Source organism: Asanoa siamensis (assembly GCF_016862555.1).
Taxonomy (GTDB): Bacteria; Actinomycetota; Actinomycetes; order Mycobacteriales; family Micromonosporaceae; genus Asanoa; species Asanoa siamensis.
Map to the genome: position 1 here is coordinate 165,909 of NZ_BONE01000002.1, position 55,288 is coordinate 221,196.

The window sequence follows — 55,288 nt, forward strand, 5'->3', positions numbered from 1 at the left end:
TAGCGCTCGAGGTCGGTCGCGGTCAGCGGCACCGGGTGGATGTGGATGCCTTCGAGGTCGAACGGCTCCGGCGCGGTCTCACTGGCCCCACCGGCCCAGCCGACCCAGGTGCCCTTGTGCTCCGCCAGCACCGGATGCAACGCCGTCACCAGCCCGCCCGGGCTGCGCCGCCATTGCCGCCCCTCATCGGTGGTGACCTCGTCAACCGGTAGCCGGTTCGCTACAACGACAAAAGAGCTACGAACCGTCACTCTCCGCACACCTCCGGTGATCACGGGTCCGCCGTCGAGCCTACCTGCGTGGCGTTGCGGCGCTTACGGGCCTGGCTGACCCCGATGGACGGGATACCCGTACCCCGAGGTAATGATCCTTCCGTTCGGTTGCTGTTGGATGACAGGCTCGTAGGCGTGTCGACACCGGGGCCGAAACCACGCGGGCGGGTCCTGCTGCTCTTTTTCGTGACGTTGTTGCTGCTCACGGCCGGTGGCGCGACGGCCGGCTGGCTCTATGGCCAACGGGTGTCCGACGACCGCGCGGCCGCCGCGGGAGGCGGCTCAGGGTCAGGAGAGTCACAGGAGCAGGAGCAGGAACCGGAGCAGCCGGTACGCGAGTCGTGCCCGGCGGCGACCGAGGCGTCGGCCGAGGCGACCGGCTCACCCGGTGGCCTGGTGGAGATCCTCTTCATCCGTACCGACGATGATCGTCAGGTCTGGATCTGCCGCGACACCGCGGGCACGCTGTTCTACCAGGGCTATGTGGGCCCGGCTGACGGCCCGTTCGAGGAGGGCAAGAACGCCCTGTTCCTGACGACGGTGGAGGAAACGGGCGGCGGCTACCTGGCGACCAACCGCACGGACGAGGGCACGACCACCTACAGCGTCACGCCCTACCGCCTGACCCAGACCACCAACGGCAACGAGTCCACGTTCCCGGTCGCCGAACGCCGCCCGAACTAGAGATCGATGATCGGCCACTCCTTGGCCAGGATCGTCGTGATCTGTTTTCGGCGGTCGGTGAGGATGGGCACCGTCGCGTGCGTGGCGGACTCGATCATCGCTTGGGCGAGGTCCATGCTCACCGTGCGAGACCACCCGCCCATCACCGCGCACATGTCGCCCTCCATCGGCGAGACCTGAACGTGCGGCAGGTCGACGAGGATGTCGATCATGGGCCAGGCCTCGCTCGCCGCGTCTCGATAGGCGATGGCCAGGCAGAGTGCCGGCACCAGCACCCGTTGGCTTCGGTCGGCCATGTCGGCGATCTGCTCTCCGACCAGCGGAAGTCCGCGGCTGTAGGCGGTCAGTGCCGGGGTGTCGAGGACGAGCCCCGCGTCTTCAGCCACGCGAGGGCAGCCGCCCGCGCGAAGCCTCCGCGATCAGTCGTAGTGCTTCGGTGCTCATCTCGGGCGTGACGGATGCCATGGCCTTCCGGTGACGCGCCCGTGCTTCGGCCATGCCTTCCTCGGAAAGATCGAACCCCAACTGGGACAGGACCTTCCGGGTGCGCTCTGCCTCGATCGTGCGCCGCAGGGAGCCGGCCACGAACGCGGACACGTTCTTCTCGCGGTCGAGGCGCTCGGCGATGTCGTCCGGAACGCTGATCGTGATTTTCCGCGTCATACCCTGATGCTAAAGCGTTCATACTTGTAGTGGCTACCCTTGTCGTGTGCCGGCTTTTGCTGGGGTGATGTGGGCGTTCGCGGGGCAACCTGTCAGGATTGACGACGGCGTTCTGCCGGTATCGACCATTACTCGGAGGTAGGCCGCACCGTGGCCCAGTACATCTACGTCCTGGAAAAGGCGCGTAAGGCGCACGGCGACAAGGTCGTGCTCGACAACGTGACGCTCAGTTTCCTGCCGGGCGCCAAGATCGGGGTCGTCGGTCCCAACGGCGCCGGTAAGTCGAGCCTGCTCAAGATCATGGCTGGGCTCGACAAGACGAGCAACGGCGAGGCGCGGCTGATGCCGGGCTACACCGTCGGCATGCTCGCGCAGGAGCCGCCGCTGAACGACGCGAAGACCGTGCTCGGCAACATCGAAGAGGCGGTCGCCGAGACCAAGAGCAAGCTCGAGCGGTTCAACAAGATCGCCGAGCAGATGGCGACCGACTACTCCGACGAGCTGATGGAGGAGATGGGCAAGCTCCAGGAGGAACTCGACCACGCCGACGCGTGGGACATCGACTCCGCCCTCGAGCTCGCCATGGACGCACTGCGCTGCCCGCCGCCGGACGCCGACGTGACCACCCTCTCCGGTGGTGAGCGGCGCCGCGTGGCGCTGTGCAAGCTGCTCCTCGAGGCGCCCGACCTGCTGCTGCTCGACGAGCCCACCAACCACCTCGACGCCGAGAGCGTGCAGTGGCTGGAGCAGCACCTGGCCAAGTACGCCGGCACCGTCCTGGCGATCACCCACGACCGGTACTTCCTCGACAACGTCGCCGGGTGGATCCTCGAGCTCGACCGCGGTCGCGCGATCGGCTACGAGGGCAACTACTCGACCTACCTCGAGAAGAAGGCGGCGCGTCTGGCGGTCGAGGGCCGCAAGGACGCCAAGATGAAGAAGCGCCTCTCCGAGGAGCTCGAGTGGGTGCGGTCCAACGCCAAGGCGCGGCAAACCAAGTCGCGCGCCCGGCTCGACCGCTACGAGGAGATGGCCACCGAGGCCGAGAAGACCCGCAAGCTCGACTTCGAGGAGATCCAGATCCCGCCGGGCCCGCGCCTGGGCAACACGGTGATCGAGGCCGACAAGCTGACCAAGGGTTTCGGCGACCGTACGCTGATCGAGAACCTGTCGTTCTCGCTGCCCCGCAACGGCATCGTCGGCATCATCGGCCCGAACGGCGTCGGCAAGACCACGCTGTTCAAGACCATCGTGGGCCTGGAGCAGCCGACCGACGGCTCGGTGAAGGTCGGCGAGACGGTGTCGCTGTCCTACGTCGACCAGAACCGCGAGGGCCTCAACGGCGACAAGACCGTGTGGGAGATCGTCTCCGACGGGCTCGACCACCTGATGGTCGGCAAGGTCGAGATGCCCAGCCGCGCGTACGTGGCGGCCTTCGGTTTCAAGGGCCCCGACCAGCAGAAGCCGACCAAGGTGCTGTCGGGCGGTGAGCGCAACCGGCTCAACCTCGCGCTGACGCTGAAGATCGGCGGCAACGTGATCCTGCTCGACGAGCCGACCAACGACCTCGACGTCGAGACGCTCTCCTCGCTGGAGAACGCGCTGCTGGAGTTCCCCGGCTGCGCCGTGGTCATCTCCCACGACCGGATGTTCCTCGACCGCGTGGCGACGCACATCCTGGCCTGGGAGGGCGACGAGGAGAACCCGTCGAAGTGGTTCTGGTTCGAGGGCAACTTCGAGGCGTACGAGAAGAACAAGGTCGACCGGCTCGGCGTCGAGGCCGCCCGGCCGCACCGGGTGACGTACCGCAAGCTGACCCGCGACTGACGTCGTGGCCAGGTTCGGCTACGAGGCCGCCCTGCGATGGTCCGACATGGACGTCTACGGGCACGTCAACAACGCGCGCTTCCTCACGCTCTACGAGGAGGCGCGCGTTGCGCTGATGTTCACGGAGGCCCGCAAGCAGGGGCTGACCAGCCTGGAGGAGGGTGTGGTCATCGCCCGGCACGAGGTCGACTACCTCCGGCCGGTCGACTACGGCGACACGGTCCGCATCGAGATGTGGATCGACGAGCTGCGGCCGTCCCGGTTCGTGGTGGCCTACGAGCTGTTCGACGACGGCGTGGTCGCCAGCCGGGCGAAGTCCGTGTGCGTGCCCTACGACCTCACCGCCGCGCGGCCCCGCCGGCTCTCACCCGGCGAACGGGCGTTCTTCGAGCCGTACCTCGCGCGGCCATGACCCACGGCCTGACCTCCCGCGCGGACGTCGGCGCGTTCCTGAGCCGGCTGATCCGGCTCGACGCGGCCACGGTGGTCCGCCTGCGCCCCGGTGACGGTCACACGCAGCTCTGGGCGCCGCTGCCGTGGGGCGTGCTGGTCGGCCGGTCCGTGGCCGGTGGCGCCGGCGTCGACGCGACGGTGTCCGCCGCGGCCCTGTTCGAGGAGGTCGCCCGCGGCGGCGCCAACCTGCCGCCGCGGCGCGACCGGGACTGGCGCTGGCCGCTGCCGCCCGCCGCCGGCGAGCGCGTGGTCGAGTCGGTGCCGGCGGTCGAGATCCGTCGGGTCGCCGCCGCCGCGGCCGGCACGCTGCGCACCGCGACGCGGGAGGGCGTCGGCGGCCGGGCGGTCGGCCAGCGGGCGCTGCGGGACGCGCTGCTCGACCATGTGCCCATCGTGGTCAGTGCCGAACAGGCGACCGTGGATGTGTCGCAACGGTTGATCCAGGCCGTCGTCCGAATGGGTTTTCTGGGGCCTCCCGACACCGATCAAGGCCGTGCCATCGATGTCCGGGTATCCGGGAGATGGACAGGCCTCGCTGCACCGTACGGGGTCGCGTGGTTACCGCCCGCTCAGCAATTCTCCCTAAAACCGACATCGACTCGTACTTTCGGATGATCTGAGGCTGGCCATTCGGGTCCGGCCTGCCGTTGGGGGGATGCCCTCCGCGAGCCTTCCGGGTACCGTCACCCCGGGTCCCACGCAACGTACGCGGACGGATTCGCTGGGGAGTGAGGTGCGCGAGCGATGCCTTGGTGGTCATGGCGTCCCGGCCACGCCGGTGGGGTTGAGTCCGAGCTTCGGGCGGAGGACGGCAACGTCCGATTGGGAGTGCCGCCGCAACGCGATCCCAACGCCGTAGTCCTCGATCCGCTGGCCGTCCTCGCCGTGCCGCGCGAAACGCCCGACAAGCCCGCCACGGTCGAGCCGGTGAGCCTGCCCCGCCTCGGCGAGGCCCTCGACCTGCTCGACATCCGCTACCTCGCCGACGGCGACGGCAGCCTGCTGGCGATGTGGGAACGCCACGCGGTGCTGTTCACGCTGGAGGGCCCGGAAGACGAGATCCTGGTGATCCGCGCCCGTCCACACTCGACGGTCCCGCCGGACTGGGCCGACCGCGCCTACCGCGTCGTCAACGAGTGGAACCACACGCGCCGCTTCTGCAAGGCCTACGTGGGCGACCCGACGGAACGCGGCCAGCTACCCATCTACGCGGAGATCCAGGTGCCACTCGGCGCCGGCGCGCACGACGCGCTGATCGTCGAGATGCTCGACTGCGGCGCCGCGGTCTCCAGCACGTTCGTCGACTGGCTCCACGACGAAGGCGCACTCCTCTAAAGCGAGGATCCGGTCTAAGGCGCGAATCCGGTTCAACGACGAGGTTCCAGTTCACGGCGAGGATCCGGTTCAAAGGCGAGGATCCAGTTCACGGCGAGGATCCGGTTCAAAGGCGAGGATCCAGATCCGGTCCCGGGTCCGTCGTGAGCGCGACCGTCGCTCCCGCCGGACACCGGGCCGGGCCCGAGGGGGCCCGTCCCTGCCAGGCCCGCGGTCCACAACCGAAACCCGCCGCCGCAAGCCTTGCCGCCGGCGCAAGCCCTTCCCGTCGCCGCAGCCTGCTGCGCCGCCGCAGCCCGCCGCGCCGCCGCAGCCCGCCGCGCCGCCGCAGCCCGCCGCGCCGCCTTAGTCCGCCGCGCCGCCTTGGTCCGGCGTGCGGCCGGAGCCGTGCCGCCGTAGTCCGGCGTGCGGCCGGAGCCGTGCCGCCGTAGTCCGGCGTGCCGCGGGACCCGACCTCGCCGCGCAGCGGCCGCGCTTCGCATCGCCCAGTGAGGATCTTGGTAGATCTCTGTTGTTGGGGCGGCATTGCGATACCAAGATCTCGCTGTCGTGGAGCGGAGGGAGCGACGGCCGGACCACCGCGGACCCCCGGACCACAGTGATTCGTGCTTCAGGGAGCGGGATCTTGGTACAACGCTGTTGTTGGGGCGGCAATGCGGTACCAAGATCTCGCTGCGGTGGAGCGGCGGACCGGGCCAGCGCGGACCCGGACCGCGGTGGTCCGGGGTTTAGGGGAGCGGGAACATTCCGATCCTGCCGTGGTACTCCTTGCCGAGTTTGTCCGTGTCGGAGCCCACGTAGAGGCCGGTCGTCGTCGCGACGATCGCGCGGGCGCCCACGCCTCGGCTGCGGGTCGGGTTCCAGGGCAGGGCCTTGCCCGTTCGCGGGTTGATGGCGCCGATGCCGGGACGGTCGACCGCGCCCGGGCCTTTGGTCTTCTTGCCGTGCGGGTTGTCCAGCCACTGCTGGTGGCCGCCGACGTAGACCGCACTGCCCGTCACCGACACCGAGAACAGCGTGTTGCCGCCGGTCTGGTTGACCCACGTCGGCTTGTGCGCGCCCTTGCCCGCGCTCTCGAAGCGGGCCGCCGCGTCGCACATCTTGCCCGGACCCGTCAGCGCGCCGGTCGTCACCGTGACGAAGTATGAGCCGTCCGGGGAGAAGTCGACGCCGCGCAGGTACGTGTCGAGCGACTGGTCGCACTGTGAGCGGAACGCGTCCGTGTACCAGTTGGCGACCAGCGCCTTCGGGCCCGACACGTCGAGCATCGCGAGTTGGAAGCGGGGCTGGCCGCCCGCGTGGGTGAGGGCGCCCGTGACGACCAGGCGGCGGCCGTCGGGGGACAGGGCCATGTCCTCGACCCGGACCCGGGCCATGTCCTTGGCCGCCAGTTTCGCGTCGAAGCCGGTGTCGACCGCGCCGGTGACGCCGTCCAGGCGGGCCAGGCCGGCCCGGGGCACGCCGTTGACCGACGAGAACGGGCCGCCGGCGTAGAGGCGCTTGCCCGAGACGGCGAGCGTACGCACGTCGCCCCAGTTGATCTCCGCGTCGAAGGGGCGGACGCGGGCGCCGGTGGAGACCGAGAGGCGGGCGAGGCCGCGCGACTCGACGCCGTTCACGGTGCGGAACGCGCCGCCGACATAGACGGTGTTGTCCGGGCCCGCGGCCAGCGCGTACACCGAACCGTCGACCCGGGGGGCGAAGTTGCCGCGGATCACGCCCGTCTTGGCGTCGAAGGCGAAGAGGTACGGCCGCCGCTGGGGTGGCCGCATCGTGCCTTCGTCGGTGACGGTGCTGAACGTGCCGCCGACCACCACCGTCCGGCCCACGACCGCGATCGCCCGGACGGTGCCGTCCAGGGCGTGCGGGGTGAAGTCGACCGGGTTCGGCGACACCACCGTGGGCTGGGCCACGTCGGCGGCGGCGGGGAGCACGCCGGCGATCCCGGCGGCGACGAGCACGGCGGCGGCGATGATTCGGCGACGCATGCGGGCGGGGCTCCTCGGGTGAGGCTGCGGTGGTCGTGCGGATCAACGACCGAGAAGTCCCCGCGACGCGTTTATGTCGGATTTGTGCCCGCGTCGTCCATCGTGTTGACCATGAAGTACGCCGCCCGCTCGAGGTACTCCCAGAGCGTCTGGTGCTGATCGGCCGGCAGGTCGAGCGAGTCGACCGCGTCCCGCATGTGCCGCAGCCAGGCGTCCCGCTCCGCCGGGCCGACCCGGAACGGGGCGTGCCGCATGCGCAGGCGGGGGTGGCCGCGGGAGGCGGAGTAGGTGTTGGGGCCGCCCCAGTACTGCATCAGGAACAACCGCAGGCGCTCCTCCGCCGGGCCCAGGTCTTCCTCGGGGTAGAGCGGCCGGAGCAGCGGGTCGTCGGCCAGGCCCTCGTAGAAGCGGGCGACCAGCTTGCGGAAGGTCGGCTCACCGCCCACGAGGTCGTAGAAGGTCGGCTGGTCGGCTCCGGGTCGCGTCACGCTATCCATCCTGCCAGGCGGGAATCCGAGATCCATTCACGCACGACTGTGCCGTGCGGCACGACGGTACGACGAAGGCCCGGCCGGAGTCGGCCGGGCCTTCGTCGAACGAGCGTCAGGAGCGACCGGCGCGCGTGGCGAGCTGGTCGAGGCCGCTGATGATGCCGCCGGCCAGGTCGCCGCCGCCGAACGCCGCCACCATCGAGAGGGCGGCGAGCTTGGCGTCGCGGTCCGGGATGCGCCGGCGGGCGTCGCCGCCGGTGACGACCTCGAGCACCCGCTGGTTGGGGCTCACCGCGATCAGCACGGCCGACGCGACGTTGGGCAGTTGCTGGTGCATCCGCTCGGCGTGGTCGCGGACCGGCTCCTCCAACTCTCCGACGTAGACGGAGAAGGTGAGGCCGGTCGCCCGGTCGGCGGTGCGCAGCGCCTCGTCGAGGCGGAGGAGCTGGCGCGTGTTGAAGGGGCCCTGGAGCACCTCGGGCTGACCGTAGCGGTCCTCCTCGATCAGCTCCGCGCGGTGCTGCGCGGCCTCGGACGGAGCCTCGTCGGGCTCGCGTGCGAGCAGCGGCCCCGGCGTGCGGTCACCAGCGGTCACTTGCGCCTCCAACCTTGCCCGCCGACGCCGCGGACGGCACCGGCTCGATCGCACCCGCCGGGCCGCCGTAGGTGGCGCCCGCGGTGGACAGCGCACGGGTCTCGCCGGCCTCGATCATGTGCGAGTCCGGCTCCTCGGGCGCGTGGGAGAGCAGCTCCGGCGCGGAGAGGAACCAGACCGGCCGGAAGTCGTAGGGCCGACCCGGCCGGTAACGCTTCGGACGCGGGCCACCGCCCGCTGCCGCCAGGCCGGCGATCACCAGTACGGCGGCCGCCGGAATGACGACGAAGTAGAGCACCGTCTCGGTAACTGACAACGCCAACGCACCTTTCGAGCCAGCCGGCTAGACGCCGTTCACGGTAGCGGAGGGCGCGTCCGTCCAGATCGCCGGGTGGCGATCACCACGCCCGGCGAGTCCCTCCAGCTGCGCCGCCGCGGCCAGCAGCCGCGCGTCGTCGCCGAAGCGCCCGCTCAACAGAACCCCGACCGGTAGCCCGTCGGTGGTCGCGCCGGTCGGCACGGTCACCGAGGGTTGCCCGGTCACGTTGAAGATCGCACAGTACGGGGAGAAGCGCCGCTGCCGGTCGAAGTCCGCCGCGGGATCCTCCGCCGCGGTGAACCAGCCGACCTCGGCCTGCGGCACCGCCAGTGGCGGGCAGAGCAACACGTCGTAACCGGCCAGCCCGGCGAGCCCGTGCCGCACCCGGGTCTGCAGCTCGCTCAGCACCGCGATGAGCTGCCCCGCGCTGACCGTCTCGCCGCGGGACCGCAGGTAGCGCGTCAACGGCAGCAGCGACGGTTCGAGTGCGGGCGGGATCGGGGCCAGCGCGAGGACGTACCAGAGCGTCTCGAACAGCGGCCACATGTCGGGCGTGAGCGGCGCCGTGACCTGCTCGACGTCGTGCCCGGCGCCGGCCAGCGCGCTCGCCGCGGCCTGGACCGCCGCCACGCAGGCCGGGTCGACCTCGGTGTCGACCAGCATCGGCGTGGTGAACCAGCCGATCCGCAGCGGACCGGGCGCGGCGGTGCGGGCGGCGCCCAGGTAGCCACCGCCCGGCGCGGGCGGCGCCAGGTAGGGCTCGCCGATCGTCGGCACGGCCATCGCGTCGAGGAACGCGGCCGCGTCGGTCACCGTGCGGGCGATCGCGCCGTGGGTGGGCAGCCCGAAGCCCGCGAACCCGAGCGGCCCGCCGGAGACCAGGCCGCGGCTGGGCTTGTAGCCGACCAGCCCGCAGATCGCCGCCGGGATGCGCACGGAGCCGCCGCCGTCGGAGCCCTGCGCGACCGGGACCAGCCCGGCGGCGACGGCGGCCGCGGCGCCGCCGCTCGACCCGCCGGCCGTGTGGCGCGGCGACCACGGGTTGCGGGCCGGGGGAGCGACGAGGCTCTCGGCGTGGCATGAGCTGCCCAGCTCCGACGTGGTCGTCTTGCCGAGTGACACCGTGCCCGCCGCGCGCAGGTAGGTCACCACGTCGGCGTCGACCGGCGGGACGAAGTCGGCGAACGCGGCGGAGCCGAACGTCGTGCGTACGCCTGCGGTCAGGGTCAGGTCCTTGATCGCGGTCGGCACGCCGTGCAGCGGCCCGGTCGCCGCCGGCCGGGCCACGTCGAGGGCGACCGCCTCGGCGCGCGCCTGGTCCGCGGTCACGGTCACGAACGCGCCGACCTGGTCGCCGAACGCGGCGATCCGGGTCAGGTAGTGGTCGACCAGCTCGGCACTGGTCAGCTCCCCGCGGGCGATCGACGCGCCCTGTTCGAGGGCGGTCAGGTCGTGGAGGTCCGCCATGCCCTCCATCCTGCCCGGCTACGGTGTCCGCGTGCCCGTTGATCGCCTCTCCCAGGCCCGCCGTCTCGACGCCGAGGACCCGCTGGCCGCCTTCCGCGACGAGTTCGTCATCGACGAGCCCGACCTCGTCTACTTCGACGGCAACTCGCTGGGCCGGCTGCCGAAGACCACCCGGACCCGCCTCCGCGCCGCAGTCGACGAGGAGTGGGGCGTCGACCTCGTGCGCGGCTGGGACCGCTGGATCGGGCTCGCCCGCGAGGTGGGTGACCTGCTGGCCGGCGGCGTGGTCGAGGCCGCGCCGGGCGAGGTGGTGCTCGGCGACTCGACCAGCGTCAACCTCTACAAGCTCGCGAGCGCGGCCTGCGCCGCGCGGCCCGACCGGCGGGTGATCGTCACCGACGACGACAACTTCCCGACCGACCGGTACGTGCTGGAAGGCGTGGCCGCGGCGCGCGGCATGACGCTGCGGGTGATCCCGTCCGACCTGGACACCGGCGTCACGCTCGCCGCGGTGCGTGCGGCGCTCGACGACGACGTCGCGCTGGTCTGCCTGTCGCACGTCGCCTACCGCTCGGGCGCCATCGCCGACCTGCCGGCGATCACCGCCGCCGCGCACGCGGCCGGTGCGCTGGTGCTCTGGGACCTGTGCCACTCGGCGGGCGCGGTGCCGGTGCCGCTGCGCACAGCGGGGGTGGACCTCGCGGTCGGCTGCACCTACAAGCACCTCAACGGGGGCCCCGGCGCGCCGTCGTTCCTGTTCGTCCGCGCCGATCTGCAGGGTGAGCTGCGCCAGCCGATCTGGGGCTGGTTCGGGCAGCGGGACCAGTTCGCGATGGGGCCGGCGTACGACCCGGCGCCGTCGGTGGACCGGTTCCTGGTCGGGACCCCGCCGGTGCTCGGCGGCTACGCGGCGCAGTGCGGCGTCCAGCTCTCCGCGGCCGCCGGCATCGAGCGGATCTTCGCCAAGGGCACGGCGCTGGGGGACTTCGCGATCGAGCTGTACGACGAGTGGCTGGCGCCGCACGGCTTCGCGCTGGCCTCGCCACGGTCGGGCCGGGGCGCCCACGTGACGCTGCACCATCCGGCCGCCTGGCAGATCAGCCAGGCGCTGCGGGACTGCGCGGTGATCCCGGACTACCGCACCCCGGACCGGCTCCGGCTCGGCTTCGCGCCGCTCTACACCCGGTTCGTCGAGGTGCACGAGGGCTTCGACCGGCTCCGGACGATCATGGAAGCCGGGTCCTGGCGCCGGTTTTCCGCGAATCGTTCTCGGGTTACCTGACCGGTTCCGGCCTTTTGCGGCGATAGGCGGAGTTATCGTCTCCCCAGGCGGAGGGGGGCTTTCGTGTCTATCGTTTCGTTTGCCGCGCTTAACCGGATCGTGCTGGCTGGGGCAGCGGTGACCGCCGGGACCATCCTGCTCGTGGGTGCGGCGGCCCAGGGGGCGCCGGCCCCCGGTGGCCCGCCCACCGGTGGCGCGGCCCCGGACGCGGGTGGCACAGCCGAAGGGACGTGGATCGAGGTCAGCCCGAGCACCGTCCAGGCCGGCGAGCCGATCGAGATCAAGGCGAGCTGCAAGGAGCGGGTCGACGAGGCCAAGGCGCATTCGAAGGCGTTCGGTGAGGTCGTGCTCGTGCCGAAGTGGGGCTTCCTGACCGGCGAGGCCACCGTGCCGGCCGACACCCGCGAGGGCGAGTACGAGGTCAAGCTGGTCTGCGCGAAGAGCGGCCACGCGGAGACGAAGCTGCGGGTGATCGCGAAGTCGCGGCCGTCCCACGGCCCGCACACAGGCGGCGGCGGGCTGGCGGGTTCGGGTTCGGCCGGCGGCGACGGCACGCTGGCGCTGGCCGGCGGGCTGGGCGCGGTAGTGGCCGGTGCCGGGCTCGCGGTGACGCTGCGGCGCCGCCGGCGGCTGGCCTGACCGCGATGTCGGAGGACGAGGAGCGGATCCCGGTCGTCCGGGACCTGCTCCGGCTGCCGGGGGCGAGCGCACCACCGCCCCCGGCGTCGGCGCGCCTGGTCGAGCCCACCGCGCCGGCGCGGCGCACCTCGCCGCTGGGCGTACCCGGAGTCGTGGTCCTGGTCCTGCTCGGGGTCTTCCTCTCGGGTCTCGGGCTGGGGCAGGCGACCGGCGGGTTCGCGCTCTCGATGCCGGACTGGTTCGGCTCGGGCGACCAGCCACCGCCGCGCGACTTCCCCGTGTTGGAGGCGAGCCGGCCGACCCGGGTCACGATCACCTCGATCGGCGTGGACGCGCCGGTGCACGACGTGGGGCTGGCGCGGGACGGCACGATCGCGGTGCCGCCGGTCGACGAGCCCAACGAGACCGGCTGGTACGAGGACGGTCCGACACCCGGCGAGTTCGGGCCCGCGGTGCTGGTCGGGCACGTCGACACGAAGACCGGGCCGGCGGTGTTCGCAAAGCTGTCCACGCTGGACCCGGGTGATCGGGTCGAGGTGGCGCGGCGGGACGGGTCGGTGGCGGTGTTCGAGGTCGACTCGGTGGAGCGGTTCGACAAGGCGGCCGTGCCGGCCGAACGGGTGCACGGCGACTTCAGCCGGCCGGGGCTGCGGCTGATCACCTGCGGCGGGCGCTGGGTCGGCGGCGCGACCGGCTACGCCGACAACATCGTGGTGTTCGCGTCGCTGGTGTCGGCGCGCGACGTCTGACCGGGCCTAGGCGGCCTCGGCGGCTTCTTCCGCGGGCAGGTCGAGCCAGCTCGCCCAGCGCGGGTCGGGGGCGCGGTGGCCGAGCACCCGCCAGGCGACTCCTTTGGGGGCCGCCGGCTTGGTGCGCAGCCGCCAGCCGAGCTCGGCCGGGGTCTTGTCGCCCTTGCTGTGGTTGCACCGCGCGCAGGCGGCCACGACGTTCTCCCAGGCGTGCCGGCCACCCCGGCTGCGCGGGAAGACGTGGTCGATGGTCTCGGCGGGGCCGGTGCAGTAGGCGCAGCGCCAGCCGTCGCGGGCGAATATCGCGCGTCGCGAGAGCCCGACGGTGGCCCGGTAGGGCACGCGGACGTAGCGGGTGAGCCGGACGACGGACGGCACCGGAAGCTCGTGGCGGACGCTGTGCAGGAATCCTTCGCCGTCGGCGACGCAGACGGCCTTCGCGGATAGGACGAGGATCGCGGCTCTTCGCACTGACACGACGCACAGGGGCTCGTAGGTGGCGTTCAGGACTAATACCCCGGAGCCCACGGTCGGTCGTATGTCAGGCATCCCGCTCACCCTCTCGGTGTTTCTCTCGCCCGCTCCACAAGATCTGCGTGTGAGGTCGCGGTGCGCGTGCGCCACGACCGGCGCCGGCGGTCTGCCTTCGCCCGTGCAGCAATCGTCCCTGATGGGGGACCCGATTGCACGTACTAATCCGGGGTCGGGAAGTGAAGCTTCGGTTTCGTGTGGTGAGATGGTCGGTTCCGTCCTGTTGCGGCCCCCTTGAGCCCGGCGAATCGGCCCGGGGAACCATGCGGTACGAACATCTGTGTGACAGTCTTCGCCGCCCCCGCACCGACGCCGAGCTGCCTGAAGGACGACCGCTTCTGTGGCTGGATGTACGATTTGACCGGTTCGACCTGGGCGGCCGAAGGTGGCTACTACTTCCTCGTCAAACCCCTGCGGATCATCGCGATCCTGCTGCTCGCGATCGTCGCCCGCTATCTCCTGCACAAGCTGATCAGCCGGCTGGTCCGGACGACCTCCGAGGGATCGGTGCCGGCGATCCTCAAGCCGCTGCGCAACCGGATCCCGACCGCTCCCGCCTCCGACGCCGCGGCGTTGGTCCCCGAGCGGCGCCGCCAGCGCGCCGAGGCCATCGGCTCCGTGCTGCGCAGCATGGTCACCGCCTTCGTCTTCTCGATCGCCCTGCTGATGGTGCTGGAGGAGCTGAGCTTCAACCTCGGGCCGCTGCTGGCCAGCGCCGGCATCCTCGGCCTGGCGATCGGCTTCGGTGCCCAGAGCCTGGTCAAGGACCTGCTCGGCGGGCTGTTCATGCTGCTCGAGGACCAGTACGGCGTGGGCGACACCGTCGACCTCGGCGAGGCGACCGGCATCGTCGAGTCGGTCGGCCTGCGGATCACGACGGTCCGGGACGCCCGCGGCGTGCTCTGGTACATCCGCAACGGCGAGATCATCCGGGTCGGCAACAAGAGCCAGGGCTGGGCCATGCTCATGATCGACATGCCGATCGGCTTCGCCGACGCCGAGGAGGCGGTCGATGTGCTGCGCTCGGCGGCGGCCCAGGTGTACGCGGACCCGGAGCTCGCCGAGCACTTCGTCGAGGCACCGGAGGTGCTCGGCGTCGAGACCGTGACCGTCGAGGGCACCGTCATCCGGACGATCGCCAAGACCACAGCGGACGGTCAGTACGTGGTGGGGCGCGAACTGCGCCGCCGGCTGACCGAGGCGCTGGCCGCCTCCGGCATCACGGCCCAGTTGGCGGCGGCCCGGCTCTTCCCGCGTCCGGCCACACCGGAGAGTGGTTCCTGACCCACCGAACAGGCCCTGCGCACATCGAAGGACGTGCCGGTAGGGGTCGCGCGCCGACTGAACGGTCGGGTATCGTCCGATCGTTCAGTCGGACAAGCGACCCCCTGCCCGTTCGCCCTAGCCAGTTGTCAGACGATCGGGCAGAATTCGTCCAAGCTCACTTCACCCCCGACGTCTGACAACGTTGCTCGGTCCGGGCCACCACAAGTGGGCTGCCGAGGGCGATGGAGGCCTACCCAGTGTCCGACGAGACACGACCGCCGAACCAGCCGGCGACCTTTCGCGAGGTTTTCGGCCAGCGTGAATATCGCGCGGTCTTCGCGGCGAGTGCGCTCTCGTGGCTGGGTGACTACATATCGAAGGCCGCCGTCACCGTCATCGTCTACCACGAGTCCCAGTCGGTGGCGCTCTCCGCGGCCGCGTTCGCGATCAGCTACCTGCCCTGGCTCGTCGGTGGGCCGCTGCTGGCCGCGTTGGCCGAGCGCTACCCGTACCGCGCCGTCATGGTCTGGTGTGACCTCGTGCGGATGGCGCTCATCGCGCTGATCGTGATCCCCGGCCTGCCGGTGCCGGTCATGCTGGTGATCCTGTTCGTCGCCACGCTGGCCAACCCACCGAGCCAGGCCGCCCGGTCGGCGCTGATGCCGCTGATCCTGCCGGGCGACAAGCTGGTCGTCGGGCTCTCGCTCAACAACAGCACGGGCCAGGCCGCCCAGGTCGTGGGCTACGCGCTCGGCGCCGGGATCGCCGCGTTCAACCCGCGCGCCGCGATCGTGCTCGACGCGTGCACGTTCCTCGCCTCGGCCCTGCTGATCTGGTTCGGCACCCGGCACCGCCCGCCGGCGATGGCCGACCGCGACCGGTCCAACCTGTTCCACGAGACCGCCGAGGGTTTCCGCGTCGTCTTCGGCCAGCGGGTGCTGCGCGGCATCGCCCTGCTCGTCTTCGCGGCCATGCTGTTCTCGATCGTCCCCGAAGGACTCGCCGCCGCCTGGGCGCAGGAGAAGTCGCAGGGCACGGCGGCCGGGGGCTACCAGGCGCTGATCATGGCGGCCAACCCGATCGGCTTCATCATCGGCGGCCTGACCATGGCCAGGCTCGTGCCACCCGGCGTCCGGTTGAAGCTGGTCCGGCCGTTCGCGGTCATCTCGCCGCTGGTCCTCGTGCCCGCTCTGCTCAATCCGTCCCCGGTCTGGGTGGCGGTGCTGGCGGCGATCTCCGGTTTCGCGGTGGCGGGCCTGATGCCGGTGGCCAACGGTTTGTTCGTCCAGGCGCTGCCACACGGCTACCGCGCCCGCGCGTTCGGCGTGATGGCCACGGGCGTGCAACTCATGCAGGGCGCCGCGGTCCTGGTCACGGGCGTGCTGGCCGAACGCTTCGAGATCCCGCTGGTGGTCGGCGTCTGGAGCATCGGCGGCGTGCTGCTGATGCTGGTCATGGTCACCAGTTGGCCGAGCCCGCAGCAGTTCGACAGCGCGATCGCGGAGGCGGCGAAGTCGCAACCGGACGCCGAGGACCGCCCACCGGCCCAACGCGGCCCGGCGCACCGGCCGGCGCACGCGCAGCCGTGACCCTCCGCGGGTAAGGAAGAGCACACCCGATCAAGATCGAAAACTGGATAGGCTGGCCGGCGTGCGCAATGTCGGAATAACGGCCTTCGTCTTCTGGACGGTCATGCTCGGGACGACGGTGCCGACGCCGCTGTACCCGCTCTACGAAGAATCGATCGGCATCGTGCCCGTCGAGGTCACGATCCTTTTCGCCGTGTACGCCCTGGGCGTCGTCGCCGGGCTGCTCACCCTCGGGCGGCTGTCCGACCAGATCGGCCGCAAGCCGGTGCTGGCGCTCGCCCTGCTCCTCGCCGCGGCCTCGGCTGTGCTGTTCCTGGTCTCGGACACGCTCGCCCTGCTGCTGGTCGCCCGGGTGATCTCCGGCTTCTCGGCGGCCCTGGCCACGGGCGCCGGCACCGCCGCGATCGGTGAACAGCTGCCGGCGGACCGCAAGTGGCTCGGCCCGGTCCTGGCGCTGGTCGCGAACATGGGCGGCCTCGCCTCCGGGACGATGCTGTCGGGCATCCTCGCCGAGTGGGCGGGCCACCCGCTGCGGGTGAGTTGGATCGTCGACCTGGCACTGATCGCGATCAGCTTCGTCGGCCTCACGATGATCACGGAGACGGTACGGCGCAGCCGGGCCACGTTCCGCTTCGAGCGACTGACCATTCCGCCGGAGATCCGCGGCCAGTTCCTCCGGGCGGCGGGCGCGGCGGGCGCGGGCTTCGCGGTCCTCGGCGTGCTGACGGCGGTCTCGGGCATCCTGCTGGGCACGGAGTTGGACAAGCACGACCCGGCGCTGACGGGCTTCGTGGTCTTCCTGGGCTTCGTCTTCACGGGCACGGGCCAACTCGTCGACCGCCGGCTACCGAACCAGGTCTCCCTCCCGGCGTCCTGCGTAGCCCTGATCGCCGGCGCGGCCCTGATCGCCGCGGCGGTCCTGGGCCCGTCACTGCCGGCCCTGCTGTCGGCCGCGATCGTGGTGGGCCTGGCCACAGGCACAGGCGTCAGCGCGGGCCTCCGCGCGATCGCGACGGGCGCGCCACCGGAACGCCGGGGTGCGGCGTTCTCGTCCTTCTTCGCGATCCTCTACACGTTCTTGGCATTGCCCGCGATCGGCGTGGGCATCGTCATCGAATACGCGAACCTGCATTGGGCGGCGGGCATCTTCACCCTGGTAGTCGGCCTGCTCGCCCTCACGGTCCTGATCAGCCTGAGCCGCACCCGCCCCCGCCAGCCCCAACACGCCTGACGGTCGCGCCCAGGACGTTCGGCGGCGTTGATCGCGTTCCGAATCCTGGCCTGGGAATCCGGCCGTGATTCCGCGGCGATCGGATCCGCTTGGGGAGGGGTTCGCCGCGAGCAAGCCATCCAGCCGACCGACGGATGAACCCGGGCCGCGCCTGCGGCCGGCCGCGCCGGGTTCGGGTTCTCGGCTCCGAGCGGCGCACAGTCCCGCGGGGTTGTGTTGGTTCGGACCAGGCGGGGTTCGGGCCGGTTCGGAATGGGGCGGTTGTGGGGCGGCGCCGGCTGCTCCTCGCGTAGCTCGACCCGCAGTTCGGCGCAGCGCGCGGGGCCAGGCAGGTGACGGCGGCCAGCGTCGAGTTGCCGCGGCCGGTTACCCGCGGGGTCGTGGTGGTTCAGGCCGTGTCGGGCTCCGGCCGCGTAGCAGTCGCCGCGGCGTCGGGTCGCGCAGGGTCGGGACGGCGTCAGGTTCTCCGGTTACCTGCGGGGTCGTGGTGGTTCAGGCCGTGTCGGGCTCGGGCCGCGTAGCGGTCGCCGCGGCGTCGGGTCGCGCCGGGTCCGGACGGCGTCAGGTTCTCCGGACTGGCGTCGACGACGCCGGGGGATCCCGATTGTCGGATCCTGAGATGCCGGTGGCGGGTCCCGGAGGGACCCGCCACCTGGGTTTGATGTGTCGCGGACCTGGCTCGACGCGTCAGCGAGTTTGTCCGGCGGGAGCGACGGTCCGGACCACCGCGGACCCGGGACCGCAACAGCTGTCTAAGAAGAAACTCGCACGCTGGTGGCGGCCAGCGGGACGCCGAACTCCGCGTACGGCGGCAGCCCCGGCCACGTCGTCACCGCCTGGTCAAGGAAGTACTGCTGGCCCGGATCCCAGGTGTGGCCCTTCGCCCGGCGGTGGTAGATGTAGCCGAACGGGTGTGTCCGGTAGATCAGGCCGCCGTCTGCCTTGACGCGGGTGATGATGCCCAGGTCGACCGAGCGGGGCACCGGGCGCCAGCCGCCCGCGTTCTCGAGGTCGCCGCGGCCGATCATGATTGTGCCGCCGGCTACCGACTCCGCGAAGGATTCCGGGTTGCCGAACTTGCGGCGGATCGTCTCGTTGCGGTCCTCGAGGTGGATGAACTCCGCGCCCTTGCCGACCATCGTCGCGCCCGAGTAGTGGCGGGCCAGGACCAGGTCCCAGATGTGCTCCGGGCCGTACGTGTCGTCGTCGTCGACCTTGGTGACCAGGCTGCCGTTGGAGCGGGCCGTGACGATGCCCAGGCCCGTGCCGAAGTCGACGCCCGCCGGCACCTCGACGACCTGGACCGGGCGGGCGCAGCGGGCCACGAACGCGGTCAGCGCCTCCGGGGCCGGGCAGCCGTGCAGGCCGACCACGATCTCCAGCTCCGGGTAGGACTGCTTCTCCAGCGCGTCGAGCACCGGCGCGAGGATCTCGGGGCGGCGGGTCATCAGGATCGCCGACACCGTCGGCAGCGCGCGGAGCTGCGGGAAGCCGTCGGCCGCCAGGCGGGGCAGCACGAGCTCGGCCGCGTGGCCGCGGAGCGCGGCGCGGCGCTGGCGGATGCTGTGCACCTCGAGCGCGACCGGGTCGGAGCCGTCGGGCGCCGGGGCGGCCAGCACCGTCGCCAGCTCGGGGGAGAGCAGCTTCGACACCGCCGGCGGCAGGTCGGGTGCCTTCAGCACCGCGCCGGTCGCGGCGATCTGGACGAGCATCGCGGCGGCGCCGGCCGGGTCGCCCTCCCAGCCGGACAGGGACGTGGCGTCGACCAGCGCCCGGCGGCGGACGATCTCCATGGTGAGCTGGTCGAGCCCGATGCCGTCGAGCCGGCCCGAGCGCACCTTGGGGCCGGACTGCGGCGCGCCCAGCACCAGCTTGAGCTCGCCCTTGGCGTTGCGGTCGGGGCGGCCGCGCGGGTTGATCCGGACCGCGTCGAGCAGCACCGCGCCGCCCGCCTGGGCGTGGTCGCTGGCCAGCACGACGCCCGCGGCGTCGGGGTGGGCCGCCGGGTCGTCGGTGAGCAGCACGTCGGTCGGGCGGATCTCGTCGGGCGACGGCAGCGCGCCCGACCGCGCGGTCGGCGGCAGGAACGCCGGCAGCACGCCGGTCGCGGCGACGTCGGGGCTGGCCGGCATCGGCATGCGGCGCACCGGCAGCAGCGCGTTGAGCCCGCTGCGGACGATGTCGCGCAGCGGCAGCGGCTCGTGCAGCGCGAACGTGATCGAGGCCACGCCGCGCTTGCGCAGCGGCAGCGAGACCTTGTGCCGGCGCAGCCGGGGCAGCGGGTCGACGGCGCCGGACCAGCCGGGCCGGATCGCCTGCCAGTAGGTCATGATCCGGACGGATCGGGCGGGGATCGCCGACTCCGGGGCGGACAACAGCTCGCGGACCTGGCCCGGGTTGGCGGCGATGATCCAGACCCGCTGGCGCGGGAGGCGGAACACGCGGACGCCGAACCAGCGCTTGAACCGGGCGGTCTTGCTGCCGGGCGCGGGGCAGTTGAGCAGCGACCAGGAGGATGACGACGACACGGGGCTAGGGTACGGGGTCCGGCACAGGCGGCGGCGCCCCCTGTGGCCGGGTCGCGCGCCGGACCAGCCGGACCTGCATCCGGCGCCCGGCGCGCAGCGCTTCGAAGAGCAGGAATGCGTTGTGGGCGATCAGCCGGTGCTTGGCGCCTTCGTCGCCCGGTGGCAGGGGGTAGCCGCCCGCCGGGCGCTGCGCCCGGTGGAACGCCGCCGCCCGGCTGAAGAACTCGCGCCGCCTTGCCTGTGGCACCCGGGCGGCGTGGTTGAGCACCTGCAGCAGGTGCCAGATCGCCCGGGCGAAGATCGGTGCCCGCAACTCCTCGGCCTCGGCCCCGCGGTCCGCGAGGAAGCGGAAGGTGAACTCCCACTGCTCGAAGACCTCGAAATGCCGATCGGAGACGGTACGCGTGATCGCGCCGGCCTCGCGCTGCCGATAGGCGTACGAGTAGCGGTCGAGCAGTGTGATCCGCTCCGCGGCGATCATCAGCGGGACGGAGAACGCCACGTCCTCGTACCAGCCCGGGCGGAAGACCAGGCCGAGGTCGACCAGCAACTGGCGGCGGATCACCCGGTTGCAGGCGATGTGCAGGAGCTTCATCAGCCCGGGCACCTCGGCCATCCGGAACACGTCCGGCGCCGGGCCGGCCCAGCTCACCTTGTTTTCCTTGACGCGGCCGTCGGGGAAGACCCGGGCGAACCCGGTGACCAGCAGGTCGGCGTCGGTCTGCGCGAGCCGGTCGGCCACCGCCTGGAGGGTGCCCTCGGTGAGCCAGTCGTCGCTGTCGACGAACCACACGTAGTCACCGGTCGACGCGGCCAGGCCCGCGTTGCGGGCGGCTCCCAGGCCCCGGTTGGCCGGCAGCGTCAGCACCCGCAGGCGCGCGTCGTGGGCGGCGTAGTCGGCCAGGATCGCCGCGGACCCGTCGTCGGACGCGTCGTCGACCGCGACCACCTCGACGTCGGTGAAGCTCTGGCCGAGGATCGAGTCGAGGCATTCCGCGAGGTATTCCTCGACCCGGTAGACCGGGACGATGACACTCAGCAGAGCCACCAGCCACCCCCTTGGCGCGGTTCGCCTTACGCGAAGCGCGAGTCAGTGTATGGCGATTGGCAAACCTCGCAACCCCCGTCATTCGGACAGGTTGCTAGAACATGCGGGCGAACCAGCTCCAGGCGTCGACGACCCAGTCGATCTGCCGCAGGTACGCGATCCCGACGCCGGCCAGGAACACCGCCGTGACGAGGTGTGCGCCGCGCGCCGAACGCCGTACCCGGCCGAGCTGTTTCTCCAGCACGACCCGCCCGACGACGCGCGCCAGCGCGTAGAGTCCCAGCGCCACCAGCGCCGTCAGCACGAACAGCGCCACCGGGGTGCCGAGGTTGCCCCCGTCGGAGATCGCCCACAGGCCCCAGCAGACGAAGGAGAACAGCGCGCCGATCAGCATCACCCCGGCGCCTCGCCGGAACAGCCGCAGCTCCTCGGCGAACACCGGGCGGGGGATCGAGGTCGTGTCGCCAGGCCAGCCGGTGCCGGTCGGGATGTGCGGCTGCGCGGGGTCGGCGGGCCGCGCCGGACCCACCTGCGCCCGACCCCGGCGGAACGGGTTCTGCTCGCCGGGCGGCATCTCCACGGTGCGCTCGGCCCACGGATCGCGTTGGTCGGTCATCACGTCCCCCTTCTGACGCCAGGGTAGCGAGCCGACAAACCGGTCGACCCGGCACGGCGGATCCGGTACGCAGAAGGCATGACTTCCCCCGCTGTGGAGCTGCGGCCGGCCACCGCCGACGACTTCGACCCGATCGCGACGATGCTGGGCGTCGTCTTCCACCACACGCAGGATCCCGACGCGCTGGCCGTCGAGCGGCCGCTGCACGACCCGGCGCGAGGCATCGTGGCCGTCGACGGCGAGGCGATCGTCGGCAACGCCGGCTCCTTCGACCGCGAGATGGCCGTTCCCGGGGGCGTCGTGCCGTGCGCGCACGTCACCGGCGTCGGCGTGCTGCCCACCCATCGCCGGCAGGGCATCCTGCGCCGGTTGATGGAGCGCCAGCTCCGCGACGTCGCGGCCGCCGGGCGCGAGCCGATCGCCGCGCTCTGGGCCAGCGAGACCGCGATCTACCCCCGATTCGGGTACGGCTTCGCCGGGGCGCGCGTGCAGTTCGAGGCCGATCTCACCGGCACCGGGCTGCCCGCACCGGCCCCGGGGCGGCTGCGGGCCGGCCCGCCCGCGACGCTGCGGTCCGAGCTGGCCAAGCTTTACGACGAGCTGCGGCCGCAGCGGCCGGGCTGGTCGAGCCGCGACGACAACTGGTGGAGCTACCTGCTCGCCGACCTGCCCTCCCAGCGCGACGGGGCGACCGAGCGGCTGGCGGCGGTGCACGAGGACACCAGCGGGACGGTCGACGGCTACGCGATCTGGCGTACCCGCGGCGACTGGGAGCACGGCGGCCCCAACGGCGTCGTCCGGGTCAGCGAGGTGGTCGCGGCCAACCCCGACGCGTACCGCGCACTCTGGCGCTTCCTGTTCTCGCTCGACCTCACACGCCGCCTGACCTACGGCATGGCCACCCCCGACGAGCCGTTGCCGCACCTGGTCCCGGAGCCGCGCCGGCTGCAGTCGCAGCTCGTCGACGGGCTGTGGGTACGCGTGGTCGACGTACCGGGGGCGCTGCGGGCCCGGGCCTACCGCGCGCCGCTCGACGTGGTGGTCGAGCTGACCGACGCCATTCTGCCCGCCAACGCCGGCCGGTGGCGGGTGACGACCGACGGCCGTTCGACCACGTGCGAGCGCAGCACCGACCCGGCCGACCTGGCCTTCGACGTGCTGGAGCTGGGCGCCGTCTATCTCGGTGGCACGTCGCTTCACGCACTGGGTCGGGCCGGGCGGGTGCACGAGCTGACTCCGGAAGCGCTGGTCGCGGCCGACACCGCGTTCGGGTGGCATCAGGCGCCCGGCGGGATGGAGGTTTTCTGACGTACCCGCGAGGTAGGTTCTTGGCACGGCGGATCGACGGGAGGCGCGGATGGGTGACAACGAACGGCGTCGCCGGCGCCTGCGCCACCCGGCCACCCGCACGGCGCCGCCGCCGTCCGATGTCGACGACGAGGGCCGCCCGACGGCGGTGACGTCCGAGGTCCACGACCCGGAGCCGCCGGCGCCGCGCCGCCCGACGCCAACGGAGACGGCGCCGGCGCCGGTGCGCGGCCAACCGCGGCCCGGCCAGCCGGGGCCGGGGCGGGTGGAGCACCCGCCGCCCGGCCCGGGCCACGTCCCGCCGGGACAGTCGGTGGCGGGCCAAGCCGGCGCGGGCCCGTCCGGGGCGGGTCATTCCGGGGCGGGCAGGCAGGGCGTGGCCCAGCCAGGACCCGGGTCCGGGCCGGACGGCGATGGCCGCCAAGGGGAGAGCAGGCGCGGGGAGAGCCGCCCGCGGCGCGGGGGCCTACCGCCGGCCGAGGACCGGGAGGCCGAGCGTGGCCTGCGCGGCCTGGTCGGTTCCGGCGCCTCGCAGGTGAGCCCGACCGCCGCCATGCGCGCCCGGGACGCCTCGCGCCCGAGCGCGGCGGAGGACGCCGAGGCCATGGAGCGCCTGGTCGTCGTCCGCCGCAACTGGGTGCCGCGCGAGGACCTACCCCGCGGGGGCGCCCGCCCCCGCTGAGCCTCCACCGATCGGCGCGGCCGCGCGAGGGCGCCGCCGGATGCGGCCTCGGTTCGCGAGGATCCGCGCGGTCGGGTTACTCCGGCAGGGCCGGGAGTTCCTGCGACAGCTCGTAGTCCGCGACCTCGGCGATCCGGCGGGTGTGCCGGTCGGCACCCGAATAGGGCGTCGACAGGAACGCCTCGACCAGGGCCGTGGCCTCGTCGATCGAGTGCTGGCGGGCGCCGACGCCGGCTACGTTGGCGTCGTTGTGTTGGCGGCTGAGCTGGGCCGTGTCCTGGTTCCAGATCAGCGCCGCCCGCACCCCCTTGATCTTGTTCGCCGCGATCTGCTCGCCGTTGCCCGAACCGCCGATCACGATGCCCAGGCTGCCCTTGTCGGCGACCACCCGCGCGCCGGTGTGCAGGCAGAACGCGGGGTAGTCGTCTTCCGTGTCGTATTCGTGCGCACCGACGTCGACGACGTCGTAGCCCTGTGCCGCGAGATGGGTGACCAGGTGGGACTTGAGTTCGTAGCCGGCGTGGTCGGAGCCGAGGTAGACGCGCATGCCCAGCAGTCTCTCAGTGCGTTCCGACCTCGGCGAGCACCAGCCCACCCCGCGCCTTCGGGGTGAACCACGTGCTCTTGCGCGGCATCTTGGCCCGAGCCAGGTTGACCGCGACGAAGTCGTCGACGGTCACCGGCGCCACCAGGATCGCCAGCTCCGCCCGGCCGGCGTCGACCTCGCCGGTCAGCCACGACGCCGGGTAGTCGCCGCCGACGTACGTGATCCGCTTGTCGCCCGGCTCGAGCCCCAGCGCGTCGCGCAGGATGATCCGCTCGACCAGCGCGTGGTCGAGGTTGTCGACCCGGTCGACCCCGGCGTCGTGCGGGAGCGTGACGGCGTGCGCGGCGCCGGCGGCGTACACGATGACCGAAGCGGGCTCCAGCGAGTCCACCGGCGTGATCGTCGCGCCGGCGGCGCGCAACGCGTCGAGCAGCTCGGCGGGTGTGCTGGTCAGCTCGCTGACCAGGCGGTTGTAGGGCTGGATCGCGACCGACGCGGGCGTGGTGATCACGGCCAGGAACGCGGGCAGCTCGCCGAGCTGCGCGGCCAGGCTGCGGTGGTTGCCGTCGGCGACGACCAGCTCGCCGCCGCCGGCCAGCGCGGTCAGCCGGTCCTGGGTCTCGCCCGGCCCGACCGGCCAGATCGCGTGGGTGCGGCCGGCCTGGTCGAGGTCGGTCGCGGCGGGCGCGCCGGCCGCGTCGCAGGCCTCGGCGAGGGCGGCGTGCAGGTCCGCGCCGCGCCCGGTCTGCAGCAGGAGCACGGGGGAGAGCAGGTGACCGACCGCCCCGGCGAGGGCGACCCGCTCGCGTACCTTCTCGATGAAGACGTCCTCGTTGCGGATCACCAGGCCGGGCTCGTCGGCGCTGGTGGAGATCTGGTCGGTGTCGACCATGGCCCACAGGCCGTACGCCGGCTGCTCGTCGGGCGCCGTGATCCGGTAGAGCACGACCACCCGGTCGGCCGGGGTGTAGCTGCCGTCGGCCTTGGCGTCGGCGAGGCGTCGCGCGGCCGCGGGCAGCGAGTCCAGGAACGACCGGCCGGCGGCGTCGGGCGCCTTGTGCGGCATCTCGATCGCGAGCGCGCTGCGCGGGTTGTCGGCGATGATCGCGGTGATCTCGCTGTCGTCGGCGAACTCGTCGTAGTTCTGCGCGCCGGTGCCGCCGGTGGTGATCCAGGCCCGGGCGATCGGGTGCACGATCGTCATGTCCGAAACGCTACCGACGGGCGTGGACGTGACCGCCGACACCCGGCCGGTGTCCCAGACGATGGCCGGGCGCCGGTCAGACGGTGGCCGGCACGAGCATGTCGAGCCGGTCGAGCGCGGTCGGGTCGGTGCCGCGGCGGGGTGCGACCAGCGCCGGCAGCGCCGCGACCGCGTCGACGCCGCAGGGCGCGGCACCCACCAGGATCGGCGGGGCGAGCAGGTCGACGCAGTCGTGCGGGAGCGCGGGCGCCAGCGTCTCCCAGCGACCTTCGTCGACGGACCAGTAGGCGCCGCCGAGGCTCCGGGCGACCTCTTCGGGGTCGGACATGGGGGACATCCTTCGATGCGTAGGGTGCCGCGGGACACCCTACGCAACGAATCGATCGGTGGGCCGGAAAGGGGCCGATCAGTCGAAAATCGGACCCAGGTCGCGGGTCCGCTTGAGCTCGAAGAAGCCCGGCGTGCCCGCCACCAGCACCACGCCGTCCCAGAGCCGGCCGGCAGCTTCACCCTTTGGTGCGGGCGTGACCACCGGACCGAAGATCGCGACCCGCGACCCGTCCGGGCCCGGTGCGTGGATCACCGGGGTGCCGACGTCCATGCCGACCGGCTTCATGCCGGCGTCGTGGCTGGCCCGCAGCGCCTCGTCGTACTCGGTGCTCTCGCCGGCCTCGACGAGGGCGGGATCGAGGCCGACCTCGGCCAGCGCGGCCGCGTACAACTCCGGTCCCCGCTCCTGCTTGCCGGGGTGGATCCGGGTGCCGAGCGCGGTGTAGAGGTCGCGGAGCACGGGGGTGCCGTACTTCTGCTCCGCGGCGATGCAGATGCGCACCGGTGCCCACGCCGTACGCAGGAACTTCTTGTAGCTCTCGTCGAGCATGTCGCGGCCCTCGTTGAGCACGGCGAGGCTCATCACGTGGAAGGTGATGTCCACGGGACGGACCCGCTCGACCTCGAGCAGCCAGCGGGAGGTGATCCACGCCCAGGGGCAGGCGGGGTCGAACCACATGTCGACGGACTGACGATCAGGGTTTTCGGACACGGCATTTGTCCTTTGGGGGGTCGGGGTACGTACCCTGATGTTCACCCTTGCCGGACCCTTCCGCACAATGCGGGGATCGTGACGTGGGTTACCGTGGTTGGCCCTGATGGGCATGGAAGACTCGACTGATACCCCGCTGTCGACGCTGACGCGAGATGGAGAACGAACTGTGGCTGGCGTGCGCAACCTGACCCAGGCGGAGGCAGCCGAGCGGTCCCGACTGCTCGACGTGACCTCGTACGACATCAGCCTGGACCTGGCCTCGGCCGGGCAGGGTGACGCTCCCACCTTCCGCTCCACGACCACGGTCGCGTTCTCCTGCACCGAGCCCGGCGCCACCACGTTCGTGGAGCTGGCGGCCGCGTCGGTGCGCTCGGCGACACTCAACGGCGCGCCGGTCGACATCAGCGGCTGGGCGGCCGACAAGGGCCTGACGATCCCCGGCCTCGCGGCGGTCAACGAGCTGGTCGTCGACGCCGACTTCGCCTACTCGACCTCCGGCCAGGGCCTGCACCGCAGCGTCGACCCGGTCGACGGCGAGACCTACCTCTACAGCCAGTTCGAGACCGCCGACGCGCAGCGGGTCTACGCGGCCTTCGACCAGCCCGACCTCAAGTCGGTCTACACGTGGCACGCGACGGTGCCTTCCCACTGGAAGGTCATCTCCAACATGCCGGTCGCCGAGGTCTCCGAGGCCGCGTCGGGGGAGACCAAGACCGTCCATTTCGTACGCTCGGAGCGGATGTCGACCTACATCACCGCGCTCTGCGCCGGGCCGTACCACGAGGTCCGCTACGAGCACGACGGCATCGACCTCGGCTACTTCTGCCGCGCGAGCATGGCTCAGTATTTCGACGCCGACGACCTGAACCTGATCACGACGCAGGGCTTCGACTTCTACCACGAGCAGTTCGGCGTGCGTTACCCGCTGCCGAAGTACGACCAGCTCTGGGTGCCCGACTTCAACGCGGGCGCGATGGAGAACTTCGGCTGCGTCACGCACGCCGAGTCGGCCTACGTCTACCGGTCGCAGGTGACGGATTTCGAGTACGAGCAGCGCGCCAACACGATCCTGCACGAGCTGGCCCACATGTGGTTCGGCGACCTGGTCACCATGCGCTGGTGGAACGACCTGTGGCTCAACGAGTCGTTCGCCGAGTGGGCGAGCCACTGGTGCAACACCAACGCCACCCGGTTCACCGACGCGTGGACGACGTTCCTCTCCGTCCGCAAGAACTGGGGCTACCGGCAGGACCAGCTCAGCTCCACCCACCCCGTCTACTGCGAGATGCCCGACCTGGAAGCGGTCGAGGTCAACTTCGACGGCATCACGTACGCCAAGGGCGCGTCGGTCATCAAGCAGTTGGTGGCGTACGTGGGCATCGAGCCGTTCCTGGCCGGCCTGCGGGCCTACTTCGCGCGGCACGCGTGGGGCAACGCGACCTTCGACGACCTGCTCGGCGAGCTCGAGTCGGCGTCTGGCCGCGAGCTGCGCAAGTTCGCCGCCCAGTGGCTGGAGACCGCCCAGGTCAACACGCTGCGCCCCGAGGTCGTCATCGCCGCCGACGGCACCTACGAGTCGGTGGTGGTGATGCAGGAGGCGCCGGCCGACTACCCGACGCTGCGTACCCACCGGATCGGTGTCGGCCTCTATGACCTGACTGACGGGGGCACGCTGGTCCGGCGTGAGCGCCTGGAGATCGACGTCACCGGCGAACGCACCGCGATCACGCAGCTCGTGGGCGTCCGCGCCCCCGACGTGCTGCTGCTCAACGACGACGACCTGACCTACGCCAAGCTGCGCCTCGACGAGCGCTCGATGGCGACGGTCGTGCAGCACATCGACGGTTTCGAGTCGTCGCTGGCACGCGCCCTGTGCTGGGCGGCGGCCTGGGACATGCTGCGCGACGCGGAGCTCGCGGCCCGCGACTACGTGGCGCTGGCCCTGACGGGCCTGCCGGCCGAGGCCGACATCAACCTGGTCACGGCGACGCTGCGCCAGGCGGCCGGCGCGCTGTCGTTCTACAGCGACCCGGAGTGGGCGCCGACGGGTTGGTCGCAGCTGGCCGACACGGCCCGCACGACGATGCTGGCGGCCCCGGCGGGCAGCGGCTTCCAGCTCGCCTGGGCCCGCACGTTCGCCTCGGCGGCCCGCTCCGACGAGCACCTGGCGGTGCTGCGGGGTTGGCTCTCCGGCGACAACGTGCCCGAGGGCCTGCCGATCGACACGGAGTTCCGCTGGACGCTGCTGCGCGCCCTGGTCGCCAACGGCGCGGCCTCGGCCACGGAGATCGACGAGGAGTTGGCCCGCGACCGCACCTCGAGCGGCGAACGCGAGGCGGCGGAAACGCACGCGCTGATCCCGACGGCAGCCAACAAGGCGGCGGTGTGGCGCCAGCTGACGGAGTCGACGGAGCTGCCGAACTGGCGCAACAGGGCGCTGCTGTCAGGCTTCCAACACCCGGCACAGGTCGAGCTGACGGCGCCGTACGCGTCGCGTTACTTCGCCTCCGCGGCCACGGTGTGGGGGATGCGCGACAGCGAGCCGGCCCAGGAGTTCGTCGTGTATGGCTACCCGACCTACGCGATCACCGACGAGGTGGTCGCGGCGGCGGACGCGTGGCTCGGCGAAGCAGGCCACCCGGCGGCACTCCGCCGCCTGGTCGGCGAGGGCCGCGACGCGACGGAGCGGGCATTGCGCGCCCGCGCCCGCGACATCGCGTCCCTGTAGCGCGAGGATCCGCTCGACGGCCGAGGCGGGCAACGCGGGATGCGCCGCGGCCGCCTCGGCCACCTGGTCGCAGGCCGTCGAGCCGCGTCACGCTTCGTGCCACGGTGGGTCTTGCCACGGCTCGGCGTTGTAGTTCGCGGTCAGGGTGAGCACGAAGTGCGGCTCGCGGGTTGCTTCGTAGTCGGGGTCCTCGAGCTGTGCGACGTCGCAGCTGTAGAGGCCTGGCGCCAGGTCGAAGACCTGGCGCGACCGGTGCGGCTCGGGCAGTCGCACGTCGTCGAACTGCGCGGCCATCGACAGCGAGTCGTAGCTGAGCACGTGTAGCTGGCCGCTCGTCACCCTGATCGGCCCGACGGCCCGCCGGAAGCAGTCGGCCGGCGCGGGGCCGCCGACGACGACGTCGACGATCCAGTCCTCCTCGCGCCCGGTTCCCCAGATCAACAGCTGCCGCTCGCCCATGGCGTCGCGGAACCGCGCGAACAGCGTTTCGTAAGTCCATTCAGGACTGACGTACCCGTGATAGGCGTGATGATCGACCAACGCGATCAACCCGGAGTCGTCGACAACCCGAAACCTGCGAACGTCACTCACGCCGCACCTCCGTCATGCACCGAGTCTGCCAGCGGCGTGCGACAACCCGCTGACCGCTAGCGTGCTCACATGACGGACCCCGCTGGACTGACCCACGCCGCGCTGGCCGAGGTGCTCCGGGCCGAGGGTTTCCCACCGGACGCCTACTCGCTGGGCGCCGGCCGCGACGTCAACGAGTGCTACGTCCTGGCCGAGACGACCGACGCCGGCTGGGAGTTCTACTACGCGGAGCGCGGTCTCAAGTCCGGCCTCCGCGTCTTCGCCACCGAGAGCGAAGCCTGCACCCACTTCCTCGACAGCTGCGGCGGGACTTCGGTCGATCCTGAGCCATCGGGGCTGCGGGCGCTCCGGCTCGGCGCGTAGGTTCCTCGCGTGGGTGAGTTCATCGCGGTGTCCGCGTTCCAGACCGATGATCCGGGCCGCGTGCTCAACAGCGTCACCTCGTTCTTCGCGGCGCACGGCTGGCCCGCCGAACAGGTGCCGGGCGACGGCCCGCAGACCGACAACGACGTGCTCGGGTTCGTGCCGCACGGCGGGTGGAGCGTCGTGCTCTGGCCGGGCTACTTCAGCGACCTCGCCGCGGTCGAGTTCGTGTCGCGGGAGCTGGGCGTGGTGGGCAGCACCGTGCGGATCCACGACGGCGACTACTGGAGCCACTCCCTGCTGCGGGACGGCGCGTTCCTCGACCGGTTCGCCTCGATGCCCGACTACTTCACCGACGATCGGCGTGAGATCGATCGGCTGGTCGCGAAGTTCGCCGGGCAGCCCGCTGTCGTCGCCGCCGCGACCGGGTGCGCGGTCGAGGAGATCGCCCCCTACCTGATCCACATCGACCTCAGCGTCGACGAGGACGACGAGAGCTTCGACGAGCCGGAGCCCGAGCTGGGCCGCGCCTTTCCCGACGACGAGTACGAGCTGCACGACCCGTGGGTCTTCGTCGACTTCTGGCGCCGGATCGGCATCCGCTATCCGGCAGACTCGTCAGCCCCCGTGTGGCGCCTGCGGTTGGCCGAGGGCTGGCTCAACAGCCTTCCCGCGGGGGACGCGGAGCTCTAGTCTCCCCGCGTGGGGCTGTTCGTCGCGATCACCGGCGGCACCGGGAGCGGTAAGACGACGCTCGCGGACGCTCTCGCGCGGCGGCTCGGTGACCAACTCGCCGTGGTCTCCCTCGACGATCTCGTCTTCGGGCGGGCCGCGCTCGCCGCCGCCGGTCGTGTCGTCACCGACTGGGACGACCCCGGTCTCTGGCGGTGGGACGACCTGCGTGGCCACCTCGCCGACCTGCGCGCCGGCCGGCCCACCGTCGTCGACGCGCGGTCGCGGGAGAGTCGGGCCGCCGGCACGCCGACGCTGCGCGTCGAGCCGCGGCCCGTGTGCGCCCTCGTCGGCCACCTCGCGTTGCACGACGACGAGATCGCCAAGATCTGCGGCGTACGCGTCTATCTCGATCTGCCCGAGGACGAGTTGGCCCGTCGCCGCGCGGCGCGCGGACCGGCCCCGGAGAACAACGAGCCCTACCTCTCCACCACGCTGCTCCCCGCGCACCGGCGCCTCGTCGTCCCTCAGAAACGAAGGGCCACCCACGTCGTCGATGCGACCCGACAACCCGCGGTGGTCGCCGACGAGGTCGTCGCGATCATCCGGCGAGCGACCTAGAGCGACGTCGTCAGCCCGCCGTCGATCACGTGGTCGGTGCCCGTCATGTTGGCGACGCGGGCGCTGGCCAGCATCACCACCAGGTCCGCCACCTCCTGCGGATGGGTGAACCGGTTCGTCACCGACTGCCCGGCCGCCCCGGCGCGCACGGATTCCGGCGCGGCCCCCGTCGCAGCCGCCACCGTCTGGGCCATCCCGCCGGCACCGAGCCAGAGGTCCGTCTCCACAGGTCCCGGCGACACGGTGTTCACCCGTACCCCGCGCGGACCCACCTCTTTGGACAGTGCCTTGCAGAAGTTGAGCAGCGCCCCCTTCGCCGCGCTGTAGTCCATCACCAGCGGGTCCGGCAGCGTCGCGTTGACCGAGCAGACGGTGACGATCGACCCGCGTTTCTCCAGCAGTTGCGGCAGTGCCGCGCGCGTCGCGCGTACCGGTGCCAGGAAGTTGATCGTCAGGGTTTCCAGCCAGTCCTCGTCGGTGATCGAACCGAACCCGTCGGGCCGCGGCCGCGTCGCGCCGACGTTGTTGATCAGGATGTCCGCGCCTCCCCGCGCGGCCGCCGCCGCCAGAAGCTGATCGGGTCCGTCGGCGGTCGCCAGGTCGAGCGCGACCGGGAAAACCCCGGCCAGCGCCGCGAGTTCGGGCGTGATCGTCCGGGAGCCGGCGACGACGGCAACACCTTGATCAGCGAGGGTACGCGTCACCGCCAGGCCGATGCCCTTGCCCGCGCCCGTGACGACAGCGCACTTGCCGCTCAGCTCCAGATCCATGTGGCCGACCTCCAGAAAGGCGCCAAAACTGCATCCTCTCCCGAACCACCCGTACGGTGGCGAGTTCGGGCAAAGCGACCCGGGCCAGTGTTAAAGGAGGGACATTTGGTCCGTTGCGCGTGACCGGAGCCGCGAGTTAATCGGGCTCGTGTCAAATCCATGGTCGGGTTGGTTCCGCCGAGACGTTGATCGTGGCCCGGTCGTCGCACTGGACGATCGGATCGGGAGTCTTGCCTTGGAGTCACGCCGCGTACAACGGGTGCTGCTGCTGTCGAACGGGTTCGGCGGCGCGACGATGGCCGCCTACTGCTGGTTGCGCGACCGCGGCATCCAGACCGCCTTCCAGCCGGCCGGCTCCGGCGCCGCGATGGTCGACGCCGATCTCTGGTACGGGCCGGACCTCATCTTCGCGCCCACCCTGACCGCCAAGGTCCCGGCCGAGCTGTTCGGCAAGGTGGTGATCAACCACCCCGGCCGGATCGGCGACCGCGGCGCGTCCTCGATCGACTGGGGACGGTGGCGCCGCGAGCGCTTCGGCGGCACGACCCTGCTGCTGGCCGCCGACGGCTGGGACACGGGCGACATCGTGCACACGACGACGTTCGCCTACCCGGCGGAGCCGGCGACCAAGAGTTGGATCTACGCGAACCCCAACCGGGCCGCCATGCTGCGCGGCCTCGCCCACCTGGTCGACGAGGTGGCGCCGACGCCGCGCCCCCTCGACTACGCGCACGCGGACGTGCTCGGCCGGTGGAACGACGTGCTGCGCCTCGGTGACGCGACGATCGACTGGTCGCTGACCGCCGACGAGGTCGTCTGGCGCGCGGCGGCCCGCGACGGCGCGCCCGGGGTGCTCGCCTCGCTGCTCGGCCAGTCGCTGCGCGTCTACGACGTGCATCCGGCCGGGCCGGCGCGCGGCGACCAGGGCGCGGTGGTCGGCTGGCTGCCGGACGGCGCGATCCGGGTCGCGACGGGGCCGGCGGGCGCCGACGGGCGGCGCGAGAGCGTATGGATCGGCTACGTCCGCGACGGCGCGTTCAAGCAGCCGGCGTCGTGGTGGTTGCGCGGCCAGCGCGGGCACTGCCCGGTATGGGAGGACGGCGCCGTGCCGTACCGACCGGTGACCACCACCCAGCGCGGGGCCGTCGCGGTGATCACCGCTTCCGCGTACAACGGCGCCTGGTCGACGTTCTTCTGCCACGCGGTCGCGGCCGCCATCGCCGCGGTGGCGCGCCGACCCGACGTGGAACAGATCGTCCTGCGCGGCGGCGGCACGGGCCCGTTCTGCAACGGCATCAACCTGAATCACGTGTACGCCGCACCGGCGGGCATGGAAGCCGAGGCGCGCGCGAACATCCGGGCGATCAACGAGGTGGCGCTGGCCCTCTTCCAGGCGCGCCGCGACGGCATCTCGGTTCTGGTGTTGTTGGACGGCGACGCCGGCGCGGGCGGCGCGTTCCTGTCGCTGTGCGCGGACGTGGCGGTCGCGGTGCCGGGCCGGACGTTCAACTACCACTACGTGGGGATGGGCGGCCTGACGGGTTCGGAGTTCCACACGCTGACGCTGCCGGGCCGCATGCCGGACGAGGTGGCCCGGGTGGGCCTGCTGCACGACTGCCTGCCCCTGAGCGCGGACCAGGCGCTGCGCCAGGGCCTGGTCGACTATCTGGCGCCGGAGGGGTTGTCGGGTCCCGATCTGACCGAGTGGGTCTATGAGCTCGCGGCCAACCACGGCCATCCGGGCAAGCAGGCCGACCGGCAGCGCTGGCGTCCACTCCCGACGGAGGCGGAGTTGGCGGAGACACAGGAGCGGGAGCTACGCCGCATCGACGCGGACTTCGCGAGCGAGGAGTTCCAGTCGGCGGTGACGAACTTCGTCTTGAAACGCGGGGGTACGGCACCGCGAGCCGCCACGGAATACCGCGGCGCGTACACCTAACCCATCTCTTGAATGATGCGGGCGACCGCGTCGGGGTCGACGAGTTGATGGAGGTGTCGGCCGCGCAGGTGCTCTGTGCGCCAGCCCCGTGCACGCGCGTCGGAGGCTTTGTCGTCGTCGGTGTCATCTCGTCCGAAGCCCAGGTAGCCGCACAGGCGGTCGTCCCATCCTGCTGGCACGGGGATGCTCTGCTCGAAGAAGGAGAGCGGAAGCCGCGGTTCCTCGGCCGCGATCCTCCGCATGGTTTCCGCGTCCGGGAACATCGGGGCGATGTCGGCCGGGTCCCACCACTGGGACCAGGGCGGCAGGTGCCCGTCCTCCGCTTTGTGGCGGACGACCTCGAGCAACGCGGGTGCGACGGCTGGGGTGGCTCCGCCGCCGCCCCGGGCGGGCAGCGAGGCGTCGACGAAGACACAGGCTCTGACGTTGTGGTCGAGGGCGTCGACGACGACGGGCATGAACCGGCCGGCGTTGCTGTGGGCGACCAGCACGACCTCGGTCCCGGCCGGCATGGCTTCGACGGCAGCGGCGGTTGCCTCGGCGACCAGCGGCCAGAAGGGCGGCTCGGCGTGCTGAAGATGAAGAAACGACGGCACGACGGCATCGGGCAGCCTGCGCGCGACGGGTGCCCAGGTCGAGGGGCCGACCAACGGGCTGTGGAGCAGTACGTAGGCGACACTCACCGCCGCCATTCTGCCCGGGTCTGACACAGTGGGTCGATGCTTGATCAGGTGGCCGACGGGGTCTGGGTACGCCAGAGCGAATGGGTCTGGAGCAACGCGGTCGTGGTGCGCGGAGAGTCGGGTTTGATCCTGGTCGACCCCGGCATCGCGGGCGCGGACCTGACCGCGCTCGCCGACGACGTGGACCGACTGGGCCTCCCGGTGGTCGCCGGCTTCTCCACCCACCCGCACTGGGACCACCTGCTCTGGCACGCCCGGTTCGGGGAGGTGCCCCGCTACGCGACGGCCGCCAACGTCGCGCTCGCCCGCGAAGCCCGGGAGCGCGCGCAGCAGATGGCTTCCGAGAGCGCGCCCGGCGTCCCGCTGGACCTGATCGGCCTCCTCACCCCGCTGCCGGCGGACGGCGGCCCCGTCCCGGGCGAGATCATCGAGCACGAGGCCCACGCGGTCGGCCACGCCGCGCTCCTCCTGGCGGACCGCGGCGTGCTCGTCGCCGGCGACATGCTTTCGGATGTGTTGATCCCGCTCCTCGACGCCCGCCGCCCGGGTCAGGTGGACGCTTACGAGAGGGCCCTCGACCGCCTGAGCGAGGCGGCCCGCGACGTCGACGTCCTGATCCCGGGCCACGGCGCGGTCGCCCGGGGCGCCGAGGTAGCGGCGCGGTTGGTTGCGGACCGCGCCTACATCGACGCGCTACGCCAGGACACGGAGTCGTCGGACGCGCGCCTGGCCCAGGAAGGGCTGGCGGGCCCGCACCAGTCGAACGTCCGGCAGGCTCGCTAGCGCCGGGTCTCGTACCTGGTCAGGGTTATCCCGCCGGCGAACGTGCGGGTCTCCACCAGGCTCAGGTTCACCCAGTTGTCGAGGGCCGTGAAGAACGGCGTGCCGCCACCCACGAGGACCGGATGGGTGATGATCGCGTACTCGTCGATCAGCCCGTGGCGCATGGCGGTGGCGGCGAGTGTGGCGCCGCACATATCGATGGGGCGACCGTCCTCGGCCTTGAGCCGCCTGATCTCGGCGACCGCGTCACCGGTGACCAGCCGGGTGTTCCAGTCGACCGGGCGGGTGGTCGAGGAGAACACGACCTTAGGCATGCCTCGCCACCGCTTGGCGAACTCGACGTGCGCGGCCGTGGCACCCGGCTGCTGGTCGGCGGTCGGCCAGTGGGAGCTCATGTTCTCCCAGATCTTGCGCCCGTACAAGGCGGTGCCGGTAGCCGCCACGCGATCGGACCACCACTGAAACACCTCATCACTCGGCACACTCCACCCAAGATCATCACCGTGCGTGGTGGTGTAGCCGTCCAGGCTCACGTTCATAGCGAAGGCCAGTTTCCGGTGCGCCGCCATCCGATAGCTCCCTAATCGCCGGCGGCCCGCTCTGGCCGCCTCTCGCCTGCTCTACGAACGACGCGCCCCAGATCCGACGCGGCGCCAGAAGAATTCATGCGGAACCTCCACCACTCGGACGGCGCACCGGGTTCGGCCAGTCCAGGCCACCCGGTGTCAGTCATCGCGGCCCATTGCAGGTTCGCTTGGCGGTCGTAGTTCACCATGGCATCGTGCTGAAGCAGTGGAGGAACGGATCCGGTCGATGGAGCGTGTGGCGGGTGGGCCGCCGCCGTCTCGCCTGGCGTCCCCGGTTCCCCCAGCCCGCCTGGCTCGACGGCTGGAGCGGGTCCCACGGACCCTTCGAGATCATCCTGCTGGCCATCATCCTGGTCCTGACTATCGGCCATGTGCTCAACTGGCTTGCCGCGCTGCTCGCGACGGCAGTGGTATGGCCCTACAGAACGGTGTCCGGCCGCTGGTTGGTCGTTGCCTACCCGCTTGAATCCCACCCTGGGGTGGATGACCGGGGCAGCGACCGTCCACATCAGCGGCGGGTAAATGGCCACTCAGCGGCGACGGCATTGACTCATCAGTGGGCGAGAGACATCGAGCAGTTCGGCGGCCCTCGAGAGCCGCTCCACGACGAGGCTTCCGCCGGGCTCGGCACCTGATTTGCCGTTTGTCCGGCTCGCCCGCTGGCCGACCGCCTGTGCTGTCACCCTTGACCGTCCACCGCGAAGAGCGAGACCTCGCCCTCGGTGGCCGGCTGGTCCGCCTTGATCGCGTCGACGCGGGCAGCGACCAATGGAACGTGGGGTCCGGGGCTCGGCCCCGGAGGTCAGCATGCGGAACCTCTCTTGACCGCGCGAAGCGTGGGCAAAAGAGGTGGAGCGGGCGACGGGAATCGAACCCGCACCGTCAGTTTGGAAGACGTCAACCGGCCAGGTCGCTGAGCGCGAAAGTGCAGCTCAGCGGCCTGGTCGTGATGTCCGTGGGCGACCTCTGACGACCCCTTGTGGCACGGTCTACTGGCACGCGGATGGCACGGCGATCTTCGTTCTTCCCCCACACCCTCGGCCGGCGGCGGGATCTCCTCGGTCGGGCAGGTTCAACCCTGCGCGGGGTTCTCCGGTCGGGTCAAGGCTCGCCGAAGGCGACCGCGAAGCGGCTCGGCCTTGGCGCGGCCGGAGGTTCCCGTGTAGCCGTCCCGGTGCACGACCGAGGAGATCCCATGAAGAGGCTGATCTCCGAGTAGGGCCGGGGTCCGGGGCGGCGCCCCGGGATCACTCGTCTCGGCGCAGGCGACGAACGGCATCGGACCGCTCTCCTTCAAAGAGAAGGCTGCCAGGGTCAGAGGCCGGCCGGCGCGCGCGGCGGGCCGAAGGTCCAGAGCGCAGTGCCGGGCCGGCGCGCCGCGCTTCGCGCGGCGCCTTGATTCTGTAGAGGAAATTTCGGCAACGACTCGACGTTCGTGGTCTTTAGCCACTAGCGAGTGTGGTGGTCTTGTGCCGACGCGACGCGCAGAACCGAGCCGGATGGATCGCCTGTTGGCATGCGACGGGCCTACGCTTGGGAAGGCTTGTTTACGTACGCCCCGTTCAGCGAGGCTTGAGTTGGGCGAGGGGCCGAGGCCTCTGACGAGCCATGGAAGAGTTGGCCGCGCTACCGGGGCCTCGGAGGAAGTCTCCTGCTCTGCGCGCGGCCCGGTCGGGTCACGGACCACTCTCCGCCGCGCCGTTCGACCTAGCAAACGCGGTAGCAGCCAGTCGCTTACAAAGTCCTCAGCAGTGTTCTCGAATTGGGCGAGACCAGCGAGGACGGCGCATGCCGCGCCTGAGAGGCATGCAACATGAAACTCGGCGTCGTCGCCTTTGGTCTCCCGCGCCTGACTCGTCGCGGGCAACTCCGACCGGCCGAAGAGTCCGCGGCCACCGCGGATATGAACGAGCCGCCCGGATCCCTGACGCGCTTGCCACCGGTGCAGCAGGTCCCGTCGTGCGGCACCCGACCGGGTGCCTCTTCTCGGCTCCACGCGGAGCCGGTGCACCGCGCGCCCGTTGCCGCTGTGTCAGTTCAGGTCGAATGCTTTCGCGCTATCTCCATTGCCGCGCAACCGTTGTCAGCATCCAGACCCTTTCTTCCACATTCCCGACGTCTCCGGTACGTTGCATGCATACGACACACGCCGCATGGGCCCGTCGCATGCCGTGCGGCGGCCACGCTTGGAAGGCTCTAGATGAGTGAATTGACGAGCTACCCGATCCGGAAGATTCTAGATCAGGTTTATGCCGGGCAGATTCGTATACCAGCATTCCAGCGAGGATTCGTGTGGGACGCGGCTCATGTCGCCCATTTTCTGGACAGCATCTATAAGGGCTATCCGTTCGGTTCGTTGCTGCTATGGCTCACCCAGGAACGTCTCACCTCCGAGCGCGACCTAGGTCCTTTTGAATTGCCAAATCCGCACGAAAAGTATCCCACCTCATATGTCTTGGATGGACAGCAGCGCGTCACATCGCTGTTTGTCTCCTTTCAAACGGAGTTCGAGGCACCCAAAGACCCAAGCTGGCGTTCGGTCTACTTTGATCTATCGGCGCCGGACACTGCGCAGCAATCGCAGTTTGTGGCCTTGAAGCCCTCCGAAGTGGATCCGGACGCGCATTTCCCGCTAAGTTCGCTGTTCGACTCCGTTGCATATCGCAAGGCTTCATCGCGCTTTATCGGCGAAAGGGAGATCAGGGCCGTCGATAAACTCCATAGCGTATTCAAGGAGGCACAAATTCCGATCCAGACGATGGAGACGGAAGATCGAGCGACGGTTGCAATTGTATTCGAGCGCATCAACCGTATGGGTGTTGCCCTCACTACGCTCGAACTGTTGTCTGCCTGGACCTGGAGCGAGCAATTTGACCTGCGCAATGAGCTTGAAACCCTCCAAGAGGAGCTCGAAGACTTCGCCTTCGGAGATATCGGCGCCGATCCCAATCTCGTCCTCCGCTGTTGTGCGGCAATCCTGAAATCAGATCCATCAATCGACGTCTTAATGAAACTTGACGGTGATGACGTTCGGGACAACTTTGACCGAGTACAAAACGGCATCAAGGGCGCCGTTGAATTTCTGCAGAAACAGCTTCACGTCGCTACATTGCGGACGCTGCCATATCCGCTCTTGCTGGTTCCTTTGTCGGTCTACTTCGCCGTACCTGGTAACTCGCTCCGCGTGACACCCGAACACGAGGTTCGTACGCTGAAGCGCTGGTTCTGGCGGTCCTGCTTCGCTGAAAGGTACTCAGGCCAGACCGTGCGTGCGGCGCGAGCTGACATTCACGAGATGGCGCTCTTGCGAGATGGAATACCAAATGTGCTGGGCGACTTTACGGCTAACGTTAGTCCGATATTTTTCCTGTATAACGACTTCCGCCCCGCAACCGCTAAGACTGCTACTTTTGTCAACCTCCTGGCGCAGCTTGGCCCGCGAAGTTTTATTTCGGGGAATCGAGTGGATCTCGAAAAAGTGCTTCAAGCTTATAATCGAGCCGAGTTCCATCACATGTACCCAAAAGCTTATGTGCAAAAGAATGCCGAACAGTGGCGCTCAAACTTCGTGAACTCGCTCGCCAACTTCTGCTTCCTCTCCCGAGCCGACAATAATAAGATCCGCGCGCAGTCGCCGCAAGACTATCGAAAATTGATGCCCTCAAGTGAGTCATCTGTGAGGACAATTCTCGCCACTGCCGCAGCAGGTGAATGGCTATTTACAGCGGGTTTTGATGATTTTGTTGGCACAAGGGCGGTTACGCTTACGAAGATAGCGAAGACTTTGATTGAAAAGGGCTATGTGGATGTGGGAGACGTGACGAGTGCTATCTCCGCGACAATCGCAAAGAGAGAAGCCTGGGACCCGCGCTATGCTGTGAGGCAGCGACTCCGCCGCAACACGGAGCAGCAGACTCTGATTGATGCCCCTGGGGATCAACCGAGACTCTTGTAGGCGCCCCGAGGCCGAGACGAGTGGAGCACATGGTTAGGAATGAAGTGCGTTCAAGGTCGTGACACGCGGCGTACCAGTAGAAGCTTCGGCTCTGGAGTTGGCAAGCCGGTTCCCCGCCGTGTTGGCCTCGCGCCCTTAGGACTTGCTGCCGACGTTCAACGCTGTTCGTGCCCAAATGCACCCTAGGATTCCTCGTGCATTACGGCTTCGGCTCCGGCATCCGACTTGATAGGGGCTCCTCGCTTGCGCACTCAGGCTTGTTTTGAGTCAGCCATTCTCTATAGGCCTTCTCTATAATCCCGTCAAACTTACGAAGCCTTCCGTGGTTAGCCTCCGCACGCCAAGGGGCGACCCTCACCCACCACTGCCGGCCCATTTCGGTCGAAAACAGTGTGTCCCTCAAAAGCACCCTCATTTCGTTATTCGAAAAATCGCCCACTAGCCAGCCCGAGCACCAGAACGTTGTCAACAGATTGATGTAGGTCTGCTGCTTAGCCTCCTCGTGGCTAAAGTCAGATTTCTCGCCCAGGCACTGCATCAATGACGGGTCATCCATCGCCATCTTCATCAGAGTGAGGTGGTGTTGCCGCATGCTGTACTGGGCACTTAGCTGGGTCTGCCGCCTTTGCAGAATGAAGGTCGCCACGACGCCGGCAAGAGCCACGGCTGAGATGATCGCGGATACGGAACCGTATGCCTGACCGATGAAGGAAAGGCGCTCCCAGTCACGCTCGTCTCCTCCAAGCAACCCAAAGAGGAACGGCAACTGGATAAGCCCGAGGGCAAACAGGAACACCATGGAAGCAACTGCCGTCAATCGCACATACTTCGACACATCCCAATGCTAGCGGCAAGCAGGCAAGGTCACTGTCCCTCGCCATCCCGTCTGCCGTCGACCCGCCCTCCTGGGGAGCGGGCTGCCGCCTGGCTCGCCACGTCAAGCGGACCTTGACGCACGGTCGGAGGCTGGCGGCCCGGGTGGTGGTCTGCTCGGCTCGCCCGGGTCGCCGGCTGGCGGATGGCCGCGCGGAACCACCCGGACCGCAAGGCGCCGACGAAGCCCCGGCCATCCCGGAGCCCGAGCGCCCCCGCCGGAGGCGCAGTAGCCGCCATCCCGCACGGCGCGCAGCTGCGGCGGGTCGACCGCGACCAGGCCGTCACGTCAAGCCCTCTTGTTCCCGTCGTCAGGGCCGCCGCTGTCTCGGTGCGGGTGCGGGCCGTAGCCCGGCGGGCTTGCCCCTGCCCGGCCGACGCCGAGTTTAGGTGGCGGCCGGGCTGGGGTGGAGGTTTGTTCCACCCGCGCGGGCCGGCTTTCGCGCCTCGGTGCGCCGCGTCAGCGGCGCCTTGATTAAGTACGGAAGCTCGGCATTGGGAGCCATCCTGAGCTTGGCTTGGCTGACGCCAAACCAGCCCACCTACAGCTCTTCGTCCTCCGTGACCCGGTTGGCTCGGCGGGACTGCCACTCTCGAACGTCAGTGGTCTTCCAGACGCGTCCGACGGTGAGGTGGGCGATGGGTGCTGGGAAGTCGGGCGGTCGACTAGTACGGCGACGCGCTGGCGTGAAACTCCGAGATAGTCGGCTATCTCTGCCGCAGCCATGACTTCCTCCATGACGCGGACCCTCCGGCTGGCGTGGTTGTCGATCTGCCAACCGGGGGGTTGTCTACTAGACAACCGTATGCCAGCGTGGAGGCATGCGCTTACGGAACGCAACGAAACCTGTACCCGCTGCCCCGCGTCATCGGCGGTCCTGGCGGAGTTGGTGGCGTCGGTGTACCTGTGGGTTGCCGGCGCCGTGTGTGGATCGGCTGACGGCTGGGACCGCTCCGGTTGAGCCGCGCCCGTGGGTGGCGCCGTCGTCGGTCGTTGCTGGTCGGCCGGCTTGGGATGATCCGACGACGCCGACGCTGCGGCTGACCCTCGGTCAGGAGATGCGCAGCAACGGGTGGCGGCGGTGACTGAGCCGATGTTCCGCCATTGCTACACCCGTCCGACCTGGACGTGCGTCGTTGATGGCGATGAGTGGCCGTGCGCGAGCGCGAAATCTGAGCTGCGGCACCAGTTCGGCGTGCGTGGGCGGGTCTTCATGGACTACTTCCTCAACCGGCTCCGCGAGGCTCGTCTGGACCTGCCGGACGAAGACGACTGGCTGTTGGTCAAGCGGTTCGTCCTGTGGTCGCCTGAGGACCACCGATGACGCAGCAACCGATCCTGCTTCATCGGCCTGGCGGCTCGCTCTGGCTCTGCATCCTTTGCGGCTACGACTGGCCGTGTGGGCAGGCGCGGGTGGAGCTGGCGGAGGAGTTCCGCGACGACTTTCCCGGGCTGGCCGTCTACCTGGCCGCGCAACTGCACGCGGCGATGGATGACCTCATGGGCGGCCCGGACGTGACCGCGGCGGGTTTGACGAATCGCTTCCTCGGCTGGGCTCGGCCGCTGCGGTACGCGCAGTGGCACTGCGGCCCGTGTCAGCCCGCCAGGTCGGTCAAGTAGGCGATTGTCGCGTCGTCGTGGGTCTTCCCGCGCGGCCACTGCTTCCCGTCGGGGTCCTTGCGTTCGGCGTCGCGGACGCGGTTGATGACCTCGGTCGGGCCGTCGGTGGAGAGCAGGCGAAGCACCTCGGACCAGTCGGCGAGGTGGAACCGGTCGGCGATCCGGCTCGCGCCGTCGCTGAGCAGCGCCGCCGATGTCATCTCCCGGACCGGCACGCTTCCGGTCAGGGCTTCCGCTGCCGCGCTCGGGTTGTCGGCGGCTACCCAGAACCCGCCTGGTTGGTTGCGGTGGGCGCGCAGTGCCTCGACGTACGTGCGTCGGGCCGCGTCGTGCTCCGGGGTGTCGTTCGCCGCGTTGTCCATCGCGCTCCGGTAGCGGCGACCGACGATCGCCTCACGGTCGTCGCTGACCACTAGGGGCTCCCCATCGACCAGGTCGAGAACGAGCACGGAGTCGGCGAGGACGAGATAGTCGACGTGCGGGCCGGCAAGCCTGAGTAGGACGACGGTGGCCGACGGGCTGCTCGGGTCCGCGACGTCACAGGTAGCGCGGTGTGCGTCGGCGACCGAACCGATGCCGGCCGCCAGAACGTCGCGGAGATCCGGTGCCCCGTCCGTGCTCAGCAGGTCGACAAGGGCGCCGCCTAGTCGTCGGGTGAACCAGGCGACACCATGGTGACAGGTCGAGCGCGTGCCGGACAGGCCGGCGCCGTCGAGGAGGATGGCCGCGCCCGGGATCGCGGCGGCGAAGTCCTCGTTGGGATGGTCGTCCTTCGCGGGGCTCGTGGCCAGGGCTGCGCGCATCAGGTCTCCTCGAACCGCGTAAACGGGGTCCGGAGCTCGACTCGACGGGGCTCGTTGGTGTCGGGGTCGTACTCCGTCTCCACCAGCACTGAGAAGTTGTCGGTCTTGACCGCCGCGTACAGCTCGGCGAGCCGGGAGCAGATCAGCTCCACCACTCCCAGCGAACCGGGCGGGTGGATACCCGTGAAGATCATGACAGATCCTTGGCCATCCGGCCGGGGGAGCCGACCGAGGTACGCGACGTCGCTGTTCGTCGGTGGCGTCTGGTCCTGTCCCGACCGGTAGACGGTGCCGGTCGCGCGGTCGACCAGTGTCCACGGACCGTCGGCGGCCCGCTCGAACTGGAGCGTCGGGTCCTGTGCCAGCACTGCGGCGACCGTGTCGGAGATCCTGGGGCCGGAAATCACGATCAGTGACGGGCGGTTGAGGTCGACGGCGCCGTCAACGCCGACGTGCTCGAACTCGGCAGACAAGCCCATCGACCGGGCTAGCTCGCCGAGCCGCTGGGCGCCGGCTACGTCCTCGATGGCGACCACGGGCCGGGATCGGATGGCCTCGCGCTTGAGTGGCGTGATGATCGTGACTGTGCCGGAGCCGAGGAATGCGCCCTCGGGAGCAGGTGCGGCCTGGCGGATCTGATGGATTCGCCCGCGGGTCAAGCCGACCCGCTGCGCGATGTCCGCATAGGACAGTCCGTCGTTGTGCAGCTCTTGGATGACGCGCCGCCGTAGCCGCGCGAGTTCGGTGATCTCTTCCTGGGCGGTGGACATCCGCTCGGTGGCCTGGCGAAGCAGTTCGAACGGGTCCCGCAGCCGCCCGATGCGGTCCACTTCGTCCGACATATGCGTCCTCGTAATATGTGAATGGCTGTCTAGCCCCCTTGACGGTGTTCAACATACCGCCCTACCGTTCTGTCTATCCCCCTATACATCTCAGCACAGCCAATTCGGGCGACCCGTCCAGGGGGCTAGACAGTCAGGAGAAGCGAGTGATCCAGAACATCCAGGTGCCGGCACCGATGGAGTTCGTGTTCCCGGCCGGTCTGCTCGGTCTGCGGGTGGAGGCGGTGACGGACTTCGACAAGCGCGGCCAGGGCGACGACCAGGCGCGCGACAAGAACACCGGTGAGCGGCTATGGCAGGTCGTAGCCGTCGACCTCGACCCCGAGGCGGGGAAGTTCGGCCGCCCGACCGAGGTGAAAGTGAAGATCGCCGCGCCGGTTCAGCCGGTGCTTCCGGAGTCGGCGATGCCGGGCTACCCGCCCGCGATCGAGTTCACCGACCTGGTGCTCACGCCGTACGTCGATTCCCAGCGGTGCAAGGGCGCCGGCTCCGGTGCCCACAGGTGCCGGGCTCGGTTGGCGTACTCGATCCGCGCGGGTGCCGTGATCGCGCCGCAGGGTGTCGCCCGTGGTCGCAAGGGCGCCGCTTGATCCATGTCGCACGTCGGGGCGGGTCCTCCTGCCAAGAACGATCCCGCCCCGACGCCTCAACAAACCCTCTCGAAAGGGAAAGGGCAGTCATGTCAAGGCTAGTCGAGCTATCCCGGGCGCTAACGGAGCTATGGCGGGCGTGCGCGAGCTGCGGCCTGCTGTTCCCCGGCGCCCCCGGCCAGACCCGGTGCGTGTCATGCGGCGGGTGGTCGTGATGCGCGCCTCCAACCTGCGCCGGATCGCCGCCGAACAGGCCGCGCTCCTGCGGACCCTGCGCACCGCGACGCCATCACCCGCGAAGGTCACCGGGATCTGGTGCCAGTCGTGCCGGCGCTGGCGCAAGCCCTCGAAGTTCGCCGGCTCCTCGGCCCACTGCACCACGTGTACGGCGATCGTCGCCGCGCTGGCACGTCGCGTCCGCGAGCGGAGGGTCTGATGCGTACCCATCGCCGCACCGTCTCGGTCCTCGCCGGACCCGGCATCGCTGCCGCCCGCGCCGTCTACCTCATGGTTCCCGCCGACGCGGTGCGGGTGGCCGCGCTGGTGGAGATCTCCGCCGCTGCCGCCGCGCTGGCCCGGACCGTGGTCAAGCTCCGCCACCTCGACCCGGACCTGATCGCACCGCACGTGTCCGACCGGGTTGACCTGCGTGCGGTCCTCGGCCGTGGCCAGTGGCTACCGACCATGGTCCGGCACGTGCCGGCGCCACCGTCCGGGCCGGTCGACCTCGCGACCCTCGTGCCGGCCGTGCTGCCGTCCCGTCCGGTCCGTCGGCAGGTTCGCCGCCGCGTCGTCGCACCCGGGCAAGGCTCGCTGTTCACCGCGACCGGTGGGAAGGGGTAGGGCCGTGGCGCTGCGCATCACCGACACCCTGATCACCTCCACCACGCCGGGCTGCGATTCGACCGCTCACCTGCGCGACGGCGCCTGGCAGGTGACCAGCCACCCCGGGCGGCGGTTCAACCGCAACCAGGCCATCACCGCGATGACCCTCGCCGAGGTCTACGCGGCCAACCCACCGCGAGAGCACCGGATCTGGCTGCATGTGACCGGCTGGCGCCGCGAACTCGGCCTCGGCGACGACGATCCGCGGGCAGGTGCGCCGTGCCGTTCGTGAACGTCATCCGGGGACAGGAGATCCCCGACGCGCCGCTGAACGTCCGCACCCCGGTCGTACGCATCCCGCTGTGGCTGGCCGTCGCCTGGTGGTGCCTGCGCAAGCTCGGCCGGCTCGCCGTGGTCTACGTCCGCTACTGGTGGGCCACCCTGCCGGCGACCGGCCTCGGCTGGCTCTACCTCGAGCACGGCTGGCTCGGCGTCGTCGTCCCGATCGGCGGCCTCGCCCTGGTCCTCACCGGCTGGGCGTTCGCCTCCCCGGCGTCGTGGCTGCGGTTCGGCTGGTGGCCGGTCAAGGGCCGGCTGCGTCGCTGGCAGTACCGCCGCGTCTGGCATCCCGCCATGGCTACTGCCCGGCTCACCGTCTCCTGGGACGACCACACGATCCTGCCCGTCATCAAACGGGTCCGGTGCACCGCTGGCGCCGACACGGTGACGGTACGGATGGTGCGCGGGCAGATCCCCGACGACTACGCCAAGGTGAGCGAACGGCTCGCGCACACCTTCGGCGTCCGCGAGGTCAAGGTCGCACCCGGCACCCGCCCGGACCTGGTCGCGCTCACCCTGACGCGTGGCGACCCGCTCGCCCAGCTCGTACCGCCGCTGCCCGTGCCGGCCGTGCCGGACTTCACCCGCCTCGCGGTCGGGCTGCGTGAGGACGGGCGGCCGTTCACGCTGCGGCTGCTCGGCTCTCAGCTCCTGCTCGCCGGCGCCACCGACGCCGGGAAGGGCTCGGGGATCTGGTCTCTGATCGCCGCGCTGTCCGGCGGGATCGCCTCCGGTGTCGTGCAGGTGTGGGCGTTCGACCCCAAGGGCGGCATGGAGCTGTCCGTCGGTCGTCCGCTGTTCCACCGGTTCGCCTGCGACGACTTCCCCGCCATGGCCGACATGCTCGAAGAGGCCGTCAAGACCATGCGGGAGCGGACCGGCCGGCTGCGCGGGATCACCCGTCAGCACACCCCGACCGCCGATGAGCCGCTGATCCTGATCGTCATTGACGAGCTGGCGAACCTGACCTCGTACCTGACCGACCGGCACCTCAAGGACCGGATCAAGGCGGCCCTGTCGGTCCTGCTCTCCCAAGGCCGCGCCGTCGGCGTCCACGTCCTGGCGTGCTTGCAGGACCCGCGTAAAGAGGTGCTGCCGTTCCGGAACCTGTTCCCGACCCGAATCGCGCTGCGGCTGTCCGAGGACACCGAGGTCGACCTGGTTCTCAACGACGGGACACGCGACCGCGGTGCCCTCTGCGACCGCATCCCTAAGAGCCTGCCCGGCATCGCCTACGTCCTACTCGACGGCGACCCCACACCCATGCGGGTGCGGTTCTCCTACTGGAGCGACGACGACATCGCCGAACTCGCCCACACCTACGGCCGGCTCCGCGTCGTGGACGGCGGTGAGGTCGCATGACCACCCACACGGCCGGCGCCCGTCTGGAAGGCATCGCCCTGGTCCTGATCCTGCTCACCGTCGCCGGGTTCGCGGGCGCGGCCTCGTTCACCCACGTCAAAGACTGGACCCTGGCCAACTCGCCGCCCGGCACCGGGCAGTGGTTCGGCTGGGCCAACGCCGTCATCTCCGAACTACTGCCCACCGCCGCCGCCCTCGACATCCGACGTCGACGCCGGACCGGCCAACCGATCGGCTACCCGGCAACGGTCCTCGCCGCCGCCGTCCTGCTCTCCCTGGCCGCGCAGCTCGCCGTGGCGAAACCGTCCGCGTCCGGCTGGCTCCTCTCGGCCGTGCCGGCGCTGGCGTTCCTCGCGCTGACCAAGCTCGTCCTCTCGACCAAGCCAGCCGACCCGCAACCCAAGACGGCCGGCCCGATCGACGCCGACGACCACCCCGTCACCGACCCGGCGCGACCGGCCGCGCTCGTGCCGGTCCCGGCGACGGCGTTCACCCGCGTCAACAGCGCCTCGGCGGTGCATCGATGACGGCACCTACCCTCGCACCCCTGGTCCCGGCCGAAACCGCCACAGCGGCGCCTCGGCCGGGCTCCCGGGCCGCCCGAATGGCCCTCCCGCGCGCAATCGACACACTCAAACAGCTCGCCACCGACCACGGCGTCTGCACCCGCCCGGTCCTGCTACGCCGCACCAACCTGACCACCGGCCTGACCGAGGTCGTCGAGCTGCCCTGCGGCGCCACCCGGGAAGACAAATGCCCGGCCTGCGCCACCCGCGCGAAACGCCTGCGGCAGGTCCAGATCCGGGAAGGCTGGCACCGCACCAGCGAACCGGCACCCGGACCGGACCCGGCCACCCCGCAACAACGGGCGCTCATCGAGCTACGCGCGCACCTCGAACTCGAACGCGCGCAAGCCGAACTCACCTCCCGCTGGGAACGGGTCGCCGAGATCGACCAGGCCATCACCGAGGCAGAACACGCCATCTCCGCCGAGGGCCTACGCGGCACCCTCACCCCGCACGCGGGCGCCGACGACGACCAGGGCGACGCGCCGCGCCGGGTCCGGTCCACCAAACGCCGCGAGGACGTGCCGGACCTGCCCCGCCGTCGCGTCGAGCCGCGCACCGTCGGCCGCGTCTACACCGCACCCGACGGCGCCACCTACCAACCGTCGATGTGGCTCACCCTCACCCTCGACTCCTACGGCCCGGTCCACGCTGTACGCCGCGCGTCCGGTGGAAAGCCGATCCCGTGTGCCTGCAAGCGCGTGCACGCCGACGACGACCCGGTCATCGGCACCCCGGTCGACCCGGACCGCTACGACTACCGCCGCGCCGCCTGGGACGCCGTGCACTTCCCCCGGCTCCTCGACCGGTTCTGGCAGAACCTGCGCCGTGCGGAGGGATGGAACGTCCAGTACGCAGGATGCGTCGAGCCGCAACGCCGACTCGCGCCACACGCGCACTTCGCGATCCGCGGGACGATCCCGCGCGCCATGCTGCTCACGGTCGCTGCCGCGACCTATCACCAGGTGTGGTGGCCGGCGGCCGGCGAACTCGTCTACCAACCCGACCGGGCACCGGTCTGGGACCCGGACCGAACCGGCTGGGTCGACCCCGACACCCGCGCGCCGTTGGCCGCCTGGGTCGACGCGCTCGATGCCCTCGACGCCGACCCGGACGCCACCCCCGCGCACGTGGTCCGCTTCGGGGAGCAGGTCAACGCCAAGGGCGTCAACGGCGGGACCCGCGACGCCGAACGCACCATCGGCTACATCACCAAGTACCTGACCAAGAACGCCGCTGACTGCCACGCCGAGACCACCGACCCGCAACGCCGACACGCCGACCGGCTCTGGCGACAGCTCCGCGTCACCCCGTGCTCGGACCGGTGCGCGAACTGGCTCCTCTACGGCATCCAGCCCAAGAACGCGCACGACAAGCTACGACCCGGCAACTGCAAGAGCAAAGTCCACCAACGGTCCACATTGGGCATCGGCGGCCGACGCATCCTCGTCTCCCGCGACTGGTCCGGCAAGACCCTCGCCGACCACCGCGCCGACGCGCACGCCTGGGTCAAATCCCTCCTCGGCATCACCGACACGCCCGACCCGGACGACCCGGAACAGGCGGCGCCGGTCGCCTGGGAACTCGCCCGGCCCGACGACCCCGACGTGCCACCTCTCCAACATCGGATCCTGCGCGCTGTCGCTCAACGCATCCAACGAAGACAGCAACTCGACGCGGCTCGGCAACTCGCCGGGACCGGACCGCCGGGACATCAGACAGCGGGCGAGAGCGGCGGCGCCCATGGATGAACTCATGACAACGGAGGAGGTCGCGAAAGTGCTCCACACGTCCGAACGGCTGATCAGACGGTTGGTCGCCGAGAGACGCATCGCCTACGTCAAGGTCGGTCGAGCGGTCCGGTTCGAACCGAGTGCCGTCGTCGCCTACGTCGAGGCGAACCGGTTTCCGCCGACGTCCCGGGCGCAACTGCGCGCGATGGTCCTCGGTGAGGCAGCCTGATGGCCGCGCAGAAGGGTCGACGCCGGTTCGGCAGCGTTCGGAAGCTCCCGTCTGGTCAGTTCCAGGCGCGCTACCTCGGCCCCGACGGCATCCAGCGCACCGCCCCGAACACCTTCGCCACCCGCCCCAAGGCAGAGAAGTGGTTGACGGTCAAGGAATCGGAGGTGATCAAGGGGGAGTGGACGGCACCGGAGGCGGCTGAGATCACCGTGGCGGTCTACGGCCGGCGCTGGATCGAGCATCGCAAGCTGGCCCCGACGACCCGCGAGCGGTACGAAGACCTGTTCCGCCTCTACGTCGAACCGCATCTCGGCAAGCTCGCCCTCGGCGCGGTCTACCCGGCGACGATCCGGTCCTGGCGAGCCGCGCTGCTCGACGGTGGCTGCACCGAGCCGCAAGCGGTCAAGGCGTACACGATGCTCCGAGCGATCTTCATGACGGCGGTCAGGGACGACGAGATCCTTCCGAAGAACCCGTGCCGTGTCCGTGGCTTCGACACCTACCACACGCCCGAGCGTCCGACCGCGACCGTCGACCAGGTCCACGCGCTCGCCGACGCCATGCCGGCGCGCTTCAAGGCGCTGATCATCGTGGCCGCGTTCTCCGGGCTCCGCTGGGGCGAGCTGGCGGCCCTCCGCCGTAGTGACGTCGATCTCGACGCCAAGACCGTCCGGGTGCACCGGAAGCTCGCGGCGCTGCGGACCGGTATGGCGTTCGGTCCGCCGAAGACCAAGGCGGGCGTCCGCACGGTCGCTCTGCCCGGGGCAGCGGCAGCCGCGCTACGCGCTCACCTGAAAGCGGGATTCGTACCCGATGACGTCGAGTCGCTGATCTTCACCGGCGAGAAAGGTGCCCTGCTGCGTTCCGGCAACTTCCTGCGGGCGACCCGGTGGGCGGAAGCGACCAAGGCTGCGGGCCTCGGCGACGGCTTCCACTTCCACGATCTCCGCCATACCGGCAACACCCTCGCGGCGGCGTCCGGCGCCAGCACGCGCGAACTGATGAACCGACTCGGCCAGTCGAGCATGCGGGCGGCCCTCGGCTACCAACACGCGGTCGCCGAGCGGGACCGCGAGATCGCGGACGCCATGGACAAGCGAATCAGGCGGGCTGGCACGAGGAAGAAGTCCCGCAAAAGCTAGTGGCATGCGAATGGCACGCAAGATCCAAAACCATAGTGAGCGTCAACCTGACGAGACCGAGAAACAGGCTCTGACCTGCATCGGAATGAAGAGAGCGGGCGACGGGAATCGAACCCGCACCGTCAGTTTGGAAGACTGAAGCTCTGCCATTGAGCTACGCCCGCGAGCATGCGCCCCCGGCGCACACCTCGACAGACTACTGGTTCCCTCACGATGCCACGCGGAGTGGGGGTGTGGCGATCTCCAGCAGCGGCGCGTCCGTCGTCATCGACGTCACGGAGACCTGCAGGCAACCCGGTCGCGTCCGGATCGACGCCGTCGCCCCCAGCAACCTGGCGCTGCGCACCAGGACCGCGGCCATCTCCTGGTCCGCCAACCGCACCCCGAAGACGCCCCCGCGGCGTTGCCGCCCCGCCGCCAGCGACGCCGCCTGCCAGGCCCGGCGGGCCAGCGCCTCCCGCCGTGCGTTGTGTGGCGACGACGCGCCCACCGGGTCCGTGCGGAGCAGGAAGTGGCGGCCCTGCCGCCAACCCAAGGTCAACTGCTGCACCAGCAGCGTCCACGCCACCGGCGGGGTCGTCACCTGGTGCACGAAGTACTGCCGCCGGCCGCCGCCCACCAGCGTCGCCCACGTCGCGGCGACGCCTAGGTCGGCCAGCAGCTTCGAGAGTCGTTCCGCGGCCTCCGGCTGGTTGAACTCCGCCAGGACGGGTCGCGGCGCCGCGCCGGTCGATGCCGGCGCGGCGCCGGGGCTCGGCGGCGTCGTGTCGCCCCCCGACAGGAAGGACGCTCCGCGTGCCAGCGTCCCGATCGCGCCGCCGAACCCGGGTCCGGGTGCCGGCCCGGACCCGAACCCGAACTCGTGACCCGCACCGGCGAAACCCGCCAACGGACGCTGCGGTCCGGTGCCGGCCGAGCGGCCCACGCCCGTACAACGGATGAGGCAGGCCGCTTCGAAGATCGCGGGTAGTGAACGCATGGCCGTGTCACCGGTGCCTTCGCGCTGCATGGCCATCGTCATCGCCTCCGCAATCAGCGTGGCGGCTCTGGCCTGTCAGGGGGATGCGCGAGCCCCTTACTTGAGGAAAACTTGCGCTCCGTGCGGACGGGAACGAGAGCGGTGACGGCCAGGCGTGCCGGGTCGGCCCTGCTCGTGCTCCTGCTGGTCGCCGCGGGCGTCTACGGCGAGGGCAACCCGCCCGTTTCCCACATCAGGATCGCCACCGGCAGCCCGACCGCCGTCTACTACGCGTTCGGCCGGGCCCTCGGGCAGCTCATCGACGACAACCTCCCGGACACCGAGGCCGAGGTCCTGGTCACCGCGGCTTCTGCGGAAAATGTCCAACTTGTCGAGAACAAGGAGGCCGAGATCGGCTTCACCCAGGCCGACATCCTCGTCACCGGCACCGCACCACCCGACCCACGTGTACGCGCGCTCGCCCGCGTCTACGAGGATCTCCTGCACCTGGTCGTGCCCAGCGACTCGCCCATCCGCAACCTGAAGGACCTGCGCGGCAAGACCGTCGCCACCGGCGCGCCCGGTTCCGGCACCGAGATCACCGTCGGCCGGCTCCTCGACGTGGCGGACCTCGGCAAGGACGAGCCCGACGCGATCCAGGCCCGCAAGTGGGGTCTCGACCAGTCGGCCGAAGCCCTCAAGGACGGCCACATCGACGCCTTCTTCTTCTCGGGCGGCCTGCCGGTGCAGGCGATCGAGGACCTCGACGACACCCTCGGCATCCGGATCGTCGACCTCGGCGAGTGGGTCGTGCCGATGCGCGAGGCCTATTCGACCGTGTACGTGCAGCGCGAGGTCAACGACTCCGTCTACGACCTCCCGGCGGTCAGCACCCTCGCCGTGCCGAACTTCCTGGTCGTCCCGACCGACATGCCCGACCCCGTCGCGTACGACCTGACCCGGCTCCTGATGGAGCAGCACGCGGCGCTGGCCCGGGCCCACCCGGCGGGGGAGCGGTTCGACGTCCGCTCGGCGATCGGCACGATGCCGGTGCCCCTACACCCGGGTGCCGCCCGGTACTTCCGCTCGGTGAAGCCGTAGCGCCACCCTGGCCTCGAGCCCGCGCGGCCGCATCGGGGCGAGCCGCAGGAAGCCGCCCGAGCCCTCGATGAGCACGGTCGCGATCGACAGCCCGAGCCCGGCGCCGTCGACGTTCTGGGTGTTGGGCGCCCGCCAGAACCGCCGGGTCGCCAGCCGGCACTGCTCGGCGGTCAGCCCCGGCCCGTCGTCGCGCACCGTGACCACCGCCCGGCCGCCCTGCGTGCCCACCGCGACCTCGACGTGCCCGCCGGCGCCCGCGAACTTCAGGCCGTTGTCGATCAACGCGTCCAGCGCCTGGTCGAGCGCGGTGTCGGCGGCGAGCGCGCAGACCGGCGTGGGCAGCACGGCGGCGGTCAGGGACACACCGCGCTGCACCGCGAGCGGCAGCCACGCGGCGACCCGCGCCTGGACCGAGGCGCCCACGTCGACCACGATCGGCGGCGTCCGGTCCCACTCGGCGCGGGCCAGCGCGAGCAGGCTGTCCAGCACCCGGGTCAGCCGGTCCGACTCCTCCAGCGCCAGGTGGTGCTCGACCCGGTCGTCCGTCGGCAGCATGTCGCCCAGGCCCTCGACCCGCAGCCGCAGCACGGTCAGCGGGTTGCGCAACTGGTGGCTGGCGTGCGCGACGAACAGCCGCTGCCGTTCCAGGGCGTCGGAGACCGTGTCCGCCATCTCGTTGAAGCTCGTCGTGAGCCGGCGCAGCTCCGGCGGGCCGAGCGCGTGCGGCACGCGGGCGGTGCTGTCACCGGCGGTGATCTCGTGTACGGCGGTGTCCAGCGACAGCACGGGCCGCAGCACCCACTGGGCCAGCCGGACGGCCACGAACATCGCGCCGGCCAGCGCCACCAGGCCCACGACGCCGAGCACCACCCAGGCGAACAGCATCGTGCCGCGGGCCCGCTCGGTCGACGAGATGGTCAGCACGCTGCCGAGCACCGCGCCGCCCTCGTAGACCGGCACCGCCACCAGCAGCGGGGCCTCCCGCCAGGGCACGACGTTGACCGGCGCGCTGACCTGCCGCCCGGCGAGGGCCCCGCGCACGACGGCGTCGGTGTCGAGGCCTTCGCGCTGCCCGGCCCGCGTCACGACCTGCTTGTTCTGGTCGAAGACGATCACCGCGATGCCGTACAGGTCGTGGTAGCGGTCGAGCTCCGCGGTGACCGGCTTCAGCTCGCCGTTGCGCATGGCGGGCGCGACCAGCGCGGCGAACCGGGTCGCGTCGGCCAGCCGGTCGGCGAGCAGCGCCTGCGTGGTGCGCCCGCTCATCACCAGCCCCAGCGGCACCTCCAGGGCCAGGAGGACCAGACAGAGCAGCAGCAGGTACGTGGAGACGAGCCGGCGCCGCACGTCACTCGGCCTGGAGCTCGGCCTGGAGCCGGTAACCGACGCCGCGCACGGTGCGGACCAGGTCGGGGTGGCCGAGCTTGGCCCGCAGGGAGGCGATGTGCACCTCCAGCGTATGCCGGCCCGACCAGGTGGTCTGCCACACGTCGAGCAGGATCCGCTCGCGGGTGACGGCGACCCCGGGCTGGCGGGCGAGCGAGGCCAGGATGTCGAACTCCTTGCGGGTCAACGTGACCGGCTTGGCGTCGACGCTGACCTCGCGGGCCGTGAAGTCGATCCGCAGCGGCCCGATCTCGCGGGTCTGCCGCGCGGCGACACCGCGGGCGGCCCGCCGCAGCAGCGCCTCGATCCGGAGCTGGAGCTCGGCCATCGAGAACGGCTTGACCACGTAGTCGTCGGCGCCGACCCGGAACCCGTTGACCTTGTCGCGCTCGTCGGAGCGGGCGGTCACGGCGATGATGGCCAGATTGTCGTCCCTGTTCCGTAACGCCCGGCACACGTCGATGCCGTCGCCGTCGGGCAGGCTGAGGTCGAGCAGCACCAGGTCGCAGGGCGCGGCCTCGACCGCGGCTTTCGCGGTCGCGGCGTGCTCCACCTGATAGCCACGGCGCACCAGCATCGACTTCATGACCGACGCCACCCGCAGGTCGTCCTCGACGAGCAGAATGCGCATGGCTCCGCTCCCTCCCCAGGACGATTTCCGCGCATCGTACCGGTGATAAAAGGGAGTCGAACAGGCGCGGACGTGGCAGCGAAGCGCAGCGAATGACCGCAGAGCGGGTGGCCGCGGCAGCGGCCAGGTGCGCGAGGACCCTCGAACAAGGTGTCCGGCGGGAGCGACGGTCGTGCCCCCGACGGACCCGGGCAATAGGTTTTGGCTGTTTTGTCCGTCACCCGCCCTACAGGAAC

At 70.5% G+C, this 55,288-nt stretch carries 59 protein-coding genes and 1 tRNA gene (1 of these 60 running past the window's edge); 33 read left to right on the forward strand and 27 right to left on the reverse strand.

What is annotated here, in order from left to right:
* Positions 1-251: the beginning of an alpha,alpha-trehalose-phosphate synthase (UDP-forming) gene (locus Asi02nite_RS02305; protein WP_203710415.1), read on the reverse strand. It extends 1,153 nt beyond the left edge of the window; 251 of the gene's 1,404 nt are visible here — the first part of the coding sequence; the start codon lies at positions 249-251; its stop codon lies off the left edge, out of view.
* Between the two features lie 156 nt (positions 252-407).
* Between Asi02nite_RS02305 and Asi02nite_RS02310 the strand changes: the two genes are divergently transcribed.
* A complete protein-coding gene (locus Asi02nite_RS02310; protein WP_203710416.1) occupies positions 408-956 on the forward strand; it encodes a hypothetical protein in 549 nt (182 codons plus the stop codon).
* Here Asi02nite_RS02310 and Asi02nite_RS02315 read toward each other — a convergent pair.
* Positions 953-1,342: a hypothetical protein gene (locus tag Asi02nite_RS02315; protein ID WP_203710417.1), complete on the reverse strand. Its 390-nt coding sequence runs from the start codon at positions 1,340-1,342 to the stop codon at positions 953-955. The genes Asi02nite_RS02310 and Asi02nite_RS02315 overlap by 4 nt on opposite strands.
* On the reverse strand, positions 1,335-1,619 hold the full coding sequence (locus Asi02nite_RS02320) for a hypothetical protein (RefSeq protein WP_203710418.1): 285 nt from the start codon (positions 1,617-1,619) through the stop codon (positions 1,335-1,337). The genes Asi02nite_RS02315 and Asi02nite_RS02320 overlap by 8 nt, the downstream gene beginning before the upstream one ends.
* Before the next feature lie 150 nt (positions 1,620-1,769).
* On the opposite strand from Asi02nite_RS02320, the gene ettA reads away from it, so the two are divergent.
* The 4 genes from ettA (at position 1,770) to Asi02nite_RS02340 (ending at position 5,234) form a co-directional block, all read left to right on the forward strand.
* Positions 1,770-3,446, forward strand: coding sequence for an energy-dependent translational throttle protein EttA (gene ettA, locus Asi02nite_RS02325; RefSeq protein ID WP_203710419.1), 1,677 nt, complete (start codon positions 1,770-1,772; stop codon positions 3,444-3,446).
* A 4-nt stretch (positions 3,447-3,450) separates the two neighbouring features.
* Positions 3,451-3,858 (forward strand): acyl-CoA thioesterase, encoded by a 408-nt coding sequence (locus Asi02nite_RS02330; RefSeq protein ID WP_373312112.1) that lies wholly within the window; start codon positions 3,451-3,453, stop codon positions 3,856-3,858.
* Positions 3,855-4,514 (forward strand): DUF8185 domain-containing protein, encoded by a 660-nt coding sequence (locus Asi02nite_RS02335; RefSeq protein WP_203710420.1) that lies wholly within the window; start codon positions 3,855-3,857, stop codon positions 4,512-4,514. Before Asi02nite_RS02330 ends, Asi02nite_RS02335 begins: the two co-directional genes overlap by 4 nt.
* Before the next feature lie 129 nt (positions 4,515-4,643).
* Complete coding sequence (locus Asi02nite_RS02340) at positions 4,644-5,234, forward strand: type III secretion system chaperone family protein (RefSeq protein WP_203710421.1); 591 nt, start codon at positions 4,644-4,646, stop codon at positions 5,232-5,234.
* A gap of 728 nt (positions 5,235-5,962) precedes the next feature.
* On the opposite strand, the gene Asi02nite_RS02345 is transcribed toward Asi02nite_RS02340, so the two are convergent.
* From Asi02nite_RS02345 to Asi02nite_RS02365, 5 genes are all read right to left on the reverse strand, one after another.
* Positions 5,963-7,222 carry a WD40 repeat domain-containing protein gene (locus tag Asi02nite_RS02345; protein ID WP_203710422.1) on the reverse strand — a complete coding sequence of 420 codons (1,260 nt, stop codon included), beginning with the start codon at positions 7,220-7,222 and terminating at the stop codon, positions 5,963-5,965.
* A 71-nt stretch (positions 7,223-7,293) separates the two neighbouring features.
* The gene (locus Asi02nite_RS02350) at positions 7,294-7,710 is read right to left on the reverse strand and encodes a globin (RefSeq protein WP_239126414.1); all 417 of its coding nucleotides are present in this window, start codon (positions 7,708-7,710) and stop codon (positions 7,294-7,296) included.
* Positions 7,711-7,825: 115 nt separating this feature from the next.
* Entirely contained in the window at positions 7,826-8,221 is a 396-nt protein-coding gene (locus Asi02nite_RS02355) for a DUF5130 family protein (protein WP_203710496.1), read from the reverse strand.
* 73 nt (positions 8,222-8,294) lie between these two features.
* The gene (gene ctaJ, locus Asi02nite_RS02360; protein WP_203710500.1) at positions 8,295-8,624 is read right to left on the reverse strand and encodes an aa3-type cytochrome oxidase subunit CtaJ; all 330 of its coding nucleotides are present in this window, start codon (positions 8,622-8,624) and stop codon (positions 8,295-8,297) included.
* Between the two features lie 27 nt (positions 8,625-8,651).
* On the reverse strand, positions 8,652-10,094 hold the full coding sequence (locus Asi02nite_RS02365) for an amidase (protein ID WP_203710424.1): 1,443 nt from the start codon (positions 10,092-10,094) through the stop codon (positions 8,652-8,654).
* Between the two features lie 31 nt (positions 10,095-10,125).
* On the opposite strand from Asi02nite_RS02365, the gene kynU reads away from it, so the two are divergent.
* From kynU to Asi02nite_RS02380, 3 genes are all read left to right on the forward strand, one after another.
* Entirely contained in the window at positions 10,126-11,376 is a 1,251-nt protein-coding gene (kynU, locus tag Asi02nite_RS02370) for a kynureninase (RefSeq protein ID WP_239126415.1), read from the forward strand.
* A gap of 117 nt (positions 11,377-11,493) precedes the next feature.
* Positions 11,494-12,015, forward strand: a complete 522-nt coding sequence (locus Asi02nite_RS02375) for a hypothetical protein (protein ID WP_203710426.1) — start codon at positions 11,494-11,496, stop codon at positions 12,013-12,015.
* Positions 12,016-12,020: 5 nt separating this feature from the next.
* The gene (locus tag Asi02nite_RS02380; RefSeq protein ID WP_203710427.1) at positions 12,021-12,764 is read left to right on the forward strand and encodes a class F sortase; all 744 of its coding nucleotides are present in this window, start codon (positions 12,021-12,023) and stop codon (positions 12,762-12,764) included.
* Between the two features lie 6 nt (positions 12,765-12,770).
* Here the strand turns inward: Asi02nite_RS02380 and Asi02nite_RS02385 are convergent, their stop codons facing one another.
* Positions 12,771-13,313: an HNH endonuclease gene (locus tag Asi02nite_RS02385; RefSeq protein WP_203710428.1), complete on the reverse strand. Its 543-nt coding sequence runs from the start codon at positions 13,311-13,313 to the stop codon at positions 12,771-12,773.
* 303 nt (positions 13,314-13,616) lie between these two features.
* Here Asi02nite_RS02385 and Asi02nite_RS02390 point away from each other — a divergent pair, with 303 nt between their 5' ends.
* The 3 genes from Asi02nite_RS02390 (at position 13,617) to Asi02nite_RS02400 (ending at position 17,381) form a co-directional block, all read left to right on the forward strand.
* Positions 13,617-14,579 carry a mechanosensitive ion channel family protein gene (locus Asi02nite_RS02390; RefSeq protein WP_505605056.1) on the forward strand — a complete coding sequence of 321 codons (963 nt, stop codon included), beginning with the start codon at positions 13,617-13,619 and terminating at the stop codon, positions 14,577-14,579.
* 224 nt (positions 14,580-14,803) lie between these two features.
* A complete protein-coding gene (locus tag Asi02nite_RS02395; protein WP_203710430.1) occupies positions 14,804-16,150 on the forward strand; it encodes an MFS transporter in 1,347 nt (448 codons plus the stop codon).
* 61 nt (positions 16,151-16,211) lie between these two features.
* Positions 16,212-17,381: an MFS transporter gene (locus tag Asi02nite_RS02400; RefSeq protein ID WP_203710431.1), complete on the forward strand. Its 1,170-nt coding sequence runs from the start codon at positions 16,212-16,214 to the stop codon at positions 17,379-17,381.
* 752 nt (positions 17,382-18,133) lie between these two features.
* Here Asi02nite_RS02400 and Asi02nite_RS02405 read toward each other — a convergent pair.
* The 3 genes from Asi02nite_RS02405 to Asi02nite_RS02415 all read right to left on the reverse strand — a co-directional run bounded on the left by Asi02nite_RS02405 (position 18,134) and on the right by Asi02nite_RS02415 (position 21,573).
* The gene (locus Asi02nite_RS02405; protein WP_203710432.1) at positions 18,134-19,909 is read right to left on the reverse strand and encodes a glycosyltransferase family 2 protein; all 1,776 of its coding nucleotides are present in this window, start codon (positions 19,907-19,909) and stop codon (positions 18,134-18,136) included.
* Between the two features lie 4 nt (positions 19,910-19,913).
* The gene (locus Asi02nite_RS02410) at positions 19,914-20,957 is read right to left on the reverse strand and encodes a glycosyltransferase family 2 protein (protein WP_203710433.1); all 1,044 of its coding nucleotides are present in this window, start codon (positions 20,955-20,957) and stop codon (positions 19,914-19,916) included.
* Between the two features lie 94 nt (positions 20,958-21,051).
* A complete protein-coding gene (locus tag Asi02nite_RS02415; RefSeq protein ID WP_203710434.1) occupies positions 21,052-21,573 on the reverse strand; it encodes a hypothetical protein in 522 nt (173 codons plus the stop codon).
* Positions 21,574-21,651: 78 nt separating this feature from the next.
* Here Asi02nite_RS02415 and Asi02nite_RS02420 point away from each other — a divergent pair, with 78 nt between their 5' ends.
* Together Asi02nite_RS02420 and Asi02nite_RS42660 are read left to right on the forward strand one after the other, a co-directional pair.
* Positions 21,652-22,881: a GNAT family N-acetyltransferase gene (locus Asi02nite_RS02420; protein ID WP_203710435.1), complete on the forward strand. Its 1,230-nt coding sequence runs from the start codon at positions 21,652-21,654 to the stop codon at positions 22,879-22,881.
* Between the two features lie 376 nt (positions 22,882-23,257).
* Entirely contained in the window at positions 23,258-23,563 is a 306-nt protein-coding gene (locus tag Asi02nite_RS42660; protein ID WP_373312118.1) for a hypothetical protein, read from the forward strand.
* Between the two features lie 76 nt (positions 23,564-23,639).
* Here Asi02nite_RS42660 and Asi02nite_RS02430 read toward each other — a convergent pair whose 3' ends face one another.
* The 4 genes from Asi02nite_RS02430 to Asi02nite_RS02445 all read right to left on the reverse strand — a co-directional run bounded on the left by Asi02nite_RS02430 (position 23,640) and on the right by Asi02nite_RS02445 (position 26,323).
* Positions 23,640-24,110, reverse strand: a complete 471-nt coding sequence (locus Asi02nite_RS02430; RefSeq protein WP_203710436.1) for a ribose-5-phosphate isomerase — start codon at positions 24,108-24,110, stop codon at positions 23,640-23,642.
* 13 nt (positions 24,111-24,123) lie between these two features.
* Complete coding sequence (locus Asi02nite_RS02435) at positions 24,124-25,314, reverse strand: DUF1015 family protein (protein ID WP_203710437.1); 1,191 nt, start codon at positions 25,312-25,314, stop codon at positions 24,124-24,126.
* Between the two features lie 76 nt (positions 25,315-25,390).
* Entirely contained in the window at positions 25,391-25,642 is a 252-nt protein-coding gene (locus Asi02nite_RS02440) for a hypothetical protein (protein ID WP_203710438.1), read from the reverse strand.
* Between the two features lie 78 nt (positions 25,643-25,720).
* Positions 25,721-26,323: a DsbA family protein gene (locus Asi02nite_RS02445; RefSeq protein WP_203710497.1), complete on the reverse strand. Its 603-nt coding sequence runs from the start codon at positions 26,321-26,323 to the stop codon at positions 25,721-25,723.
* A gap of 211 nt (positions 26,324-26,534) precedes the next feature.
* Between Asi02nite_RS02445 and pepN the strand changes: the two genes are divergently transcribed.
* Positions 26,535-29,087, forward strand: a complete 2,553-nt coding sequence (gene pepN, locus Asi02nite_RS02450; RefSeq protein ID WP_203710498.1) for an aminopeptidase N — start codon at positions 26,535-26,537, stop codon at positions 29,085-29,087.
* 87 nt (positions 29,088-29,174) lie between these two features.
* On the opposite strand, the gene Asi02nite_RS02455 is transcribed toward pepN, so the two are convergent.
* Positions 29,175-29,678, reverse strand: coding sequence for a hypothetical protein (locus tag Asi02nite_RS02455; protein ID WP_203710439.1), 504 nt, complete (start codon positions 29,676-29,678; stop codon positions 29,175-29,177).
* Between the two features lie 69 nt (positions 29,679-29,747).
* On the opposite strand from Asi02nite_RS02455, the gene Asi02nite_RS02460 reads away from it, so the two are divergent.
* The 3 genes from Asi02nite_RS02460 to Asi02nite_RS02470 are packed head-to-tail and all read left to right on the forward strand — an operon-like array spanning position 29,748 to position 31,334.
* The gene (locus tag Asi02nite_RS02460; protein ID WP_239126417.1) at positions 29,748-30,041 is read left to right on the forward strand and encodes a hypothetical protein; all 294 of its coding nucleotides are present in this window, start codon (positions 29,748-29,750) and stop codon (positions 30,039-30,041) included.
* A 9-nt stretch (positions 30,042-30,050) separates the two neighbouring features.
* A complete protein-coding gene (locus tag Asi02nite_RS02465) occupies positions 30,051-30,734 on the forward strand; it encodes a hypothetical protein (protein ID WP_203710440.1) in 684 nt (227 codons plus the stop codon).
* Between the two features lie 9 nt (positions 30,735-30,743).
* On the forward strand, positions 30,744-31,334 hold the full coding sequence (locus Asi02nite_RS02470) for an AAA family ATPase (protein ID WP_203710441.1): 591 nt from the start codon (positions 30,744-30,746) through the stop codon (positions 31,332-31,334).
* Here Asi02nite_RS02470 and Asi02nite_RS02475 read toward each other — a convergent pair.
* Positions 31,331-32,104: an SDR family oxidoreductase gene (locus Asi02nite_RS02475; RefSeq protein ID WP_203710442.1), complete on the reverse strand. Its 774-nt coding sequence runs from the start codon at positions 32,102-32,104 to the stop codon at positions 31,331-31,333. The two genes, Asi02nite_RS02470 and Asi02nite_RS02475, sit on opposite strands and share 4 nt — an antisense overlap.
* Before the next feature lie 235 nt (positions 32,105-32,339).
* Between Asi02nite_RS02475 and Asi02nite_RS02480 the strand changes: the two genes are divergently transcribed.
* A complete protein-coding gene (locus Asi02nite_RS02480; RefSeq protein ID WP_203710443.1) occupies positions 32,340-34,043 on the forward strand; it encodes an enoyl-CoA hydratase-related protein in 1,704 nt (567 codons plus the stop codon).
* On the opposite strand, the gene Asi02nite_RS02485 is transcribed toward Asi02nite_RS02480, so the two are convergent.
* Complete coding sequence (locus Asi02nite_RS02485; RefSeq protein ID WP_203710444.1) at positions 34,040-34,726, reverse strand: alpha/beta hydrolase; 687 nt, start codon at positions 34,724-34,726, stop codon at positions 34,040-34,042. The genes Asi02nite_RS02480 and Asi02nite_RS02485 overlap by 4 nt on opposite strands.
* 36 nt (positions 34,727-34,762) lie before the next feature.
* Between Asi02nite_RS02485 and Asi02nite_RS02490 the strand changes: the two genes are divergently transcribed.
* Complete coding sequence (locus Asi02nite_RS02490) at positions 34,763-35,509, forward strand: MBL fold metallo-hydrolase (protein ID WP_203710445.1); 747 nt, start codon at positions 34,763-34,765, stop codon at positions 35,507-35,509.
* Here Asi02nite_RS02490 and Asi02nite_RS02495 read toward each other — a convergent pair.
* A complete protein-coding gene (locus Asi02nite_RS02495; RefSeq protein ID WP_203710446.1) occupies positions 35,506-36,078 on the reverse strand; it encodes a dihydrofolate reductase family protein in 573 nt (190 codons plus the stop codon). The genes Asi02nite_RS02490 and Asi02nite_RS02495 overlap by 4 nt on opposite strands.
* A gap of 212 nt (positions 36,079-36,290) precedes the next feature.
* Between Asi02nite_RS02495 and Asi02nite_RS02500 the strand changes: the two genes are divergently transcribed.
* Positions 36,291-36,731 (forward strand): hypothetical protein, encoded by a 441-nt coding sequence (locus Asi02nite_RS02500; protein ID WP_203710447.1) that lies wholly within the window; start codon positions 36,291-36,293, stop codon positions 36,729-36,731.
* A 1,565-nt stretch (positions 36,732-38,296) separates the two neighbouring features.
* Positions 38,297-40,051 (forward strand): GmrSD restriction endonuclease domain-containing protein, encoded by a 1,755-nt coding sequence (locus Asi02nite_RS02505; RefSeq protein ID WP_203710448.1) that lies wholly within the window; start codon positions 38,297-38,299, stop codon positions 40,049-40,051.
* Between the two features lie 199 nt (positions 40,052-40,250).
* Here the strand turns inward: Asi02nite_RS02505 and Asi02nite_RS02510 are convergent, their stop codons facing one another.
* The gene (locus tag Asi02nite_RS02510; protein WP_203710449.1) at positions 40,251-40,886 is read right to left on the reverse strand and encodes a DUF6082 family protein; all 636 of its coding nucleotides are present in this window, start codon (positions 40,884-40,886) and stop codon (positions 40,251-40,253) included.
* Between the two features lie 1,120 nt (positions 40,887-42,006).
* On the opposite strand from Asi02nite_RS02510, the gene Asi02nite_RS02515 reads away from it, so the two are divergent.
* Positions 42,007-42,249 carry a hypothetical protein gene (locus tag Asi02nite_RS02515; RefSeq protein WP_203710450.1) on the forward strand — a complete coding sequence of 81 codons (243 nt, stop codon included), beginning with the start codon at positions 42,007-42,009 and terminating at the stop codon, positions 42,247-42,249.
* Entirely contained in the window at positions 42,246-42,545 is a 300-nt protein-coding gene (locus Asi02nite_RS02520; RefSeq protein WP_203710451.1) for a hypothetical protein, read from the forward strand. Before Asi02nite_RS02515 ends, Asi02nite_RS02520 begins: the two co-directional genes overlap by 4 nt.
* Here Asi02nite_RS02520 and Asi02nite_RS02525 read toward each other — a convergent pair.
* Positions 42,521-43,348 carry a protein phosphatase 2C domain-containing protein gene (locus Asi02nite_RS02525; protein ID WP_203710452.1) on the reverse strand — a complete coding sequence of 276 codons (828 nt, stop codon included), beginning with the start codon at positions 43,346-43,348 and terminating at the stop codon, positions 42,521-42,523. The two genes, Asi02nite_RS02520 and Asi02nite_RS02525, sit on opposite strands and share 25 nt — an antisense overlap.
* The gene (locus Asi02nite_RS02530; RefSeq protein WP_239126418.1) at positions 43,348-44,178 is read right to left on the reverse strand and encodes a sigma factor-like helix-turn-helix DNA-binding protein; all 831 of its coding nucleotides are present in this window, start codon (positions 44,176-44,178) and stop codon (positions 43,348-43,350) included. Before Asi02nite_RS02530 ends, Asi02nite_RS02525 begins: the two co-directional genes overlap by 1 nt.
* A 158-nt stretch (positions 44,179-44,336) precedes the next feature.
* Between Asi02nite_RS02530 and Asi02nite_RS02535 the strand changes: the two genes are divergently transcribed.
* The 9 genes from Asi02nite_RS02535 to Asi02nite_RS02575 all read left to right on the forward strand — a co-directional run bounded on the left by Asi02nite_RS02535 (position 44,337) and on the right by Asi02nite_RS02575 (position 50,976).
* Positions 44,337-44,780 (forward strand): hypothetical protein, encoded by a 444-nt coding sequence (locus Asi02nite_RS02535; RefSeq protein WP_373312113.1) that lies wholly within the window; start codon positions 44,337-44,339, stop codon positions 44,778-44,780.
* Positions 44,781-44,976: 196 nt separating this feature from the next.
* Entirely contained in the window at positions 44,977-45,216 is a 240-nt protein-coding gene (locus Asi02nite_RS02540; protein WP_203710454.1) for a hypothetical protein, read from the forward strand.
* The gene (locus Asi02nite_RS02545) at positions 45,216-45,623 is read left to right on the forward strand and encodes a hypothetical protein (RefSeq protein ID WP_203710455.1); all 408 of its coding nucleotides are present in this window, start codon (positions 45,216-45,218) and stop codon (positions 45,621-45,623) included. Before Asi02nite_RS02540 ends, Asi02nite_RS02545 begins: the two co-directional genes overlap by 1 nt.
* A 4-nt stretch (positions 45,624-45,627) precedes the next feature.
* Positions 45,628-45,897, forward strand: coding sequence for a hypothetical protein (locus tag Asi02nite_RS02550; RefSeq protein WP_203710456.1), 270 nt, complete (start codon positions 45,628-45,630; stop codon positions 45,895-45,897).
* Positions 45,885-47,306 (forward strand): FtsK/SpoIIIE domain-containing protein, encoded by a 1,422-nt coding sequence (locus Asi02nite_RS02555; RefSeq protein ID WP_203710457.1) that lies wholly within the window; start codon positions 45,885-45,887, stop codon positions 47,304-47,306. The genes Asi02nite_RS02550 and Asi02nite_RS02555 overlap by 13 nt, the downstream gene beginning before the upstream one ends.
* A complete protein-coding gene (locus Asi02nite_RS02560) occupies positions 47,303-47,833 on the forward strand; it encodes a DUF2637 domain-containing protein (RefSeq protein WP_203710458.1) in 531 nt (176 codons plus the stop codon). The genes Asi02nite_RS02555 and Asi02nite_RS02560 overlap by 4 nt, the downstream gene beginning before the upstream one ends.
* Positions 47,830-49,623, forward strand: a complete 1,794-nt coding sequence (locus Asi02nite_RS02565) for a replication initiator (protein WP_203710459.1) — start codon at positions 47,830-47,832, stop codon at positions 49,621-49,623. The genes Asi02nite_RS02560 and Asi02nite_RS02565 overlap by 4 nt, the downstream gene beginning before the upstream one ends.
* Positions 49,624-49,627: 4 nt before the next feature.
* Positions 49,628-49,834 carry a helix-turn-helix domain-containing protein gene (locus tag Asi02nite_RS02570; RefSeq protein WP_239126419.1) on the forward strand — a complete coding sequence of 69 codons (207 nt, stop codon included), beginning with the start codon at positions 49,628-49,630 and terminating at the stop codon, positions 49,832-49,834.
* Entirely contained in the window at positions 49,834-50,976 is a 1,143-nt protein-coding gene (locus tag Asi02nite_RS02575; protein ID WP_203710461.1) for a tyrosine-type recombinase/integrase, read from the forward strand. Before Asi02nite_RS02570 ends, Asi02nite_RS02575 begins: the two co-directional genes overlap by 1 nt.
* A gap of 93 nt (positions 50,977-51,069) precedes the next feature.
* Here Asi02nite_RS02575 and Asi02nite_RS02580 read toward each other — a convergent pair.
* Both Asi02nite_RS02580 and Asi02nite_RS02585 read right to left on the reverse strand, forming a co-directional pair.
* A tRNA-Gly gene (locus tag Asi02nite_RS02580) sits at positions 51,070-51,140 on the reverse strand.
* Positions 51,141-51,184: 44 nt separating this feature from the next.
* Entirely contained in the window at positions 51,185-51,955 is a 771-nt protein-coding gene (locus Asi02nite_RS02585; RefSeq protein WP_203710462.1) for a hypothetical protein, read from the reverse strand.
* Positions 51,956-52,096: 141 nt separating this feature from the next.
* On the opposite strand from Asi02nite_RS02585, the gene Asi02nite_RS02590 reads away from it, so the two are divergent.
* A complete protein-coding gene (locus tag Asi02nite_RS02590; protein ID WP_203710463.1) occupies positions 52,097-53,035 on the forward strand; it encodes a TAXI family TRAP transporter solute-binding subunit in 939 nt (312 codons plus the stop codon).
* Here Asi02nite_RS02590 and Asi02nite_RS02595 read toward each other — a convergent pair.
* Entirely contained in the window at positions 52,991-54,382 is a 1,392-nt protein-coding gene (locus Asi02nite_RS02595; RefSeq protein ID WP_203710464.1) for a sensor histidine kinase, read from the reverse strand. The genes Asi02nite_RS02590 and Asi02nite_RS02595 overlap by 45 nt on opposite strands.
* 1 nt (position 54,383) lies before the next feature.
* On the reverse strand, positions 54,384-55,052 hold the full coding sequence (locus Asi02nite_RS02600; protein WP_203710465.1) for a response regulator transcription factor: 669 nt from the start codon (positions 55,050-55,052) through the stop codon (positions 54,384-54,386).
* Between the last annotated feature and the right edge of the window lie 236 nt (positions 55,053-55,288).

Excerpts from the sequence above, each read along its gene's own strand:
- Asi02nite_RS02320 (WP_203710418.1), bottom strand. The coding sequence starts at position 1,619 with ATGACGCGGAAAATCACGATCAGCGTTCCGGACGACATCGCCGAGCGC.
- Asi02nite_RS02335 (WP_203710420.1), top strand. The coding sequence starts at position 3,855 with ATGACCCACGGCCTGACCTCCCGCGCGGACGTCGGCGCGTTCCTGAGC.
- Asi02nite_RS02340 (WP_203710421.1), top strand. The coding sequence starts at position 4,644 with ATGCCTTGGTGGTCATGGCGTCCCGGCCACGCCGGTGGGGTTGAGTCC.
- Asi02nite_RS02345 (WP_203710422.1), bottom strand. The coding sequence starts at position 7,222 with ATGCGTCGCCGAATCATCGCCGCCGCCGTGCTCGTCGCCGCCGGGATC.
- Asi02nite_RS02365 (WP_203710424.1), bottom strand. The coding sequence starts at position 10,094 with ATGGCGGACCTCCACGACCTGACCGCCCTCGAACAGGGCGCGTCGATC.
- Asi02nite_RS02380 (WP_203710427.1), top strand. The coding sequence starts at position 12,021 with ATGTCGGAGGACGAGGAGCGGATCCCGGTCGTCCGGGACCTGCTCCGG.
- Asi02nite_RS02385 (WP_203710428.1), bottom strand. The coding sequence starts at position 13,313 with ATGCCTGACATACGACCGACCGTGGGCTCCGGGGTATTAGTCCTGAAC.
- Asi02nite_RS02395 (WP_203710430.1), top strand. The coding sequence starts at position 14,804 with ATGGAGGCCTACCCAGTGTCCGACGAGACACGACCGCCGAACCAGCCG.
- Asi02nite_RS02415 (WP_203710434.1), bottom strand. The coding sequence starts at position 21,573 with ATGACCGACCAACGCGATCCGTGGGCCGAGCGCACCGTGGAGATGCCG.
- Asi02nite_RS02420 (WP_203710435.1), top strand. The coding sequence starts at position 21,652 with ATGACTTCCCCCGCTGTGGAGCTGCGGCCGGCCACCGCCGACGACTTC.
- Asi02nite_RS02430 (WP_203710436.1), bottom strand. The coding sequence starts at position 24,110 with ATGCGCGTCTACCTCGGCTCCGACCACGCCGGCTACGAACTCAAGTCC.
- Asi02nite_RS02435 (WP_203710437.1), bottom strand. The coding sequence starts at position 25,314 with ATGACGATCGTGCACCCGATCGCCCGGGCCTGGATCACCACCGGCGGC.
- Asi02nite_RS02440 (WP_203710438.1), bottom strand. The coding sequence starts at position 25,642 with ATGTCCGACCCCGAAGAGGTCGCCCGGAGCCTCGGCGGCGCCTACTGG.
- Asi02nite_RS02445 (WP_203710497.1), bottom strand. The coding sequence starts at position 26,323 with ATGTGGTTCGACCCCGCCTGCCCCTGGGCGTGGATCACCTCCCGCTGG.
- Asi02nite_RS02460 (WP_239126417.1), top strand. The coding sequence starts at position 29,748 with ATGACGGACCCCGCTGGACTGACCCACGCCGCGCTGGCCGAGGTGCTC.
- Asi02nite_RS02475 (WP_203710442.1), bottom strand. The coding sequence starts at position 32,104 with ATGGATCTGGAGCTGAGCGGCAAGTGCGCTGTCGTCACGGGCGCGGGC.
- Asi02nite_RS02490 (WP_203710445.1), top strand. The coding sequence starts at position 34,763 with ATGCTTGATCAGGTGGCCGACGGGGTCTGGGTACGCCAGAGCGAATGG.
- Asi02nite_RS02495 (WP_203710446.1), bottom strand. The coding sequence starts at position 36,078 with ATGGCGGCGCACCGGAAACTGGCCTTCGCTATGAACGTGAGCCTGGAC.
- Asi02nite_RS02505 (WP_203710448.1), top strand. The coding sequence starts at position 38,297 with ATGAGTGAATTGACGAGCTACCCGATCCGGAAGATTCTAGATCAGGTT.
- Asi02nite_RS02520 (WP_203710451.1), top strand. The coding sequence starts at position 42,246 with ATGACGCAGCAACCGATCCTGCTTCATCGGCCTGGCGGCTCGCTCTGG.
- Asi02nite_RS02525 (WP_203710452.1), bottom strand. The coding sequence starts at position 43,348 with ATGCGCGCAGCCCTGGCCACGAGCCCCGCGAAGGACGACCATCCCAAC.
- Asi02nite_RS02540 (WP_203710454.1), top strand. The coding sequence starts at position 44,977 with ATGCGGCGGGTGGTCGTGATGCGCGCCTCCAACCTGCGCCGGATCGCC.
- Asi02nite_RS02545 (WP_203710455.1), top strand. The coding sequence starts at position 45,216 with ATGCGTACCCATCGCCGCACCGTCTCGGTCCTCGCCGGACCCGGCATC.
- Asi02nite_RS02560 (WP_203710458.1), top strand. The coding sequence starts at position 47,303 with ATGACCACCCACACGGCCGGCGCCCGTCTGGAAGGCATCGCCCTGGTC.
- Asi02nite_RS02565 (WP_203710459.1), top strand. The coding sequence starts at position 47,830 with ATGACGGCACCTACCCTCGCACCCCTGGTCCCGGCCGAAACCGCCACA.
- Asi02nite_RS02570 (WP_239126419.1), top strand. The coding sequence starts at position 49,628 with ATGACAACGGAGGAGGTCGCGAAAGTGCTCCACACGTCCGAACGGCTG.
- Asi02nite_RS02575 (WP_203710461.1), top strand. The coding sequence starts at position 49,834 with ATGGCCGCGCAGAAGGGTCGACGCCGGTTCGGCAGCGTTCGGAAGCTC.
- Asi02nite_RS02585 (WP_203710462.1), bottom strand. The coding sequence starts at position 51,955 with ATGCGTTCACTACCCGCGATCTTCGAAGCGGCCTGCCTCATCCGTTGT.
- Asi02nite_RS02600 (WP_203710465.1), bottom strand. The coding sequence starts at position 55,052 with ATGCGCATTCTGCTCGTCGAGGACGACCTGCGGGTGGCGTCGGTCATG.